Genomic DNA, 57671 nt, shown 5'->3' on the forward strand with positions numbered 1-57671 from the left:
CGCCGCCATCGCGTTTCTTGATGAACATATAGGCGACATGTCGGCCCTGACACGAGAGGAGCAGGAAGCCGAAGTTCAATGGTTTATCGACGCGGCAGAGCCGTTCCGTGGCATGACCATCAATGTCGTGTCCGAAACCCTGACCACCCATGAGTGGGAAGCCAATGTTCTGGCACCAGCCTTCAGCGCGATGACAGGCATCAACCTGACCCATACGCTGATTTCCGAAGGCGATGTGGTGGAACGCCTGCAGACCCAGTTGCAGACCGGCGAAAACGTCTTTGACATGTATATCAATGACGCAGACCTGATCGGCACCCATTGGCGCTACCAGCAGACCCGCAACCTGACCGACTGGATGGCGGGCGATGGCGCATCTGTCACCAACCCCGGCCTTGATCTGGATGATTTCATCGGCATCAGCATGGCCACCGGCCCGGATGGCAAACTGTACCAGTTGCCGGTGCAGCAATTTGCGAACCTGTATTGGTTCCGGTATGACTGGTTCAACGATCCCGAAATCAAGGCCGCGTTCGAAGAAGAATACGGTTACGAGTTGGGCGTTCCTGTGAACTGGTCGGCATATGAGGATATTGCCGCCTTCTTCACGGGCCGCGAGATTGATGGCCAGACGGTCTATGGCCACATGGATTACGGGCGTCGTGACCCGTCGCTGGGCTGGCGCTTTACCGATGCGTGGCTGTCCATGGCCGGTGCGTCCGACCTTGGCCTGCCCAATGGTGTTCCGGTCGATGAATGGGGCATTCGCGTCAATGACAACTTCCAGCCTGTCGGGTCTTGCATGGCGCGCGGCGGGGCCACCAACAGCCCGGCTGCGGTTTATTCAATCGAGAAATATGTCGATTGGCTGCAAAACTATGCACCACCCGCCGCGAATGGCATGAACTTCTCTGAAGCGGGGCCTGTTCCGGCGCAAGGGAATGTGGCGCAGCAGATCTTCTGGTATACCGCCTTCACGGCTGACATGGTTGCCGATGATCTGCCCGTGATGAATGAGGATGGCACGCCCAAATGGCGCATGGCCCCCAGCCCGCACGGCGCTTACTGGCAGGAGGGCATGAAGGTCGGCTATCAGGACGTAGGCTCTGCCACGCTGCTGGAATCCACCCCTGTGGACCGCGCGCAGGCGGCATGGCTGTATGCGCAGTTCATCGCATCCAAGACTGTGGATGTGGCGAAATCGCATTACGGGCTGACCTTTGTGCGTGAATCGACCATCCAGCACGACAGCTTCACCGAACGCGCGCCGCGTCTGGGTGGTCTGGTGGAATTCTACCGCTCGCCCGAACGCGATCTGTGGACCGATACAGGCTTCAACGTGCCGGATTACCCGCGTCTGGCGCAACTGTGGTGGCAGAATATCGGGGATGCGTCCTCGGGGGCCCGCACAGCACAGGAAGCCATGAACGCGCTATGTGACCAGCAGGAAGCTGTCATGGCCCGTCTGGAACGCGCAGGCGTACAGGGCGAATTCGGCCCCGCGCTGAACGAGCCGCGTGACGAAGCCTATTGGCTGGAACAGCCCGGCGCGCCTTGGCCCGCACTGGACGACGAGAAGGGCACGCCCATGACCGTCGCCTATGACGAGTTGATCCGCCGCTGGACAGAGTAACCCTCCCTGTCGGGGCCGCGCGCATGCGCGTGGCCTCGGCTAACTTCGGGCGGGGCGGTTTGTGACATGTCACCCGCCGCGCCCGCTTTCACGCGGCGCGCCTTGGTTAGGCGAGCTTGCTAAGCAAGCCGAAAACCAGCCCCACCAAGATGGCAAGCGCCAGCGCTGCACCGCCAATTCCGGAAAAAGACACGACAAGCCCCAGCAGCATGGGCACGCCAACGCCGCCAAGGTTGGTGACAAGCATTGTATAGCCCAGCGCGCCCCCCAGCAGGTGATCAGGTGCGATACGGGCCGTCAGGGCAACATGCAGCCCAACCGCCGCGCAGATGGTAAAGCCCAGCACAAAACAGGCCACAACAGCCAGAACAGGGCTTGCCACCAGCATGACAGCGCCCAGCGCCCCCACCCCCGCCAGAGCAAGCGCGCACAGCACCCGCAAGCCGTGCGCCGGATCACCGCGCAACAGCCGGTCGGTCAGCACACCCCAAGCGACCCGCCCCAGAAACGTGCCCAGATGCAATGCCGCCAGACATAGCCCAAGCACGGCAGCCCCCGCCCCGAAAGAGCGCTGCAAAAGCTCTGGCAAATAGGCCCACAGGGCGAATTGCATGCCGTTGGTCAGCCCAGCGGCCAGATTGGCGCGGCCAAGGTCTGGCAGCGCCAGTATTTCGGACAAGGGATTGCGGCGCGGCGCGGCGTGTGCTGGCTGCGGTCCCTCTGACGGCAGCAAAAGCAGAAACAGACCGCCTGCAAGAAATGCGATCAGGGCCGCACAAACTATTCCGGCCTGCCAGCCCCAGACAGGCCCCAGAAGGGCTGTCAGACTGCCCAATGCAGCACCTGCTGGCACACCTGTCTGTTTCAGGCTGAGCAAGGTGGTGCGCCATTGTGGCGTGAACCATAATGTAATCGCACGCCCCGCCGCAGGGTTGATCAGGCCATAGCCCGCACCACACAGCGCCATGCCCGCACCCATTTGCGCAAACCCGCCAGACGCAGCCGTGACAGCCAGCCCTGTGGCAATGCCAAAGGCCGACAGCGTCAGCGCTGCGCGGGTGCCAAGGCGATCGGTCACCAAACCCGCTGGCAGCGACGCTGCGGCAAGGGCCGCAGAATAAATGCTGGCCAACCCGCCAAGTTGCACAGGCGTCAGCCCCAGCGCGGTGGTCAGTTGTGGCCCAGCCGTCAGAACCGACAGCACAGACATTGCCCCCAATGCATGGGCCGCAAAGATCAGCGCAAACTGCATTCTGGCGCGGGCCTGCCCCGTCATCTCAACCGTGCAGAACGCGGTGGCTGGGGGCCTGTGTGTGCGGGTCCGCGCCAAGGGCCACGCGCAGTGTGGCGATTGCCGCTGTGGTGCCATCGATCAGCGAAACCCCAACCCGGGATTGCAAGCGCGCGGCCAGACCGGCCAGTGGCCCCCCGCCCAGAACAATGCTGCTGACGCCATCCTCGCGCGCGGATTTCTGGCACAGCGCAAGCAACTGCGGGGCAAGCTGGTCCTGTATCGCGCCGGGGTCATCCCAACTGGCCCCTTCGACCATATGCATGGCGGCCAGCCGGTCACCATGTCCGTAGCCAAGTGCTGTCTTGCGCAACGCCTCTGCCATTGTTGGCGCGAAAGAGACAATGGACATACGCGGCCCCAGAACCGAGGCCATCGCATAGGCCGATTGCGCAATGCCCACCACTGGAACGCGCGTCTGCGCGCGCACCGCATCCAGTCCCGTATCGCCGAAAGAGGCAAGGATCACCCCGTCCACAGGCTGGTGCCAGTTGGCAAGGGTCTGCGTTACCGCCAGTTCTGCCGCGCTGGCATCTTCGGGGGTGACGATCAACTCGGGCGCGCCGGTGGCGCAGATCGTGGTGATCCGCTCGCCCGGCTGGCGGGCCGCCTGTGCGGCAGCATCTATCCGCGCAGTGACCGTGGCCGAGGAATTGGGGTTTATGATCAGAAGGTTCATGGCTCTACCCCAGAAGGATCGATGGCAACCAAAGCGAGATCGCCGGAAAGATATTGACCAGCGTCAGCGCCACCAGCATTGCGCCAATGAACATCATCAGCGGCGGAATGATCTGCCCGATGGAGATTTTCGCAATCGAGCAGGTGATCAGCACCACCGAGGCCACGGGCGGCGTCTGCTGGCCAATCCCGAGGTTCAGCGTAATGATCAGCCCGAAATGCACCCGATCAATGCCCAACTGGTCGGCCAGTGGCAGGAAGATCGGCACCAGCATCAGGATTGCCGGTGTGCCATGCACGATCGTGCCCGCCAGCAGGAAAAACACATTGATCGCAAGCAACACAACCCAATAGTTTTCCGAAATCCCAAGGATGGCGTTGGCAATATCCTGCGGAATGCGCTGGTTGGTCAGATACCAGCCCAGAAGCGTGGATGTGGCAACAATGAACATCAGCATGGCCGAGCGTTTACCCGCAATGCGCAGCGTATCGACAAAGCTGGCCCAACTCAGCGTGCGGTAGACAAGAACCGCCATGACAATGGACCAGAGCGCCGCAACCGCGCCTGCCTCTGTCGCGGTGAAGATACCGCCCAGAATACCCACAAGAATCAGGATCGGCAGGGTCAGCGGCAGCGCTGCGTCCTTGCCTGTGTCCAGCACGCGGGCAAAGCTGAACGCGCCCTCTGTCGGGAAACCTTTGATGACAGCGATGAAATAGGCGGTCATCAACAGCAGGAAACAGACCAGAAAGCCCGGCAGGATGCCTGCGGCGAACAGTTCTGCAATCGAGGCATTGGCGACATAGGCATACAGGATCAGATTCAGCGAGGGCGGCACGATAATCGCCATCGTGGCCGAGGTTGAAGTGACAGCCGCCGCAAAGGCCGCCGAATAGCCGCGCCGCTTCATCTGCGGGATCATCACCGACCCGATGGCTGCGGCGTCCGATGTGGCGGTGCCCGAAATCTCGGAAAAGAACAACGAAGTCAGAATGTTGACATGTGCCAACCCGCCCCGGATATGCCCCACAAGGGACGAGGCGAAGGCGATCAGCTTTTCCGCGATCTTGCCCTGATTCATCACCTCGCCCGCGATCATGAACAGAAGTGCAGCAACCAGCAGGTAGTTATTCGCGCCGCCAAAGGGGATCAGGCCGATGATCATCGGCACGACGGCCGGATCAAGAAAGATCATCACCGTGGCGGTAATGCCCAGCACGAAAGCAATCGGCACGCCCATCATCAACAGGCCGATCAGCAGGATCAGGATGATATATCCGGGGGCAAGAAACATCACGCGTCTCCTTCGGGCAGCAATTCACCGGGATTGATCCGGCCCATGATCAGACCGACCAGCCGGACAGTGCAGATCAGCACGATCAGCGCGCCGCCCACAGGCACAGCGCCGCGAAACAGGATCATCGGCAGATCGACAGAAATCAGGGTGCGGCCCATGAAACTCAGCGCCGCGCGTCCCCCATACCAGAACAGTGCCGCACCAAAGCCCGCCATCAGGATCTGGTTGATGCAGGCCAGCACCCGCTGCACCCCCAGATTGAGCGAGCGCGCGAAGGAATCAAAACCCAAATGCTCGTTCGTGCGGGTCAGATAGGCCGCGCCGATGAAGGTCAGCATGGCCAGAATATGCGCGGGCAGTTCTTCACCCCATGACACGGAAGAATTCAGCACAAAACGTGAAAACACAGCGAAATTCAACAAAACCAGCAAGATACCGGCAACAATGATCGTGAATAGATCCAACGCGCGGCACATCAGCCGGTCAAGCCAGATCACGACTTTTCCGAGACTGTCCATGACATTCTCCTGCATTCGGGGGCGAGCGATTGATGGGATGCGGCCTTGCGATCACAGGCGCAAGGCCGCGCAGGCACTTACTCTAGGCCAAGGACTTCACGCGTTACTGCGATCATGTCAGCGCCGATGGCATCCACGAACAGCGGATCATCATACAGCGGCAGGGCTGCGGCTTGAAAGGCTTCAAAATCGACCTCATTGATGGCGATCTTGTCGGCCAGTTCTTCCAGAATGCGGGAATCTGTTTCCTCGCCCCAAGCGAAGGTCCATGGCGCAGTCTCTGCCGCGATGCGCAACACGGTTTCACGCACTTCGGGCGTCTGGGCGTTCAACCACGTCTCTCCAAACAGCATGAAAGTGGGCAGATAGACATGGTTCGACAGCGACATGTAGCTTTGCACCTCATAGAGACGCGCGCTGTCGGCGATCTGGGCGGGGTTCTCCTGCCCGTCGATCACACCCTGATCAAGGCCCGAATACACTTCGCCAAATGACAACGGCGTGGCATTCGCACCTAATGTGTTGAACATGGCCACCCGCTGGCGCGAGGTGGGAGTGCGGATTTTCAGCCCGCGCAGGTCTTCGGGGGTCACGATGGGACGCACCGAATTGGTAATGACGCGAAAGCCGTTATCCCACAGTGCAGACAGCACGATGCCGCGCCCTGCAAACCCTTCAGCCAGCATGTCAAACGCGGGCGAGGCTGCGAATTCCTGCACCTTGTCGCGGTTTTCAAACAGATAGGGCAGATCAAACACCGCTGTACGCGGATTGACCTGCACCACAGCCGATGCAGAAAGCGATGCGTGATGGGTACCAAAACCCAAGCCCTGAAGCACATCTTCTTCGGACCCCAGCGTGTTGCCCATGAAAATCTGAACATCCATGCTGGGCAATTCCGCCTCTACGCGGGTTTTGAACTCGGTCAGGAAAGCATGGGCGAAACTGCCATCGGGCAGCGAAGAATTGATTTGCAGAACCTGCGCCTGCACAAATGCGGGCAGCGTGGCAAAGGACGCGGCAAGAACGGACATGCGAAGCGAAAAGGACATGGTTTACCTCTCGTGTTGAAGTGGCGAAGCGCCTGATACTGGCAAGGCTACGGTAGTATTTTTTCGCTTGATGATTACACGAAAAGTTTTTTTCACAAGAGAATTTCAGTCTGCCTGCCCCAAAAACACGAATTTTTTGGGCGTTTGGGCAGTGATTGCTTAGGGATCGGGCGGTTTGAAAGCGCCGCAGTCAAAGCTCGTCAAGCGAATCATGCAGCGCTTCGATCGCCAAAAGGCGCTTGCGCCCCGCAAGGCCAGAGCGCTCTAGCACGCGGGTGGCAAGGATGTGACACAGCGTCAGAACGGCGGCGTGGTTGAACAAGGGGCCGGGCGCGGTTGTCTGCACTACAAACCGCCACTGCGCCGAAAGTTCCGCCGCCACAGGCACTGTTTCAGGCCCTTGCCGGTGCGTTTCGTCGCTGATTAACGCCGCACGCGCCGGGCCATTGCCCAATTCGCGGCATAGTGCAGGCAATTGGCGCACGGTGCGCCGCAGCGCAAACACGATCACCACGTCATCTTTCGCAATGCTGCCCAGACTTTCGGCCAGTGTCTGCCCGGCTTGCGGCAATACAGTCACATTCGGCACGATCTGACCGATTTGCGCAGACAGATAGACCGCGAATGCCTGCGCTGTCCGAAAACCGATAATCCAGACCCGTCCGGCCTGTAAAATGGCATCGGCCAGATCGTCGATTTCAGCCAGCGAAATGGCGGCGAAGCTGTTCTCGACATTCTGGCGCCCCTGCGCAATCTGGGCCATCAATGCGCCCTCTGGCCCCTGATCGCTGGCAGATACGCGAAACACTGCCGCGCCCGCTTGCTGGGTGGCGCGCGCTGCTTGGCGGGCCTGATCGAAACTGTCATACCCCAACCGCCGCACAAAGCGCGTGACAGTCGCATTCGAGACATTCGCCAGCTGCGCCAGTTCGGTTGCAGAATAGCTGGCAATCTCGCCCGGGAAATTCAGAATCGTATCCGCCAGCCGCCGTTCGCTGGGATGCAGCGATGGCAGCGCGGCCCTTATTCTTGCAACATATGATCCGGAGATTACAGGTGTCATGCCATATTGCTACCCGAGTTAATGGTGAATATGCCAGATGTTTGCCACAACTTTGCAATCTTCTCTCAAATTGCGCAATCCTCCCGCCGCATGTGCCGGACAATGCAAGGGCGTGGAGGATGCAGTTCTGGCCTTGGTGCCCTAGATCCACCCGACGCCGATCTTCGCGGCGGAAACGCCCGATCAGGCAGCTGCCCGCTTTCACCGGTTTGTGGTCAAGCGCCCTTCAGTTTCCACCGGACCGACGTTGGGCGACGTATACGGTCAGCCGGAGGCCGTTACGGCGCTGCACCAGGTTGTGCGCGATCTTGAGGAGTGGCGCGCCGGTCGGCTGGATTGGAATGAGGTCACCAAGTCTTTCTTGTTGGCTGGCCCTCCCGGGACCAGAAAAACCCTTCTTGCGCAAGCACTTGCGGGGACAGCGGGTATAACCTTCGTCAAGACGAGCTATTCGGATTGTCAGCGGTACGGGCACCAGGGTGACTTTCTACGCGAGCTGAATGCCTCCGCAGATCGTGCGTCTGCTGGCGCGCCCTGCGTCTGGTTTCTGGACAATATTGACTCTTTTCATAGGCGTGGTCAGCTGGTTTCTGGCTACATGATCGGCGTCATCAATGGCCTTCGCACGCTCCTTGACCGTTTATCCGCCACAGAAGGCGTCATCCTCATCGCGGCCACAAACGATGTCGAGCGGGTCGACCGGCGGTTATCCGCGCCGGACGGTACCTCCACCCGCTTCGATGTTTCGTTGTGAAACATGCCCGGCAACCGACAGATATCAACTCAAGTGATTGATAGGATTTCATAAAACGGCATTTCGGCCCGCTTCATTTTTCGCCGCAATTTCGAAAATTCTTACAAAATTTTGAAATCTGAAAGAAGGGACAACAACTGTCCCTGCGAGCATAGTTCCTCCCGGTCAAGATAAGAAATCTTTTCTTTTCAATGGGCGCATAGGAGCGTCGGGGGAAAACTTCTCCCAATTCGGACCAATAATCCCCCCGGCGTAGAGGATGTATGAACAAAGGCCCGCCGAAGCGGGCCTTTGTTGGCTTAGAACGAACTGAAAACTCAGGCGGATTCCTGAACAACTCGGGGCGGGCGGAGCCGGATCGGATCCAGATTATACAGCTTGAACCGGACCGTGTTCACCCCGACCGGGCCTGCAACCCGGCATGCTGGAATATCCCCGGTCATGACGGCACCGAGGATTTCGCCGGTTGGGCGGCCACCTGTGAACTTGCCGCATTGCATCCGCAGCTTAAGGCCAAAGCAGTCGGCCGTCGGGCGCATGGTGATTATCATTCGCAGGAGTAGGCAGATCCATGCTTTCCGCAGCTATTCAGACAATCAAATCCTTTATTTCGGTATTGCAGTACTCAAAGATATCACCAGCCTTTGTCAGCCATATCTGGTCGCTATGGGTGACGATGTGATTGAGCGCGCGGCGCAAGTGTCTGAGCCGGTAAGGTTGGCCGACAAGATAGGGATGAAGCGCGATGCCCATCACCAGCGGCTGTGACCGTGCTTGCTGCAGCATTTCATCAAAATTATCCACAATCATATCGGCAAATTGTGCGGCGCCATCCTTGCGGGCGACGATTGACGGAATGTCGTTCACCTCTTGCGGATAGGGGATTGAGAGCAGGCGACCTGCGCGCGTGCGCATCCAGACTGGCTGGTCATCCATGCACCAGTTGAGACTGTAGCCATAGCCTGCCTCAACCAGCAGATCGGGGGTAACATTGCTTTCTGCAATCCATGGCGACAACCATCCTTTGGGCGGTGTGCCTTCCTGCTCGGTGATTTTGGCGCTGGCTTCGGCAATCAGCTGCGCTTCATCATCAGCGGACAAAATGCTCTGGCGCTCCGAATTGCTGCGCCCATGCCCCAGCACCTCATCACCGCGCGCCCGAAACGCCGTCATCAACTCTGGGGCGTAGTCATACATCGCACTATTGGCGAGCACGCTGACCGGCAGGTTCAGCGCATCGAACATCTCCATCATCCGCCAGGCGCCGACGCGGTTGCCATAATCGCGCCACGCGTAATTGAGCACATCGGGTTGCGGACCACCCGGCGCTATTTCAGCCCCCAACCCTTCACCAAAGGCAAAATGCTCAAGATTAAGGCCGATATAAACGGCCAATCGACTGCCGTTGGGCCAGTTATAATCCGGGCGGCGTGTGATTGGAACGTAATCGTAACGGTTATGACAGGGCAGTTTTCTCACAGCGCTGCCTCTGCCAAACCGGCTTTTGAAAGAAGGATTTCTGCACTGTCATTCCAGACATCTGTGCGGACCAGTTTCCCGTCCCTGACGATGAATTTGTCCATATAGCGGTTGGTTTCAAAACCCGTGCCGTCATGCCATTCGCCATACAGGTATCCGGTATTGTAAACATGCACATCGCCCGTTTCCGCATCAAGCGCGGCATCCGTGCGCAAGAAGCGTTTTTTAACCCAAGCATATCTCTTGGCGTTGAACGCTGCACTTTCCGCCGGGCCCTTGAACAGCCGACCGCCGGTAAAAACCAACTCAAAATCTGGGCTTAGGCAAGCAGAGGCACCGACAGGGTCGGGAATCATGGACAGTTCCAGATATGTTTCCACAAGTTGCTTTGCCTCGATCAGGGGATCTGTTTTCTGGTCCATTCTATGTCCTTTCTAGTGGATCGGGAGAGGATGCGCTGTGCAGCTCGCATGGCAAAAACTGCGCACAAGAAGCCCTGCTGCATCAGTGAATAGGCGAGTGTCGTGATTTGCGGCGTCCAGTCGATGGGCGGCGTCCTGCGCGGCGCACTGCAAAGCAGCCTCGTCAAGGGTCAGAACCTTATTCTCAGCAAAGACGACGCGACCCGCAATCATGACTTCACGCAGGGCACCGCCGTTTTCACTGAACACGATCTGCGACAAGACATCGCGCAACGGAACATAGTGACAATAGGCGCGGTCCAGAAACAGCAGGTCTGCGGCCCAGCCACGCGCAATGCGCCCGACACGCTCGAACCCCAGAATTTTCGCGCTGCCTTCGGTTGCCATGTAGAACGCCTCGGGTGCAGTAACCCAGCTTTTTGTCGGCGGGGCGTTCGCTCGTGACAAGGTCGCGGTCAGACGCATCGCCTCGAACATGTTTTGTGTATCAGAGGTGTTGGCGGCATCCGTACCGACGCCAAGACCAACGCCCGCATCGACCAGCGCCCTGACCGGTGCAATGCCAGAACCAAGTCGAAGGTTGCTAAGGGGGTTGTGGACAATTCCTGCACCCGCATTTGCCAGAAGCAGGGCTTCGGCAGGATCAAGCCAGACCCCATGTGCGCCACTGAACCGATGTGACAGAATACCTAGTGCGCCCAGATGCGCCGTCAATGTTGTACCGTAACGTTGCTGTGCTGCGACCTGTTGCATTCGGGTTTCCGCCAGATGGGTTTGCAAGGGCATGTCGCGCCGCTCTGAAAGGGCGGCACATGCGCTGAGGAATGCATCAGAGCAGTGCAAAGGGATCGCAGGGCCAATACCCGGCCGCACACGGTCGAAGGGCACAGGCCAGCTTGCGAAAGCATCTTCACAAACAGCCAAAGTCTGGGACCATGGCGGCAAAGTGATCGCCCCAAGCACCTGCCGCATCTCGTCCGGCAAAGCAGCCAGCAATCCGGGCAACGCTTGGTAGATCGTGCGGTCCGCAATCATAGGCGCCACAACTGCGCGCATTCCTGCACCGTAATAGGCGTCTGCGACAGCGTGCAAGCCTGCCACCGATGGGCCTGGCAGTTCCACACTTAGATCAAAGCAGGAAGTGCAGCCTTTGCGGATCATCTCTGCCGCAGATAACTGCGCACTCAGGCGCAAATCCTCTGTCATGCGTGTGCCGTTCAAGGCAGGGGCACCAGCCAGAAATTGCTCTAGTGTCGCGTCTTGTGGAACACCACCCCGGCCCAACGCCCCGTGCGAATGCGTGTGACCATTGACCAGGCCGGGAATTACAATTTTGCCCGATGCATCCATTACGGGCAGGTCATCTGGCCCGTCACCTTGAAATATATCGGCAATAGATCCATCCTGCACCAAAAGAGTGACCTGTTCGAAGTGGTCATTCTCGACTAGAACAAGACCACCGCGGATAAGCGTCTGGGCAGGGCACATTCTTGCAAACCGGCTTTTGTGTTTTTGAAAATTTGCGCGCCGAAAAGACCTTTGCTCTCGGCGCGCGGGGTCAGGTTAGTCGCTGATCTCGACGATGAAACTCCGCGCTTCGACCGGCGGCAAGAAGCTGCGGTCGAAGATTTCCGATGCTTCCGGCAGACGTTCCAGATCATAGCCCTGGGCAACGATCTCGATCGACCGCGCCAAGCGCTCATCGACCAGATCCCCCATCCCGATTTCATCGGTTTCGGGTGCATTCATCAGGTTGGTCAATGCGAAATTCAAGCGGGCGCGCTCATTCTCACGATCCACCAGATTGTCGAAAGCCATGATCGCATCCATCGCCGCTTCCTGATTGGTCGCCACTTCCAGCGTGGCCCGGTTTACAGCGCGCACCAGACCAGCAACCGCTTCGGGTTTGTCCGCAATCAAGCCGCGCGAAACCATCAGGCCGTTGGAATACAGGTCCATCCCGTAATCTTCAAACTGAAACCAGTTGAAATCCTCGGCAGGGTTCTGGCGATTGGCGATCAGATTGAACCAGCTTGTAATGGTGAACACGAATGCCCCGTCAATATCACCCCGGATCAACATGGGCTCTTGCAGGTTGGGGGCCATGCTCTCTTGAGAGATGGTCGAGATGTCGATGCCGTTCATCTCTGCGAAAACAGGGAACAGCCGTGTGGTTGGGGTGCCTTGTGCGCCACCAAGCGTTTTGCCTTCAAAATCGGCAGGGGTTTCGATCCCGGCGCTTTTTGGCGTCACGATGGCAAAGGGCGGACGGTTCCAGAGTTGGTAAACCATGACTGGCGCTTCGCCGGGCCGCTGGGCAGCGTTCTGGATGATCGCGTTGATATCGCCGAAGCCCGCATCATAGGCCCCGCCCATGATGCGCGTGACGGTTGCTGCCGATCCCTCGCCTTGGTCGATGGTGACGTTCAACCCTTCTTCGGCAAAGTAACCATTGCTGAGCGCCAGCAGGAAGGGCGCATCAGATCCTTGGGTTTTCCAACCCAGCGTGAACCGAATATCCGTGGCCGTCGCCAGCGCTGGGACAAATGCTGTGACGACAGCTAGAGTTGCGGCTTTAAATATCGGTGTCATGAGTCATTTCCTTATACGAGTGGAGGGATCGGTCTGCTGGGCGCTGCACCAATCAGGTAACAGCGATATCTTTGCCGCGCGTGGCCCAGCCGGTTACGCGGGCTTCAAGAAACGAGAAAAAGGCGTAGAGCGCCACACCCATGATGGCGAGAATGAACAATCCGGCAAAGACCAGCGACACCTGAAAATTGGACGATGCAGTCATCATCACATTACCGATGCCGCGATTGGACGCGACTGTTTCAGACAGGACAGCCCCGACGAAAGATAGCGTGATCGCCACCTTCAGAGACGCAAAGAAATAGGGCATCGTGCGCGGCAGCCCGACGTTCCAGAGCACCTCACGCTTCGATGCGCCAAGTGTCTTCAGCACATCCTCCAAATCCGGCTCCGTAGTGGCCAAACCGGTGGAAATATTCACAACAATGGGAAAGACGCAGATGATCATCGCGGTCAAGATCGCCGGGGTCGTACCGGACCCGAACCACAGAACCAGAATAGGAACCACAGCCACCTTGGGTATAGACGAAAAGCCGACAAGCAGCGGGTAGGCGACGCCATAAGCCACGCGGGATGTGCCGATCAGAACACCAATGGAGACGCCAATGATAACACCAAGCGAAAACCCGGTCAGCGTTGCGTAAAGCGTCTGAAGGATATGGGGCCACAGCACAGGAAACCGTGTCCAGAGAGTCACCGCGATTTCAGAGGGGCGCGGCAGAATCAGATCCGACACGCCCAGCATGATGCACAGCACTTCCCATATCACAAAGAAACCGACGATCAGCGACAGGGACATGATCCGGATTTTTATGTTCTCATTCATGCGCGTCTCTCTCCTTGAATAGGGTTCAGGACCTATTTTCGAACCTGTGCGATCAATTCGCGCAAACCTTGCGTCATCTCGACGAATTCGGGGGTGTAGATCACGCCGATATCGCGCGGCTGCGGCATCGTAACCGCCTTGTCGGAGATGATCCGGCCGGGCCGCGCGCTCATCACGCAGATGCGACGGGCCAGAAAGCCTGCCTCGCGCAGGTCATGCGTCACCAGCAGAACAGTCGGCTTGCGGTCAAGATACAGTTCTTGCAGCGTTTGCCACAATTCCTCGCGGGTGAACTGGTCCAATGCGCCGAAAGGCTCGTCCAGCAGCAGCAGATCAGGATCATGGATCAGCGCGCGGCACAGATTGGCGCGTTGCAACATGCCCCCGGACAATTGCCACGGGAAATGATTGGCAAAATCCTTCAGCCCGACCTGCGCCAGAAGCGCATGAACGCGGTCACGATACGCACCTTTTTTGTCGCGCTGGAAGCTGCGCTTGAACGGCTCCACTATCTTGAGCGGCAGCATGACATTCTTTTCAATCGTCAGCCATGGCAGCATGGTCGGGTTCTGAAACGCCATGCCGATGCGCATTTCCTTGGCAGCAGCATCGCGCCCGCCAAGCAGGATCTGCCCAGAAGATGGCTTTATCAGATTACTCACGAGCCGCAAAATAGTCGATTTCCCGCAGCCTGACGGGCCAACTAGCGCCAGAAAATCACCTCGGTCCATGCGCAATGTCGTCGGCGTAAGCGCGGTTACAGCCTTCTCGCCCGATCCGAAGACCACCGAAGTCTCATGCAACTCAATCGCTGGACGCGGATGCACCGGTTGGGGATGGGTTGCAGATGCCATGTTGGGAACTGCCCTCGCTGTGTCTGTGATATGCAACATTGTGTTCATATCCCCAGCAAAACGGGGCGCGGCGCTTTGAGAAGCCTCTCAAGTAAGAAGTTGACGAATTAATTTTGCTTTGCTCGCTTTTTATGCGCTATGGCGTATCTGCGCAGGCAAAATTAGCGAACTTTGAACAAATCCGGTGACCAGGGCCGCGCTTGGGGACGCATGTTCCTGTTGGGTAAAGGATGATTCGTCAGCGCGTCAGTGGCACCGCGTCCAACGCGTTCATGACAAATGCAATCGCGTGACTTCGTCGTTCCGCCCGCCATTTCACGCTCAACAAATCGACACCGAAAATCGCGCTGAATGTATGGCCATTATTGAGATGATGCGCACTTAGCGCGACGATCGTGACATAAAGCTGCAAAGGATCGTAACTGCGGGCAAATGCGCCCTCGGCATAGCCCTGTTTTAGTATCTTCGTGATCGCGTCGATGAGAGGTTGCGAGCTGGCGCGCACTGCCTCGGTTTGAACAATATAACGGCCCTCCAGCAGGTTTTCGTTACGCGCAACTTTTACAAAAAGCGGGTTGCTGTCAAAGAAATCGAAGGTGAATCCCACCAGACGCTCCATTGCGGCGCGCGGTGGCAGACGTTCAAGTTCCAACTGTCGTTCTTGCGCGCGGATGTCTGTGAAAATGTGTTCCAACGCGGCAATATACAGTTTTTCCTTGCTGCCGAAGTAGTGATACAACAGCCTCGCATTGCAGCCGACTGTCTTGGTGATCCTGTCGACACGCGCGCCATGAAACCCGTGATCCCCGAATTCTGTCAAAGCCGCGTCCATCAACTGCGCGCGTGTGCGCTCCGGATCGCGACTGCGCGGAGCGGTCTTGCCTATGGGATCGGTCATGAAAAGCTATCCTGTCGTATTTATTGGATTCATGCTGCGCCAAATGTCTACCTGAACGCCCCAGAATTCACCACCGCAAGTAGTTTTTTCGATAAGCTGAAAAGTTCAGCGTAAGCGCCTTTTCAATCCGCGTTAAGGTAAGTGAACGTTTGATTGGTGGCGGGGTTCATTCTAAGCTTTTGTTATAAATATAGAATTTTCTGCCGATGTCGCATGGCATTTCAAAGTAGCTGAAACGGACAAGAATAGCATGAAACAGAGCCGCACGGGCGCGGAGCATGCGTGGCATGCGGCCGGGTGGGCCGTTCAACAACATACAGCGCGGATGGCGTAATGAGTGGCGCGCTAACGGCCCCGCATCCGCTGGCCACAGATGCCGGTCTGTCTCACGCTTATTGGCACAGAGAGGGTCAGCACTGCGCAGAGCTGAGCATCTGCGCAGTGCAATAGCTGCATATGTGCTGTCAAACGCGCAGCTTCACTGCGCGTTGATCGGCCCATGCGCCGGTTGCGGACAGCTTTCTTGCGGGGATTGACCCAACGCCGCTTCTGATCCTCGCTTTTGCCACGGGTCCGGTCCGGCATCAGTTTCCAATATTCCACTAGGGCCTGCGACACGGTGATCGACGGCACCTCCACAGCCCCCAGCACCGCAGGGGCCGCAGCAAGGTTCGCCGATCCGTCACGGCGTTGCAAAACCTCAATGCGCGCCAGCAGCGCCTCCAGCGGCAGCTGTTCAATATCGCGGATCGGCATGTAGCTCACGCCATGGCTGCCCGCGATCGCGCGCGCGGCCTCAAACCGCGCGGCCCCGTCGTCGGACCTGCCCGCCAGCTGGGCCTCCCAGCCCGAGACCAGACTTTCCCACACGCCCGGCGCCTTTTGGGCCGCAAGCTGGCGCGAGTCGGTCTGCAAGGATACCCACACCTCACGCCGCGGCTCGATTCCCGCAAATTTCGCCGGAACGCGCCGCCGCAAATGCCATGTCTTCCCACGCATCATCAGCTGCATATCGCCACCCCACACCATCGCATGTGTAGCAAGAAATCGAGCATTCAAGGGAATGCGATGTGCGGAGAAAGCTTAAAAGGAGCATCAACTTATTGAAAGTATTTTCTAAAATTCTTAAATTAACTCTGCGTTGTGGCGGATGGGGTGGGATTCGAACCCACGGTACGCTTTCACGTACGCTGGTTTTCAAGACCAGAGCCTTAAACCACTCGGCCACCCATCCAGCACGCGCTCCCATTAGCCGCTCGCTCTGGGGGAATCAAGCAAGACTGTTGGTCACATGCGCCTTTTCGCAGCATTGCATGGCAGCGGGGCACCGCCTGCCTTGGCCCAGCGCAAGAGGGGGCAAGCCCCTTGGTGCTGGGCTGGAAGCTCATCGTTCGGAAACAGCAGGCCCATTGCAAAGGGGAAAGGCGCAACGGCGCGTCGAAATCTTAGTTTTGCCCCGAGATTGAACCCGTTATGCCCTATTTTGGAAATAGCTTCTCAGCTGGTCGGTATACCCTAGCTTAGCTCGAACCATTCTCACAACAATCAAAGGCAGTATGGCGCGGATGTTTCACAAGTTTCTAAAAAGCGAAACTGGCGCTGTCACTGTTGATTGGGTCGTCTTGTCTGCGGCCATTGTCGGCATGGGTGTGGCTTCGGTCGCGGCGGTGCAGACAGGAACGACATCACTTGGCGCGCAGGTTCAGTCCGTCTTGGAGACTGCAAGTATAACGGCGCTTGAGTTGCCGTATCGCTTACAGGGCCTGACCGCGGAACTGGCGGAAAATCGTGCAAATCTTTATGCAACCGCCAGCACCGAGCAAATCATCAACTGGCACGAGTCACGCGTCAATTACTTGATAACCGCGATCAGTCGCGGGCATCACACGCCAACAGGCGACTTTTCCAATCTCAGCACAGGCGAGACGCTGGATGTGCTGTATCTGCACCGTCAGGAACTGATCGCGCGCGGCGCATACCCTGTGGACGGCGTTCCAAGTTTTCACGAGTTGCACCAACTCTACAGGGATGCGCTATAGCGCCGCTTGCCCGCGTTCATAGCGCCTGAAGCCGCTATCTGGCTGCCCTCAAGACAGCATGTATCAGAACAGGCGCCGCGTGCTGGGCCTGCTGGAAGCTGCATTATGACGATTCTTCGGCTATGGCTGGCCTGCGAAATGCGCCAGAACCTGCCTTACCCTCTCATCACGCACAAAAAATATGCATCCGTGCACAACATGGCGTATTTTATAGGCATTTATAAACCCATCCGACAGTCAGCTGAACTTCTTAAAATTTCCTTTGACTGACACAAAAAAATTGCGCTGAATTCAGATTGTCAACAATACTGTTGCCAAGTTCGCCGAGGGTCTTCGATGGTCATCGGCAGGTCCATAAGGGGAAAAGTAAATGGCGCTTACAAAAACCAATCTAATTTCAGCCCTACTGGCAAGCTCTGTGCTTACACTGGCGGGGGGCGCAGTGGCGCAAGACAAGATTTTGCGCATTGGCATGACGGCTGCTGATATACCGCGCACTTTGGGTCAGCCCGATCAGGGCTTTGAGGGGAACCGCTTCACCGGCATGACCATCTATGACAGCCTGTCTGCATGGGATCTGAGCAAGGAAGATGAAGCATCGGTCGTGATTCCATCGCTGGCAACCAGCTGGGCTGTCGATGCCGCAGATACCACAAAATGGGTCTTCACCCTGCGCGACGATGTCACCTTTCACGATGGCAGCCCTTTCAATGCCGAAGCCGTGGTCTGGAACGTGCAAAAGGTTCTCGATGAATCTGCACCGCATTTTGACCCAAGCCAGGTTGGTGTGACCGCCTCGCGCATGCCAACACTGCGGTCCGCGCGCGCCATTGATGAGTTCACAGTCGAGCTGACGACATCTGAACCCGACAGTTTCCTGCCCATCAACCTGACCAACCTGTTCATGGCCTCGCCTGCGCATTGGCAGGCCAAGTTTGAAGAAACAGGCGATGCCGAATCCGCATGGGCCGCATTCGCCGCCGACCCGTCCGGTTCCGGCCCGTTCCGCGTCACGGCCTTTGCCCCGCGCGAGCGGCTGGAACTGGCGCCCAACACAAACTACTGGAACCCAGAGCGCACCCCGAAACTGGATGGCGTTGTGCTGGTGCCGCTGCCCGAAGCCAATGCACGCACCGCAGCCTTGCTGTCAGGGCAGGTCGACTGGATCGAAGCCCCCGCACCTGACGCGATCCCGCAGATCGAATCGCGCGGCTTCACAATCTATGCCAACCCGCAGCCACATGTCTGGCCATGGCAGCTGTCTTTTGCCGACGATTCGCCTTGGCTGGACAAGCGCGTGCGCCATGCCGCGAACCTGTGCTTTGACCGCGAAGAACTGTCGATCCTGCTGGGGGGCTTCATGGGCATTCCCAAAGGCACAGTCGACCCGACCCATCCTTGGTGGGGTAACCCGTCCTTTGACATCCGCTATGATCTGGACGAGGCGCAGCGCCTGATGTCCGAAGCGGGCTTCTCGGCGGACAACCGGCTGACAGTGAAGGTGCAGACATCAGCCTCTGGTTCTGGCCAGATGCAGCCGATCCCGATGAACGAATATCTGCAACAGTCGCTGCGCAATTGCTACTTCGATGTGGAACTGGACGTGATCGAATGGAACACAGTGTTCACCAACTGGCGGCGCGGGGCCAAGGACGAGTCCGCCAATGGCGCGCATGCGATCAATGTGTCCTTTGCGACGATGGACCCATTCTTTGCCATGGTGCGCTTCACCTCGACAGGGGCCTTCCCGCCTGTGTCCAACAACTGGGGCCATTTCGGCAATGACGAATTTGATGCCCTGATCGCAGAGGCCCGCACCACTTTCGAGGATGACGCCCGCGACGCGGCGCTGGCCCGTCTGCATGCGCGCATTGTCGAAGAAGCGCCATTTGTCTGGGTGGCGCATGATGCAGGCCCACGCGCCATGTCCTCTCGTGTGACCGGCGTTGTGCAGCCCAAAAGCTGGTTCATCGATATTGCACCGATGGATATGAACTGATCACTGCGGCGGCCCCGGACTTGATCCGGGGCCTCCTGCTTCCTCGCCCTGCCGAAAGGACCGCCCCCATGCTTGGCTACAGCCTGCGACGGATCATCTACACCGCACCCGTTCTGTTCGGCGTGTCGGTGGTGTGTTTCGCCCTTGTCCATATCTCTCCCGGTGATCCGCTGATCTCGATCCTGCCTGCCGATGCCTCGGTCGAATTGCAGGACCGCTTGCGCGTTCTATACGGGTTTGACCGCAGCTATCCCGAACAGTTCATCCTGTGGCTGGGTCGGGCGTTGCAAGGCGATCTGGGCACCTCGATTGCAACCGGGCGGCCTGTGACAACCGAAGTGATGCGCGCAGTGGGCAACACTTTGATGCTGGCCTCTGTGGCCACAGTCATCGGCTTTGTTCTGGGTTGTTTCTTCGGCTTCGTTGCGGGCTATTTCAGCAACTCGCCACTGGACAAGGCCGCATCGGCAGCGGCGGTGTTCGGCGTATCGGTCCCGCATTACTGGCTGGGCATGGTGCTGGTGATCATCTTCTCGGCGCAGCTGGGCTGGCTGCCTGCCGCAGGCGCAGGGCCGGGCGGGTCCAGCCAGTGGAAATTCGATCTTGAGCATCTCAGCTATATGGTGCTGCCCGCAATCACCATGAGCGTGATCCCAATGGGCATCATCGCGCGCACAGTGCGCGCGTTGGTTGCGGAAATTCTGGCGCAGGAATTCGTCATCGGGCTGCGCGCGCGCGGCCTGTCGGAATTCGGCGTGTTCATGCATGTGGTCAAGAATGCCGCGCCAACGGCGCTGGCCGTCATGGGCGTGCAACTGGGGTATCTGCTGGGCGGGTCGATCCTGATCGAAACGGTCTTTAGCTGGCCGGGCACAGGCATGTTGCTGAATTCGGCCATTTTCCAGCGTGATCTGCCGCTGTTGCAAGGCACAATCCTTGTGCTGGCATTGTTCTTTGTGGTGCTGAATCTGGTTGTCGATATCATGCAAAGCGCGCTTGACCCGCGCATCAAGAGGTAACCCAAATGGCTGATGCAACCTTGAACACGCCAGTCATTCCCGCCGTGCGCAGCGCCGGATACTGGCAGAATGTCGGCGCGCGGCTGGTGCGGGACAAAACCGCGATGGCCGCCGCCTCTGTATTGCTGCTGCTGCTTCTGGCCGCGATTTTCGCGCCGCTGGTGGCCCCGATGGACCCGCTGGAAGGGCGCCTGATCAACCGGCTGAAACCCATCGGCACCGAGGGCCATTTGCTGGGCACGGATGAACTGGGCCGCGACATGCTCTCGCGGCTGATCTGGGGCGGGCGGCTGTCGCTGCTGATGGGGGTAACGCCGGTTGTGCTGGCCTTCATAATCGGTTCGGCCATCGGGATTATCGCAGGCTATGCGGGTGGCTGGACCAACACGCTGATCATGCGCACGGTCGATGTGTTCTATGCTTTCCCGTCCGTGCTTCTGGCGGTTGCGCTCTCGGGCGCGCTGGGGGCAGGTTTGGGCAATGCGCTGTTGTCGCTGACGGTTGTGTTCATCCCGCCCATCGCGCGGGTGGCGGAATCGGTCACCACACGGCTGCGCAGTTCGGACTTTATCGAGGCCGCGCGGGCGTCCGGCGCGGGGGCTTTCACCATCGTGCGTGTGCATGTGTTGGGCAATGTGCTGGGGCCGATCTTTGTCTATGCCACATCCCTGATCGCGGTCAGTATGATTCTGGCCTCTGGCCTGTCGTTTCTGGGCCTTGGCGTGCGCCCGCCCAACCCCGAATGGGGGCTGATGCTGAACACCCTGCGCACAGCGATCTATGTGCAGCCATGGGTTGCGGCCCTGCCCGGTGCGATGATCTTTCTGGTCTCGATTTCCTTTAACCTGCTGTCGGACGGGCTGCGCTCGGCCATGGAGGTGCGCCAATGAGCACAGCAAATGCAATCCTGACAGTGCGTGGCCTGCGTAAGTATTTCCCCATCAAGGGCGGCATTCTTGGCCGCACAGTCAAGAATGTCCACGCCGTCGATGGCGTTGATCTGGAAGTATTCGCGGGCGAAACGCTGGGTGTGGTGGGCGAATCCGGTTGCGGCAAATCCACCACGGCGCGGCTGCTGATGCATCTGATCGACCCTGACGCCGGCGCGCTGTATTTCGACGGCAAGCTTGTGGGCAGCCCCGAACTGCCGCTGAAGGAATACCGTAGGCAGGTGCAGATGGTGTTTCAGGACAGCTACTCCTCGCTGAATCCGCGCCTGACGATTGAAGACAACATCGCCTTTGGTGCCAAAGTCCACGGCACCCCCGCACGCGAAGCGTTGGAGCGCACCCATGACCTGCTGAACCGCGTGGGGCTGGAGCCTGCACGCTTCGCGGGCCGCTATCCGCATGAATTGTCGGGCGGTCAGCGCCAGCGGGTGAATATTGCCCGCGCACTGGCCTTGCGGCCCAAGGTTATCATTCTGGACGAAGCCGTGTCGGCGCTGGACAAATCCGTGGAAGCGCAGGTGCTGAACCTGCTGGCCGATCTGAAGGCGGAATTTGGTCTGACCTATGTGTTCATCAGCCATGACCTGAATGTGGTGCGCTTCGTATCCGACAGGGTGATGGTCATGTATCTGGGCAAGGTTGCCGAAATCGGCGATTCAGAGGCGCTTTATTCCACACCCCTGCACCCGTATTCGCGCGCGCTTCTGTCATCCATGCCCTCGATGGACCCTGACAACCGCACGATGGAACCTGCGCTGACAGGCGATCCGCCCAACCCGATTGACCCGCCATCGGGGTGTCGGTTCCATACGCGCTGTCCGGTCGCGGGGTCTGTCTGCGCGCAACGCGAACCAGCCCTGACCCAGCGTGCGCACAAACACCTTGTGGCCTGCCATGCGCATGACCCGGAGTCGGGCTACATCACCCCCATCACCAAAGAGGCCGCAGAATGACCGCGCCATTCCTGTCGATCCGCAATCTTGGCGTCACCTTCACAGGGGGCACGCGCCCTGTGCGCGCTGTCAACGATGTCTCGCTTGATATAGCCGAAGGCGAAGCCGTGGCCCTGATTGGCGAATCCGGTTCGGGCAAATCCGTGACAATGCGCGCGGTCATGCGCCTGAACCCCGAGAAACGCTCGAAACTCGACGGGCAGATTCTGGTCGGCGGGCGCGATGTCATGGGCATGAACGCGCGCCAGCTATCCGCCTTTCGCGGGGGCGAGGCTGCGATGATCTTTCAAGAGCCACTCTTGGCGCTGGACCCTGTCTATACACTGGGCGACCAGATCGTGGAATCGATCCGCCGCCACGAGACGATCAGCCGCGAAGACGCCCGCGCCCGCGCGCTGGACCTGTTTGATCGGGTGCGCATCCCTTCGGCGAAATCGCGGCTGGACAATTACCCGCATGAGATGTCGGGCGGGATGCGCCAACGCGCGATGATTGCGCTGGCACTGGCCTGCCGCCCGAAACTACTGCTGGCGGATGAACCCACCACCGCGCTGGATGCGACCGTGCAGATACAGGTTTTGTTGCTGCTGCGCGAATTGCAGCGCGATCTGGGCCTGTCTATTCTGTTCGTCACCCATGACATCGGCGCCGCGATCGAGGTCGCGGACAGGATTGCCGTGATGTATGCAGGCCAGATTGTCGAGCAGGCCAGCGCCCGCGACCTGATCCGCAGCCCCCGCCACCCCTATACGCTGGGTCTGCTGAAAAGCCGCGCGCATGATGCGATGGTCAAGGGCGTGAAGCTTGATGCCATTCCCGGCGCGCCGCCCGATCTGGCCAATCTGCCAGCGGGCTGCCCTTTCGCGCCGCGCTGTACGCTGGCGGATGCAGGGTGCCGCAATCAGCCGATTGCCATTCAAGACATTGCGCCGGGGCATCTGGCACGCTGTCGGCGGCTGGACAAGACGGCGTTGCAGAATGCAGGATAGGGCACTGTGCCCTGCCCGCTTATCCGGCGGGGCGGCGCAGTTGCGCAACCGGCGTCAGGTCATGCGACTTGTCGCGCGGCCACGCATAAGCGCCGGTTTTCGCAGTCTGGTAGCCGCCGCCTGCCAGCGCACCGGCCAGCCGCACCGCCGCATGCACCCCGTCTATGACCGCAATGCCTGTCTCCTCGCTCAGGCGCGCGCACATCTCGGACATGCCCGCACAGCCCAGAATAACGGCTTCCGCCCCGTCTTGCGTCTTGGCGGCCAGAATTTCCTGCCGCAACAGGTGATGGGCATGCGCGGGGTCTGCCTCCAGCGCCAGAACCGGCAGGTCCACCGCGCGCACGCGGCGCAAGCAATGACCCGCGCCATAATTGCGCGCCAGATCCTCGATTATGGGAATGGCGCGCGGCAGGGTTGTGACCACGGAAAACCGGCTGGCAATCAGGCTGGCCACCTGCATGGCCGCTTGCGCAATCCCGATCACGGGACCGGCCACCACCTCGCGCGCGGCCCCAATGCCGGGGTCGTCAAAACAGGCAATGACATGGGCCTGCGCGCCCTCGGCTTCGGCGCGGCGCAAGGCGTCAAGCATGGCCGGAACGGCCAAAGCTTCGTCATGGTGCCCTTCAATGCTGGGCGGAACCGGCGGCTGCGCCCCTTGCGTGCGAATGTGCCAGCCTGCACTGGCCGCCGCCTGTGCGGTATGCGCGATCAGCGCTGTCATCTCGGCGCTGGAATTGGGATTATAGACAAAGATTTGCACGTCACGCCTCCGGCAGCCGGTTATGTTGGGGCATCATGCCCATCTTTGGGCTATTTTGTCAATTTTATTGTCAACAATGCAGACCGCAGACCCCATTAGAATCAGTTTTGTCTTTTCTGGATAAAAACAGTATGTCAGCGCAGATAATAAGGAAAAACAGATGCCCTGGCTCTCGCATGCGACACATAACGAAGTTGTAAACCAGATTTGCGACAGGATCTGGCTGGCTGTCGTCCAGCGTTCGTTGCGGCCGGGCGCGCGGCTGAAAGAAGAGGATCTGGCCGAAATCTTCGGGGCGACCCGTGCGCGCGTGCGGCAAGCACTTTCAATTCTGGAACAGGATGGGCTGGTCTCGCTTGTGCCCAATCGGGGGGCCTGTATCGCAGAACCGGACATCGGCGAGGCGCAAGATGCTTTCTCCGCGCGCCTGTGCATCGAGCAAAGACTGGTCACGCGGCTGTGCAGAATGGCGACACAAGACCATATTGCCACCTTGCGCGCCCATGTCGCCTCCGAGCGCGCAGCCCATGACCGGCAGGACAGCGAGGCGATGATCCGGCTGTCGGGCGAGTTTCACTTGCTGATCGCCAAACTGACCGGCGCCGATCTGTTGATGAAAATCTTGCGTACCCTGACAATCCGGACATCCCTGATTACGGCCATGTATCAACCCCAATCCACCCAATCCTGCGGGCCGGACGAACATGCCCGTATTCTCGACGCGATCGAGGCGCGTGACGAAGGGCGCGCGCGCGCTGAAATGGCGCATCATATGCAGCATTTGGAAACCGATTTGCATCTGGATGAAGGCACGATTCCCGTTTCGCAATTGCATGCCGCATTGAAGCCCAACCCATAGGGCAACGGGGCCAGGACTGCTGCCTTGGCGCGGATCAGTCGAAGCGTTGCAAAAGATAGATATCCATGATCCAGCCATGGGCGGCGCGCAGCCGTGCCCGCGTCTCGACAATCTCGGCCGCGACATCGCCCAGCGCGCCCGCGATCAAGACCTCCTCGGCCATGCCCACATAGGCCCCCCACCAGATATGCAGGCCATCAGGCTTCAGCACCTCGAACGCCCCGCCGGAATCGAGCATTACCGCAAGGGTCTGCACCCCGTCCGGCCAACCCCCGTCGCGCAGTCGCCGGCCTGTGGTGATGGTCACAGGGGCACCCAGACGGTTCAGCGGAATGGCATGGGCCGCTGTCAGAACCTGCAAACTGGTAATTCCGGGCACGACATGGGTGCGCAGCGGCAGGCCCGCCGCGCCCAGCCGTTCTGCGATGCGCAGGCTGCTGTCATATAGCGACGGGTCGCCCCAGACCATCAGCGCCACATGCCCGCCCTGCGGCATATGCGCGTCAACCGCCGCGCACCAGCATTGTGCAATCGCATCATGCCACTCGGCCACCGCCCCCAGATAGGGCCGGTCCGACGCACGGCGCGGCAAATCGAATTCCACCACGCGCACCGGCCGTTCCAGCACCGCATCGCAAATCTGGCGGCGCAGATCGGCCAGATCGGCCTTCTCTGTCCCCTTTCGCGGCAGCAAGATCAGATCCGCGCCATTCAGCGCCCTGATGGCCGCCCGCGTCAGATGGTCGGGATTGCCGGTGCCAATACCCACAAGATGCAGATCAATCATGCGCCCTCTCCTGCAAGCGGGCCATACAGGATCAGCGCAGGGGCCGCGCTGGCGCTGGCCTCAAGCGATGCGGCCAGTTGCACCACAGTGCTGCGCGTCAGGCGCTGGTCGGGGTGGCTGACATTCTCGGCCAGCAGCGCAGGCATATCGGGCGGCAATCCGGCCTCGATCAAGCCGCGCGCCAGTTCCGCGAATGTGCGCTTGGGCATGAACACCACAGTCGTCGCATCCGGATCAGCCAGCGCCGCCATACGCAACCCTTCGGGCAAGGCCCCGCGAATGTCATGGCCTGTCACAAATTGCACCCGCCGCGCGCTCAGCCGCCGTGTCAGGGGAATTCCGGCCGCCGCCGCCGCCGCACTGGCCGAACTGACACCGGGAATGATCTCAAATCCGACCCCTGCCGCGCGGCAGGCTGTAATCTCTTCCTCCAGCCGTCCAAACAGGCCCGGATCACCCGATTTCAGCCGCACCACCCGCGCGCCGGTTTCGGCATAATCAACCAGCAACCTGCTGACATGGTCCTGCTTGGGCGAAGGGCGGCCCGCGCGTTTGCCCACAGCGACCAGATCGGCCCCCGGTGCCGTATGGCCCAGCATCGCCGCCGCAGACAGATCGTCAAACAACACAGCATCCGCCGCCTTCAGCCGCGCCACGGCTTTCAGCGTCATCAATTCGGGGTCACCGGGGCCAGAGCCTACGAAGGAAACAAACCCGCTCATGTCCGTTTCATCCTTGTTAAAATATCCTCGGGGGGTGAATTTGGCCGCAGGCCAAAGAGGGGGGCAGACAGCCCCCCTTTTGAACCGCATCTCATGGCGCGTCCTGTGCAATCAGATGAAAGAAACTGCCACTGACATGGCCACGGCGCGACCCTGTCTCGGGCACCTCTTGCCCATCGGCGTCGCAGACACGGGCAAGGGCCGCATCGGGCTGCTCCAGAATGGTGGAATAGTGGAATTCATGCCCGCGCAGCCGCGCCCCTGCCGCAAATCCGGGCATCGGGGCCAGCAAATCTGCCGCGCGGTAGCCCAAATGCATCTTGCGCTTCTCATAGCTTGTGACCAGCCCCAAAAGCCCCGCCATCTGATGGCGCACGCCCGCTTTGTCGATCAACCCCGCGCCCAGCGCCATATAGCCGCCGCATTCCCCATGAACAGGCCGCGTCTGCGCATGCAGCGCAAGCGCTTGCCGAAACCGCGCCGCCGCTGCAAGACGTCCGGCATGCAGTTCAGGGTAGCCGCCGGGCAGCCAGACCAGATCGGCCTGCGGGTCGGGCACCTCATCCGCCAAGGGCGAGAATGGCAGCAATTGCGCGCCCGCACGCCGCCACCCTTCCAGCAAATGCGGGTAGGTAAAGGAAAACGCCGCATCCTGCGCCAGCGCGATGCGCTGCGCAGGCGGGCGCGGCAAAGCGCTTGGCGGCCCGGTCTGCACGCCCGCGGCCGCGCCGCGCAGTGCCTCCAGATCGACATGCGCGCGCAGGAAATCGGCATAGCTGGCAATCGCGGCGTCAAGGTCGGGGTGCTCAACCGCCTGCACCAGCCCCAGATGGCGTTCGGGCAATTTCAGATCCCCGCGTCGCGGCAAGGCACCCAGCACCCGCAGGCCGGCCCGTTCCATGCCCAGCCGCGCCAGCCGTTCATGGCGCGGGCTGGCCACACGGTTCAGGATCACCCCCGCAAAGGGCAGATCGGGCTGGTAACGTGCAAAGCCCAGCGCCACAGCCGCCGCCGATTGCGCCTGCCCCGAGACATCGACCACCAGCACCACAGGCCAGCCCATGCGCGCCGCCAGCTCTGCGCTGGACCCGAACCCCAGCGCCCCCCGCGTTGCGACCCCGTCATATAACCCCATCGAGCCTTCGGCCACGACCAGATCAGCGCCGCCTGCCTCGGCGGCGATGGTATCCATCAACCCGGCCCCCATCGCCCAACTGTCAAGGTTGAACGACGCCCGCCCCGCAGCCGCACGATGAAAGGCGGGATCAATATAGTCCGGCCCGCTCTTGAAGGGCTGCACCCTTAGCCCCGCATCGCAGAAGGCGCGCAACAGGCCCAGCATAACAGTTGTCTTGCCTGTCCCCGAGGCAGGCGCGGAAATCATCAAACCCGGTATCATTCGCGGCTGTCCTTATAGATGCTGTCGGCGCTCTGGGGGCGGAAGCGGCGGTCGTAATCGGGCGCATAAAGCGCGCTTTCGGCAAAGCCTTCGGCGGCAAGGGCATGGCCCACAAGGATCAGCGCTGTCCGCTCCATGCTGCCTGCAATCTGGGCTTCGATGGTCGAAAGCGTGCCGCGGATGATGCGCTGGTCAGGCCAGCTTGCCCGCCAAACCACTGCGACTGCGCAATCCGGCCCGTAATGCGGCACCAGATCGGCCACCACCTGCGCCAGATTCTGGATCGACAGGTGAATTGCCAATGTGGCCCCTGTGGCGGCAAAGGCGCTCAAACTCTCGCCCTCGGGCATGCGGCTGGCGCGGCCCGGTGTACGGGTCAGCACCAGCGATTGCGCCAGTTCCGGCAAGGTCAGCTCTGCCCCCAAAGCCGCTGCCGCCGCTGCAAAAGACGGGACACCCGGCGTCACCGTATAGGGAATGTCCAGCGCCCGCAGCCTGCGCAACTGCTCGCCCATTGCAGACCAGATCGACACATCCCCCGAATGCAAACGCGCCACATCCTGCCCCTGCGCATGGGCCGCGCTGATTTCCGCCATGATCTCGTCCAGCGACAGCGGCGCGGTGTTCACGATCCGCGCGCCCTCGGGGCAATGGGCCAGTACCCCTTCTGGCACCAGCGACCCCGCATACAGGCAGACCGGACAGGCCGCGATCAGGTCGCGCCCGCGCAAGGTCAGCAAATCCGCAGCCCCCGGCCCCGCCCCGATAAAATGCACTGTCATTCTGTCATCCCTTCTGCCAGCGCGCAGGTGGCCTGCCCCGCGTCGCTGGTTTGCCGCAGTGCCACAATTGCGGCACCTGTGCCCGCGCCTGCAAGGGCGCAGGCTTCGGCCACGCTGCCTGTGCCAAATTCCGCCATCACACGCCCCGATATTGTGGGTGTCGATATGCCCCTAAGCGCCGCGCGCGGCAAGGGCACAAGCGGCAGGTCCAGCGCCTGCGCCAAAGGGGCCAGCATATGCGCGCGCCCCTCCAGACAGGCGATTCTGGCAGGTGCGCGGCCGCGCGTCATCTCCTCCAGCAGCGCGCGCATCTCTGCCAGTGTCGCGCGCGAAGTGCAGCCAATGCCTGCCACAATCATCGCACCACCCGCCATTGCACAATCGGATAGGCCGCGCGCCAGCCGCGCTTGCGCCCCAAAGGTGTTGCCTCTGACAGCTCCAGCCGTGTCAGCGTGCCGCCTGCCTGCGCGTGCCACTGTGCCAGCAGCGCCTCGGAGTCCAGCGTCACCGCATTTGCCACCACCCGTACCCCTTGCGGCAGAATGCGCCATAAATCGCGCAAAAGCCCGTCTGACAGCCCGCCCCCAATGAACACCGCATCGGGCAGGGGCTGGCCCTCCAGCCCCGCAGGCGCGCGGGCTTCAACCACGCGCAGACGGTCCACACCCAAGCTGGCGGCATTGCGCAGGGCCCGCGCGGCGCGCACCGGATCGGCCTCGAACCCGATGGCCTCCAGACGTGGATGGGCCAACAGCCACTCAATACTGACAGACCCGGACCCAAGCCCGATATCCCACAGCAACTCGCCCGGCACCGGCGCAAGTGCGGCCAAACTCAGCGCGCGCACCGCCTGTTTGGTGATCTGCCCGTCATGGTCAAAAAACCCGTCCGCGCGCCCGGCCACGACAGGCAGCGCGCGCCCCGCCCCTGCCACCTCCAGCGCAACGGCAACAGGATGGCACACATCGCTAAAGGAATAATCCCCCGCCTGCATGCTGCGCAGTCTCTCGCGCGGGCCGCCAAGCGCCTCCATGACATGCAAGGTGCTGGTCCCGAAGCCAAGGCCGGTCAGATAGCCCGCCACCTCGCCCACCGCTGCGCCATCGCGCACCAGCACCAGAACCCGCGCGCCTTGCGCCAGATGCGGGCGCAGCCGCGACAGCGGCGCGGCATGCAGGCCAAGGCAGGTGACCTGCTCCAACGGCCATCCCAGCGCGGCCGCCACCTGCGAGAAACTAGAGGGCGCAGGCAAGGCGCGCCATTCCTGCCGCGCCAGATGCCGCGCAACACTGCTGCCCGCCCCGAACCAGAACGGATCGCCAGAGGCCAGCATCACCACCCGCCGCCCGCGTTGCGCCAGCAACAGCGCAATACCATCGGCAAAAGGCACCGGCCATTCCACCACCTCGCAAGGCAGATCTGGCAGCAAGGCCAGATGACGCGCCGCCCCCATCACCAGCGCGGCCTGCGCCAGTGCTTCACGGCTTGCGTCTGACAGCCCATTCAGGCCATCTTCCCCCAATCCGATGATTGTCAGCCAGGGGGCCTCAGCCATGCATAACATCCTTGTCCTTGGCGGCACGATCGAGGCCACGCGCCTTGTCGCAGCGCTCGCCGCTGCGGGCCTTGCCACCACGCTCAGCTATGCCGGGCGGGTAGAGCGCCCCAAACCCCAGCCCGTGCCCGTGCGCGTGGGCGGTTTTGGCGGTGCGACAGGGCTTGCCAGCTATCTGCGCGCCCATGCGATCACGCATCTCATCGATGCGACCCACCCTTTTGCCGCCCAGATCAGCCGCAATGCCCTGCATGCAGCACAGGCGACGGGCACGCCCCTGATGGCCCTCACACGCCCCCCATGGACGGCACAGCGGGGCGACAGATGGCACAATGTCCCCGACATTGCGGGCGCGGTTGCCGCTCTGACAGGGCCGCCACAGCGCATCCTTCTGGCGCTTGGCCGCATGCATCTGGCCGCTTTTGCCCAACAGCCCCAACACCATTACCTGCTGCGCCTTGTCGATCCGCCAGAGGCACGGCCACCGCTGCCCGACCACCACATCATCCTTGACCGAGGCCCTTTTGACGCGGCCTCGGACACAGCATTGATCCGAGAGCACCGCATCGAACTCGTGGTCTCCAAGAATGCCGGTGGCAGCGGTGCACAAGCCAAACTGGTTGCCGCGCGCGCCCTTGGCCTGCCGGTCTTGATGATCGACCGCCCCGCCCTTCCCGCACGCCACGAGACCCACGACATCCGGGCTGCGATTGACTGGCTCATTGCCTGACCCAGCACTTTCATCCTTGGTCAAATATCCTCGGGGGGTGAATTGGGCGTAGCCCAAGAGGGGGGCAGACAGCCCCCCTTGCCCCCGCCTGCCACTCACACCGACCTCGGTGTATACAGGATCGGCCCGCGCGGGGTTTCGATCACGCGGGTCAGGCTGGAACCGACAATCACCACTGTGCGCATATCTGCCATCTCTGGCAGGGCATCGGTCAGGGGCACAATGCGCAAGTCTTCCTGCGGCGTGCTGACCGCGCGTGCGAACAGGACAGGGCGCGCATCTGCGCAGGTCTCGCGCAGTATCTCCAGCGCGCGGGCAAAGCCTTCGGGGCGCGATTTGGATCGCGGGTTGTAGAAGGCCATCGCAAAATCGCCCTCTGCCGCCAGCCGCAGGCGCTTTTCGATCAAGGCCCAGGGCTTGAGGTTGTCACTCAGATTGATCGCGCAGAAATCATGGCCCAGCGGCGCGCCTGCCTTTGCGGCCGCGGCCAGCATTGCAGTAATGCCGGGCAGCACGCGGATATCCAGCGCGCGCCACGCAGCACTGCCCGCCTCCAGCGCCTCGAACAGGGCCGAGGCCATGGCGAACACGCCCGGATCGCCCGAGGATACGACCACCACGCGGCGGCCCTCTGCTGCCATGTGCAACGCATGCGCGGCGCGCTCCAGCTCTACGCGGTTGTCGCTGGCATGCAGGGTCAGCCCGTCGCGCGGGGCAATGCGGGCCACATAGGGAATATAGCCCACCACGTCAGTGGCCTGCGCCAGTGCGCTGCGCACTTCTGGTGTGACCAGCGCTTCATCCCCCGGCCCAAGGCCTGCGACAACCACCCAGCCGCTCATGGTCTGCGCCCCTGTCCATGGATCAGCACGATCGAGAAATAGGGCGTCACCGCGCCAGCCTCACTCAGCCGTTGCACGCGCTGCTGCGGCATTTGCGCATATTCGACGATCCATGCCTCTTCCAGCCGCCCCGCAGCGTGCAAGGCGCGTTTCAGTTTGGACAGGTTGCGCCCGATCTTCATGACCACCAGCGCATCGGTGGCGGCAATCCTGGTGGCCAGCACATCTTCGGGCAGGGTGGCCATCAGCACGGTCAGCACATCATCGCCCCATGTGATGGGCTGGCCTGTGGCCGTCCAAGCCCCCGACATGCCGGTAATGGCGGGCACAACAGCGACAGGCACCGCCGCTTTCAGGCGGGTATAGAGATGCATGAAAGAGCCGTAGAAAAACGGATCGCCTTCGCACAGCACCACCACATCTGCCCCGCTTTGCGCCAGTGCCAGCAGATGATCCGCGCAGGCAGTATAAAAGCCCGACAGCACCGCGTTATAGCGCGGGTCGGACAGCGGAATTTCTGTGGTGACAGGGTATTCCATCGGGATTTCAACTGCATCCGGATGCAGCATGCCCTCGACAATCGCGCGCGCCTGCCCGCTGCGCCCTGCCTTGCGGAAATAGGCAACATGGCGCGCGCTGCGCACAAGGCGGTCGGCGCGCACGCTCATCAGGTCTTGCGCGCCGGGGCCCAGGCCCACCCCATGCACGGTCCCCACACTCATTCCTTGCGGCTCGCAATGGCGTTGATGGCCGCGACCGTGATCGCGCTGCCGCCCAGACGGCCCTTGACGATGCAGGCAGGCACGGGTTGCGCCTGCCAGAGTGCGTCTTTTGATTCCATCGCGCCCACAAAGCCCACAGGGCAGCCGATAATGGCAGCAGGGCGCGGGCAGGACGGGTCTTCGAGCATGTTCAGCAGGTGAAACAGGGCAGTTGGCGCATTGCCGATGGCCACCAGCGCCCCCGCCAGATGGGGCCGCCACAATTCCAGTGCGGCGGCAGAGCGGGTATTGCCCATTTCGCGCGCCAGATCCGGCACGCGCGGATCGCGCAGGGTGCAGATCACCTCGTTTTGCGCAGGCAGGCGCGGGCGCGTCACCCCTTCGGACACCATATAGGCGTCGCACAGGATTGGTGCACCAGCCTGCAGGGCCGCGCGGGCCACGCGCGCGAAATCGGGCGAGAAATGGGTGAATTCCTCCAGTCCGACCATACCGGCGGCATGGATCATGCGCACGGCGATGGGTTCTTCATCGGGTGTGAAACGGTCCAGATCGGCCTCGGCGCGGATGGTGGCGAAAGACTGGCGGTAGATCGCAGCCCCATCGGTTTCATAGCTATATGGCATCAATTCCCCCGAAACGGGCCAAAACGTCATCTGCATCCAGCGCTGTGGCGACCGTCTGCCCGTCCATGACCAGATCAAAGCGCCCTTCGCGCCCGATCAGCGTGATATCCGCAGGCCGCGCCCGCGCGCAACCCTTGGCGCATCCCGATACATGCAAAGAACCGCGTATTTTGGGCGCAAGGGCCTGCGCCAGTGCGCGGGTGGCGACACTGGCTTGCGGGCAGAGCGGCGCGCCCGCGCAGGCATCGACGCGCAAGGCGGGGTGGTCTGGTGTGGTGATCAGGCTTTCGGGCAAGCGGGCCGCGCCCCCCCCTTCCAGCACAAGGCAGCGCCACGGCGTGACGCGCAGCGCCTGCGCATCGGTCCGCGCTAGGGCCTGCGCCAGATCAGCGGCGGGGATTTGCCCGAACGCCACCCCCAGCACCAGCCCCCCGGCCGTGGGGCCAGGGACCAGAGGCGCCCGCGCGGGGGCGGGCGCTGCGTCCCACCTCGCCCAGTCGGGCAACATGGCACCATGCCGCGCCATGCGGCCAGCCTGTGCGCCCCCTGTTTCCATGAACCACTGACACAAGCGGATCAGCGCCTCGATTTCATGCCCCGGTTCCAACACCATCCCCTGCGCGCGCCCATCGGCGCGCAGGATCAGCCCGGCTGGCCCGCGCTCGATCCGGAAATCAGCCGGGTCCCCCGTCAGGACAGGTGCGGCGCCTGCATCTATGGCGAACCCCATCTTGGGCGGAAGCGCAGGCAAGTCGGCCAGCCGCGCAGCAAGCCCCGACCACAGCCGCGCGCTGTCATCGCCGGTGGCCCAGTCCGGCGCAATCAGGATATTGCGGCGCGATTCCAGTTCTGCGTCACTGTCCAGCAGGCCCAGTGCCCCAAGCGCCTCTTGCAAGGGCGCAAGCGCGCCATCGCTGACGCCGCGGATTTGCAGATTGGCGCGGTTGGTCAGGTCGATCAGCCCTGCGCCATAGGTTTGCGCCGCATCGCACAGCCCCAGCGCCTGCGCGCGCGTCAGACGCGCCAGACGCGGGCGCACCCGCACCACCCAGCCATCGCCCGAGCGCATGGGCCGCAGCGCGCCCGGACACCAGCCTTTCACCTCGATCTCAGCCATCGCCCAGCCCCGCAAGTATGGAATTGCGCCGTGTCGCCCAAAGCCCTGCCGCATGCAAGGCGACAAAACGCGCCTCCATCGCGGCCAGCGCCTGCGGGTTCTCGCGCGCAAGAAAGGCGCGCACCTCGGGCCGGCCCAAAGTCGCATCATGATACAGGTCGAACAATTGCGGCGGCACAGCCTGCGCCAGATGCGCGAAAGCGGCCATATGGTCCAGCGTGGCCGCAATTTCGGCCCCACCCCGAAAGCCATGCTGCATCATGCCCGCAACCCAGACCGGATTGGCCGCGCGCGCACGCACCACGCGGGCGATTTCTTCGGACAAGGGCCGCGCGCGGGGGCTGTCGGGGCGCGTGGCATCGAGATGATAGAGCGCCGCCTTGCCGCCGGTCACGGCTTGCGCTGCGGCAAAGCCTGCCTCATGCGCGGCGTAATCCTGTGCCAGCAACAGGTCGGTTTCGGGCAGGTCTTGCAGATGCACAAAGGCTTCGGCCCCGGCCACGCGCGCGGCAATCCCGTCTGGGTCATGTTGGCCGGTATCGAGCGCATGCGACGATGCCGCCAGCCATGCGCGCCCTGCATCGGCGCGCGCGGCGTCTGAATAATCCTCCAGCGCCGCACCCATGCCCATGCCGTAGCTGCCCGGCGCGGGGCTGTAGACGCGCGCGCCGCCCTGGCCGACAAAGGGGTTCCAATCCGGTGCCTCATCGCGCGCGGCCAGCGCCGTGACGGCCTGCCCGAACAGGGTGGCAAGCTGCGGGAACACATCGCGGAACAGGCCAGAGACGCGCAAGGTAACATCCAGTCGCGGCCGGTCGAGTTCCGCAATCGGCAGGATTTCAACACCCGAGACACGCGATGACCCCGCATCCCAGACAGGCCGCGCGCCCAGCAGATGCAGCGCCATGGCAAATTCCTCGCCCGCCGTGCGCATGGTGGCGCTGCCCCACAGGTCCACCACCAGCGCGCGGGGCCAGTCGCCATGGTCCTGCAAATGGCGGCGCACCAGCTCATCCGCCAGCTTGACGCCTTGCGCATAGGCCGCACGCGACGGCACCGCGCGCGGGTCGGTGGTGAACATGTTGCGCCCTGTGGGCAGAACATCCGCCCGCCCCCGATGCGGAGAGCCGGACGGGCCGGGGGCCACAAACCGCCCCGACAAGGCCGCCAGCAGCCCCGCACGCTCTGCCGCGCCCTGATCGCCACGCCCGAAAATATGCAGCCCTTCGCCGAACTGGCTTTCCTTCACATCGCACACGAAACGGTCAATACGGGTGATCGCCTCGGCCAGACAATCCGCGCTCTCCAGCCCCAGTTCGGCACCAAGGCCAAGCGCCTGCGCCTCGGCGCGGATATCGTCTTGCAGCCGGTCGCGGCGGGCAGGGTCCAGCCCGTCGGCGTTGGAAAACTCGTCCAGCAGCGCCTCCAGATGCGCCAGCCCTGCGCCTGTGTCTGCCGCAACCATCGGGGGCGGCACATGGCCCAGCGTCACAGCGCCGATGCGGCGCTTGGCCTGCGCAGCCTCGCCGGGATCATTCACGATAAAGGGGTAAATCACGGGCAGATCGCGCACCAGCGCTTCGGGCCAGCACGCATCGGACAGGGCGACAGATTTGCCGGGCAGCCATTCCAGCGTACCATGCGCACCAATATGGACCAGCGCATCGGATTGTGCGCGCAACCACAGGTAGAAGGCGACATAGGCATGGCGCGGCGTGCGCGCGAGGTCATGATATTCGTCATCGCGCTGCGCAGGGGTGCCGCGTTCCGGTTGCAGCGCAACAAGGGCCTGCCCAAGGCGCAGCCCTGCAAAACCGAAATGCCCGTCACGGCAGGCGGGGTCATCTTCGGGGCTGCCCCATGCGCTGAAAAGGGCGTCGCGCAGGTTTTGCGGCAGCCCAGCCAGCGCGGCGCGGTAATCCGCAAGCGGCCAGACCAAGCGCTCTGCCGCCATCGCATCGGCCAGCTTGCGCGCCTCTAGGCTTGGTGCGCCTATGTCATGCAAAATGGCACAGGCGCTTTCCAGCGCATCCAGCCCCACAGCATGGGCCATGTTCCAGCCCTTGCCGGGATAGGTGGACAGCACCAGCGCCACGCGCCGGTCCTGCGGCGTCAGGTCTTGCAAGCGCACCCATGCCGCGATGCGCGCGGCCACCGCGTCGATGCGGGGCAACTCGGCACGGTGTTCGGCGCGGGCGAATTGCAGCGCGGGGTCAGGGTCGGTGAATTCCTTGAAGCTGACAACGCCTGCGAACATCCGCCCGTCCACCTCGGGCAGGACCACATGCATGGCAAGGTCGGCCGGGGACAGGCCGCGCGCGGCCTCTGCCCATTTGCGCCGTTCATTCGTGGCAAGTGCGACCTGAAAAACCGGCACGCCTGCCAGTTCCAGAACCGCGCCATCCGCGCCCTGCGCGGAAAAGGCCGTGGCATTGACCACTGCCTTGGGCGCAAGCACCCGAACCCAGCGCTTGACCCATGCGCGCGCCTGCGGCTCTTTCAACGAGGGGACAAACAGCGCCAGAACGTCAAAACCGCGCGCCTCCAGCGCCTGCGTCAGCGCGCGGATCGGGTCCAGATCGGCGGCGGCGATGTAGGAACGGTAAAAGGCCACAACAATACGCGGGCGGGTGGAATTCAGGGCGAAAGCGGCAGGGCAGCTTACCCCCTCAGGGCGCCAGCCCCCCACTTGCGCCAAGGCGCGGGCACCGCGCACAGGCGGGGCATACAGCCCCGCCGCCAGCGCCAGTTGTTGCAATGCCGCCTGCGCCGCCACCGCGCCGCCCATATCGCATAGGTGTTGCAAGCGGCGCAGGGTGCTAACAGGCAAGGTCGATGCCGCATCCAGTGCCGGGTCGGCACGGCCATCGGCGGGCAGCACCGCCAGCGCAATGCCTTTTTGCTGCGCAAGGGCCTGAACCTGCTGCAAACCATATGCCCAATAGGGTGCCCCCCCGATCAGCCGGATCAGAATGCCCTTTGCCCCCGCAAGCGTGGCGTCAACATAAGTGTCTACCGAAAGCGGGTGTTTCAGCGCAGCCAGATTGGCCAGCCGCAGCGTGGGCAAGCGCCCCTCGCCTGCACGCCATCCCGCCGCGAATGCGCCAAGGTCGCTGTCCGACAGCGACAGCACCACCAGATCGGCAGGGCTTTGGCCCAGATCTGTGGGTGTGTCGGCCTCGTCCAGCCCGTGGCTTTCGCGGAAGATGACATGCATTGCGGATCAGGCCCCCAATGCCGCGCGAATAGCCGCCTCGTTCACATGGTCATGCTCTGCAATGACAACCAGCCGTGTGACACGCGGCTCCGACGCGCCCCAAGGGCGGTCGAACTGGTGGCGCACCCGCGCGCCCACAGCCTGCACCAACAGGCGCATGGGCTTGCCACTGACGGCGGCATACCCTTTGACGCGCAGAATATGCTGGCTTTCGGCCAGATGGGCGATGCGCGCGGCCAGATCGGCGGGGTCTGTGATCTCGCCCATCTCGACCATGATCGTGTCGAAATCCTCATGCTCGTGGTCGTCATGCCCGTCATGATGCGACGGGCGCGCGGCGATATCATCTTCGGCACCGGCCTCCAGCCCCAGCAGGACCGCCGGATCGACCACCCCTTCGGCCACTTCGATAATCAGCAGCGGGCGAGATGCCTCGGCGGTGATAACGGCGCGGGCTTTTGCCACACCCTCGGGGCCAGCCAGATCAGGCTTGGTCAGAAGCACCAGATCGGCACAGGCAATCTGATCCTCGAACACTTCGGATAGGGGCGTTTCATGGTCGATGCTGTCATCGGCTGCGCGCTGCGCATCGACAGCGGCCACATCGGGGGCGAAGCGGCCCGCCGCCACGGCCTCGGCATCGGCCAACGCGATCACACCATCAACTGTGATGCGCGAGCGGATGGCAGGCCAGTCAAAGGCTTTCAGCAAGGGTTTGGGCAATGCAAGGCCAGAGGTTTCGATCAGGATATGGTCGGGCTTTGGGTCCAGCTTCAACAGCGCCTCGACGGTCGGAATGAAATCATCGGCCACAGTGCAGCAGATGCAGCCATTCGACAGCTCGAAAATATTTTCGGCGGGGCAATCCGGGATGGCGCAGGATTTCAGGATATCGCCATCCACCCCGACTGTGCCGAATTCGTTGACAACAACCGCCAAGCGCCGCCCGCCCGCATTGCGGATCAGATGCGAAATCAGCGTGGTCTTGCCCGCGCCCAGAAAGCCGGTGACGATGGTGACAGGGGTTTTTGACAGATCAGACATTGGGGGCCTCCAGCGGCGGGATACGGGCGATACAGTTCTTGCGGAAATGTTCAGGGCGGTCGCGCCATGGCACAAGTCCGGCGTCGGCGCTACGGTATTTTTCCACGCCCTCCATGATTGTGGCCATATGCACCTCTGGGGTCAGATTGCCATAAACATAGGTCCAGGCACCGGGTTTGCGCAACGCAATGGTGCAGCCGCGTGAACAGTTGGACAGACACTCGACCGCAACAATGCGCACCCCTTGCGGGGCCGCGTCTTGCAGGGCGCGCACCAGATGGGTGCCGGGGCGCGTGTCCGGGTCTGGCGTGGCCAAGGGGTTGGCAGGGGTGGCGCTGCGGCAACTGGTGCAGACCAGAAGATCGACAGGTTCAGCGTGCATGAAAGTCTCCGGGAAAACAGGTGGGGCAGCGTGCGCTGCCCCTCAAGGCGCAGATCAGCCGAAAACCAGCTGCTCGGCGGTTTCAAACAGAAAGGCAAGGCCCACACCCATGCACACAGCCGCGGCCAGCCGCGCCTGCATCTGGCCATGCCCCTCGCGCAGCATCTTGCCCGCAAACACCGCCACCCCTGCCGCAATCGCAAACTGGATAGTGCCAAAGCCCACAAGATAGGCAAAAACCGGCATCGGGGTCGCGCCGATGACAGCTTCCCCGTAGGCATAGCCATGGAAAATGCCCGCCAGCGCAAAGCCTGCCAGCGCGACAGGTCCGGTGACAGCGCGGCCCGTCAGCAACAACGCACCCAGAATGACAACACTGGCGGTGATCACCAGCTCTGCCAGCGGCAGAGTAACCCCCGCAAGCAAAATGGCAGTGCCCGCCAATGTGGCCCCGATAAAGGCCAGCGGGCCTGCAAGCGCGCGGCCAGCAAAGGCTGCGGCCAGACCGATCAGCACAACAAAGGCCAGATGGTCCGGCCCGATCACCGGATGGGCCAGACCAGAGATCAGACCATGCAGAACGGTTTGCGGGGCATCGCCCCCCAAAGGATGGTGCGCAAAGGCAGGGCTGGCCAGAAGCAGGGCGGGGGCGATCAGATAACGTGTCATAGGGGCATATCCTTCAGAGAGAGTGTTAACGTTGCCGGAAATCGGCATGGCAGGCGACGCAATAATAGCGCAGGTCATGCAGGCCATTGACCAGATCACCGCCCGCACGGACGGTCTGGGCAAAGCGCGCGCTCTCGGCGCTGAAGGCCTGCGTATATTGTGCGAAAAGTTCAGGCTGGTCCCAGATGGCAGACAGTGCGCCCTTCCCGCCCTCGGGCGCAGGCGAAGGTGTGTCAAACAAGCGGTCAATCTGCGCACCCAAACCCGCCAGGGCATCGGCATGGGTCTGGAGCATGTCCTCGCCGCCCGCATCCGACAATAACGTGGCAGAAACCGCGCGGAAATGCCCTGACAAGGCACTCATGAAGCGGCGGCGCCGCTCGGTCAGGCCATCGGCAGCGGTGTCAAATACCGGCGCCTGTGGGTGGCGGTCCCCATGCACGCCAAAAGGGCCAGTCAACGGCTCTGCCTGAGCGGCATCGAGATGGGAATGGCCATGTTCATGGCTCTGGGGCACTGCTGCGCGGGCAGTATCGGGCTGTGCCACCTCCTGTGAAGGAAGCGCAAAAGCCACAAGCCCGGCCACAAGGACGTACCCGCCCAATGCCAGACCCAAACCCGCGACAAACTTGCGAGAGGGGTTCAAACTGTTTCCTCCCCGCGTAACCACCCGTCACGCGATACAAGGGCGGGGATTTGCAGGCAGCATCGGCGACGGCCAAAGGCGCGCACCCATACAAGACCGCCAGTCACCCCGCTGGTTTCGATGCCCCGACAGGGGCGGCTTATGCGCTGGCAGGTCTCCCGGCTTGCGGATATCAGGTTTCCCTGTCGGTCGGCCCGCCTTCCCGGCTTGTCAAAAGCCAGTGGCATTGGGCGACCTCTCCGGTCACGGTCGCGGGGGCGGCTGCGCTTGGGGTTTGATCTTGCAATCAGACCTTGTCGCATTCCCTTTTCACCTGTCACGAACAGGCACCAGCACCCCCGTCTTGCGCGCAACAGCGCCACGAGTCAAGCAAGGAAGCGGCATCTTGCACGAAACCACCGACACAGGGCGCACCCGGCCCCTGCCCGCGATTGGGGGCCAGCCCCCAAACCCCCGGGATATTTTAACAAGGATGAAATAAGGGTTTGTTTACGCTTTCCTGCCATGATGGCTGTGCGGTACAGGGAGGGATCCCGATGACCGCCAAGGGTGAAAGCACCGCGCCTCCCCCAGTTCGCTGGCCCGAGGCGCGGTGCCGATCCTTGCAATTCATCCTTGTCCAAATATCCCCGCCGGAGGCGCAGGCCGGACGCTGCGATTTGGCTGGCCCATGCGCGGTGCGGCCAAAGCCGGATGGGTGGGTTCACCAAGGATTGGTCACAGATGCGCAAGGCCCGCCCGCGCGGCAAAACGGGCCAGCCCGACTGCAAGTGCGGCTCAGCACTGGCCGCGACAGGGCCAGTTCGGGGCCAAGTTCGGGGCCAAGTGCGGGACAGGCGCATCGCTAGGCTTTGCGCCGCAACAGCCAGATGAAGAACATCCCCCCGACCAGCCCTGTGACGATTCCGATGGGCATGTCTTCAGGGCGCATCAGCGTGCGGGCAAGGATATCCGCCCAGACCAGAAAGATCGCGCCGACCAGCATTGCCGCAGGCAGCACGCGGGCATTGTCGCCCCCCACCACCAGCCGCACGATATGCGGGATCATCAGGCCGACAAACCCGATCACACCGGAAAAGGCGACCATCACGCCGGTCACAAGGGCGGCGACAACAAAGCAGCTCAGGCGGAAGCGCGCGACCGGAATGCCAAGGGTCGATGCCGTTTCATCCCCGATGGTCATCGCATTCAGCGCGCCTGCAACGGCCCGGAACCACAGCGCCGCGCCTGAAAGAATAAGCGCAGGCCAGATCAGATGGTCCCATTGCGCCAGACCAAGCCCGCCCAGCATCCAGAACACCACTGTATGGGCCGCGCGCGGATCGCCCAGAAAGATCAGCACATTTGCCAGTGCCATGACGATGAACGACACCGCAACCCCTGTCAGCACCAGACGGTCGGCGCTGGTGGCCTGCGCGAAATTGGCCACCCACAGCACCAGAAATGTTGCGCCAAGCGCGCCTGCAAAGGCCAGCGCCGGCACTGTGGCAACGCCCAGAAACATGCCGGTATGCAGCAATGCCAGAATGGCCCCGAAAGCGGCCCCCGACGAAATGCCCAGCAGATGCGGGTCCGCCAGCGGGTTGCGCGTCACCGCTTGCAGCACGGCCCCCACCAATGCCAGCCCCGCCCCCACGAAGGCGGCCAGAAGCGCGCGCGGCAGGCGAATATCCCAGACAATCGCCGCGCGCCCTGCGGACCAGTCCGGGGTGATCAAACCGGGTGCGACCCTGTCGATGATCACACCCCAGACCGTGGCCAGCGGAATGGGCACTGCCCCGATGCTGACGGCCGCAGAGAGCGACAGCACCAGCGCCACCAGCCCCACCCCCCACAAGCCCTGCCGCACAGGCCGCGCCAATACCGGCGGGCGTGGGGCTGGTGCCAGAACGGGCGCTGCCGTTTCAGGGGTGGGCAGGGTGCGCATGCGCGGCTATCTGGCCCTGAAGGCTTCGGCAAGCGTGGCAATCGCGCGGATATTGCGCGGCCCCGGCGTCGCCTCGACATAGTCCAGCACCACGAAACGGTCATTCCTGACGGCATCCATCGCGGCAAAGGCGGGGTTGGATTTCATGAAGGCGATCTTCTGTTCGGCTGTGACATCGCCATAATTCACGATGATAACCAGTTCGGGGTTGCGCTCGACCACCGGCTCCCATGCCACGCGGGTCCAGCTTGCGTCCACATCATCCATGATGTTGCGCCCGCCTGCGGCCTGTATCATGGCCGTGGGCATGGCCAGACGGCCTGCGGTAAAGGGTGTATCCTCGCCACTGTCATAGACAAAGACGCGCACAGGTTCGGCATCGGGGATCGTCGCTGTAATCTGGGCCAAGTCGGTTTCCCAGCCAGAGATCAGCTCTTCCGCGCGCGCCTCGACGCCGAAGATGCGGCCCAGATTGCGGATGTCGGTATACATATCGTCAATCGTCACCGCATCGCGCGGCATGATGTGGATGCAGCTTTCTGTCAGTTCATAGACCTGAATGCCGAACGGGGCCAGCGTGTCTGGCGTGACCTCTCCGCCGACGCGCATGCCGTAATTCCAGCCTGCGAACCAGAAATCCAGATCAGCGCCGATCAGCACCTCGCGCGAGGGGTAGCGCTCGGCCAGTTCCGGCAGCTCGGCGACCCCTGCGCGGATGTCATCATCCAGCCGGTTCCAGCCGGAAATGCCCGTGTAGCCCACCATCCTGTCGGTCAGGCCAAGAACCAGCATCATCTCGGTCAGGTTCACATCATGAGAGCCCGCGCGCGCGGGCGCGGCATCGAAGGTCACCTCTCTGTCACAGCTTTGCACTGTCACAGGGTAGGCAAGGGCGGGCGCGGCAAAGGCCGTGGCCAGCAGGGCAAGAGGAAGGGATTTCATGCCTGTTTCTCCGGTTGCATGTCATCGAAAAGCGAAAAGTCGAAGCGCGCGGGGCCGCGCGCTTGGGCGCGCACCCCAAAGGCGCGGGCAATCAGATCAGGGGTCAGGACATCCGTCACAGGGCCAAAGGCCAGCGGCTGGCCGTCTTTCAGCACCAGCACATCATCGGCAAAGCCGCGCACAAGGTTCAGGTCGTGCAACGAGGCGACGACCGTTGCGCCCAAGCCCCGCACAAGGCGCAGCACTTCCAGCTGGTGGCGAATATCCAGATGGTTGGTCGGCTCGTCCAGCACGATCAGGCCCGGTTCCTGCGCCAAGGCGCGCGCCACCATGACGCGCTGCCGCTCGCCCCCTGACAAGGTGCCAAAGGGGCGCGATGCAAAGGCGCGCAGGCTCATCCGGTCCAAGGCATGCTCTACGATATGGGCATCATGCGCAGAGGGGCCGGCCAATGCGCGGCGGTGTGGCGCGCGACCAAGGGCGACAATCTCGGCCACTGTCAGGGCAAAATCCGTGGGCTGTTCCTGCAAGACAGCCGCCACACGCTGCGCGACCTTGCGCGCAGGCGTGGCGTGAATATCTGCGCCATCCAGCAGCACGCGCCCGGATTTCGGTGTGTGAAAGCGGTAAATCAGGCGCAGCAAGGTCGATTTGCCCGCACCATTTGCCCCCAGAACCCCCAGCACACGGCCCCGCGCCAGCGTCAGGCTGACAGGGTGCAGCAGTCCCGCCCCCCAAGATACCTGTTCCAGTGTCAGGGTTGCGGGCAGGGGTGCGGGGCAACTCATTGCGCCACCTGTTGGCAGATACCCCACAACCGCGCGAGGGCCATGATGGCACAGCCTAGCGCGCAGTGGTGTGTTTCATTCAAGACTGGACACATGTCTTTCCCTGCCGGTTACAGCAGGGGTAAAGGCGTGGCAGCTGCGCCCTGCGCGCGGATGCGCTATCGTCATTTGCCCTCCTCCGGACACCCCGCCCGGGTTGGTGTTGCGGTTATGATGGCAGGTCTCCTGGCTTGCGGATGATATATCCTTGCAAATCTCTGAACCCTTGGGGCCATAGGCTTGCGCAAGATACACCGCTTACAGTTGCGGGGGCAGCACCGGAATAACAGAGGCTCTGTGCACCGGTTTCCCTATTCTCCCGACAGATATCGGGCACCATCGTGCAAAGTTCGTAGTCCAATGGTCTGGCGCATTCAATGTCTTTCGCAGAGGCGCTGGCGAAATCTGCGCGCGCTGGCCTGAACCGGCAATAAGCGCGTGACGGTGGGCCGCCGCAAACCCGTGCGATTGGCAGGCCGGTGGCAAGGGGGGAACGGATTGGGCCGCAGTTGGTTCTATGCGGCAACAGCCACAAGAACACACGCAGGTTTTATGGGCGACACCGCTTGCGCCTTGCCTTTGGGTGGGCCGGAGCCATTATGGTGGGCCAGACGCTTTGGCGCAAAAGGAAATGCAATGTCGCTATTCGTTCTGGTCCTTGTTGTCGCCCTGATCTTCTTGGTGGCGGACGCGGTGATGCTGCCAAAAGTCATCAAGCCGCTTTTCGCGCGGCATCTGGGCGCGGCACTGCTTGACCGCCCCCGCCCGCTGCCTGCGGCTTTGTTTTATGTGCTGTATCTGTTCGGCATGATCTGGTTTGCAGGTTGGCCCGCGCTGCAAAGCGGCGCGCCGGTCATGGCGCTTGTTCACGGGGCCATTCTTGGCGGCGTTGCCTATGGCACTTATGAACTGGTCAGCTGGACAGTGATGCGCGATTGGCACCCTTCGATGGTGGCGGCAGATATGGCGTGGGGAACAGGTCTGACCGCTGTCGCCTGTTGGTGCGGGGTGATGGTGGCGCTGGCACTGGGCTAGGCCGCAACCAAATGACCCGCGCGCGGCGTATCAGTCCAGCGCGTCATAGCCGATATCGTCGCATTGCGACAAATCCGATCCGCGCGTGTCTGGCAGCTCGCGCTGCAGCTGGCGCAGGGCGCTGCGCAAGCCTTCCTCCAGCGCGGGGTGGTAAAACGGCATGGCCAGCATTTGCGACACGGTCAGCCCCTGTTCAATGGCCAGTGCAAGCAAATGCGCGATATGTTCGGCACCGGGGATGCACATTTCCGCAGCAAGAATTTTCCCGCTCTCGGCCTGTGCATGCACCCGCAGCAGCCCTTCGGGCTGGCCCATAAGCCGTGCGCGCCCTTGTTTCGAGAAATCGGTTTGTGCGCTGACAATCTGCCCGGATGTCAACTCGGACAGTGGCGGGCCGACCCGCGCGATCTGCGGCGAGGCGAAGACCACAGACAGCGCTGTGCGGCGGCAATGTGGCCGGACCTGTGCATCGGCGGCGGCATTGCGCCCTGCGATATGCCCTTCATCTGCGGCTTCGTGCAGAATGGCGCGGTAGCCATTGGCATCGCCCGCCAGAAACACCGGCAGATCACCGATACGCAGCGTTGTCGGGTCGATCTGGGGCATGCCCTTGTCATTCAGCGGAACGCCCAAGGCCTCCAACCCAAGGTCACCAATATTCGGCGCACGCCCGAGCGCTGCCAGCACCGCATCCGCGACAAATTCGCCCCCCGCCCCCGACACGCGGATGGCCCCGCCATATTCTTCCAGGTCTGCAGCCGCGCCCAGATGCAGCGAAACCTCTCGTGCCAGCAGCGGGCGGAAGGCTTCCAAAACCTGCGCATCATCAATGCCTGCAAGCCCGTCCGCCGTGTCAAACCCCGCAACCCGCAGCCCCAACCGCGCCAATGCCTGCGCAATTTCCACCCCGATTGCCCCCATACCAATAACCGCGATGCGGTGTGGCAGGTCTGCTTGCGTGAACAACGTGTCAGTGGTCAGAATCCGGTCACCAAACGCGCGCCAGGGTTCGGGCACAATCGGGCGACTGCCCGGGGCCAGAATGATGGCGCGCGCCGCGATTTCCTCGCCATTTACCACAATGCTGGTCGGACTTGTCAGCTTGGCATGCCCCGAAATGGCGCGCGCGCCCAGTTTGGCGGGCAGCGCTTTCGGCCCTTGTGTGAACCTGTCCCGCAAGCTGCGGACATGGGCAAGAACAGCGGAAATATCGGCGCGCAACACCTCTGCCCCGCATATGCCGATGGCGGGCAGGGTGTGACGTCTGTGCAGGGCATTCGCCGCCGCGATCAGCGCTTTTGACGGCATGCAGCCATTCTCGGCACAAGTTGTGCCCCAATGCCCTGCATTGACCAGCAGGAAATCATCGGTGGCGCGGCGCACCTCTCGCAAAGCCGACAAACCAGCAGAACCTGCGCCGATGATGATAGTGTCAACCGTCCTCACGCTGGTTTACCCCTCAGAGTCTGCCTCTGCCTTGGTGCTGTGCTCGGTTCCCGGTGCATGTTCGGGCGGGCTATAGGTGGTAAACAACTTCAACATGCCAGATCCGGTGTTGCGGAAATTGTGATACGTCCCTGATGGCACGATCCCGACATCCCCTTCGCGGATTTCGGTCTCCACATTGCCAATCGTTGCCAGCCCGCTGCCTGCAACGAAATACAGCAACTGGTCATGGCCCTCATGCACCTCGCCGCCAATCTCGCCGCCTTCTGGAATGGCCATAAGCACCAGTTGCGTCTTGTCGCCAGTCCAGATGACTTGGCGGAATTCCTCGTTCTGCTGTGCCAACTGTACAATCGGGAGTGAGAGTTTTCGTGTCTCGGACATGGCAAATCTCCTCTTATGTGAAATATCCCTATCTTTGGACGGTAACACCCATCCTCACCCGCAATCAAGGGCGGGCGCGGCTTATGTTATATTTCACATAAAAAGGCAGCAGCAGCGCGTGTATGTACCACGCGCGCGCTTTCAATCCGATAGCTGGCGTTCCAGCGCACTGCGCTGTTGGCGCAAGCTCTGGCGCTGGTTTCGTGACAGCCCTGCCGGATTGTCAAGAATGGTTGCAATCAGGCCCAACGCTTCGCGGGTCTGGTCTGGCGAGAGCACCGAAATATTGGCCGACAGGACATTCTGCACAGTGCTTGGCGGCAGGCCAACCGTTTGGGTGCCGGGCTGACCGGAAGGGGCAAACACAGGCGTTGTCGGTGTAAGCGCCGGCGCAACTGGCGCAGGCGGGGTGGGCGCAGGAATTGGCGGCACAACAACGCTTGTCGGTGGAATAACCGAAACCTGCCCCGCCTGAGCGGTGTACCCCCCCCCTTGCGTGACTGCGACAAAAAGGGTTGCGGCCAGACAGGCGCGCGGAACACCATTTAGGGGGATATTAAAAAATGGCATATCAAACCCTCTCATTTTGCAAAACCCGAAGATTGCTTACATATTGCTGCATCTGTCATTTGGCCTTAATCCCTAAGTATGTCAGGCAATGGCACAGGCCCATCTATACTGAATTTCAGTACAAATCGTTAAATACGACGCTGACACTTAAATTCACGCGGCCAGATGACACCCTGCGCGTTATGTCTGCGTAACTGACCCCAATTTGCAAATCCAGCTTGTTCGATATTTTGGGGAAAAATGTCATACCCGCAATGGCTTCATCACCGGCCCAACTTAACCCGACTGATGCCCATGAATTCAACCCCAGCCCCACACCTGCGAATATGCCGGGGTCACGCTCTTGGTTTTTTACAGCCGTGCCCGCGCCAAGGGTTGCGACACTCGGGCGCGTATCGCCATTGAACCACGGCACAGAGAAGGTTGTTGAACCTGCAACAAAATAGTTTGTGGCAATTTGCGAAGGGTCGCCCCAGGACACAACATTGCTTGCCCCGATTGCCAATGCGCTGACACGGCCAGACTCTCCATGGTGAAATTCCCGAAACAGCTTAACGCTCAGGTTTCCATCTTCGCCAAGGACAGCGTAATTCTGCACCCTGCGCCACGGCAGTTCGGTGCTGACAAGGCCAAGCGTCAGTTCAACACCCACAAAATCGCGCGCATTGCCAAAGCCTGCACTGATCGCGGCAGACCCGTCGGCATTGCCGCCTGCCCTACGATCGCGCTGGTTGGTCAGGGCAGCGCCAAACCCGATGGTGCCATGTGGCAGGCCAAAGCCACCTGTTATGCCAATGGTTGCCGCACGTGGCGTGGTTGCGCGCTGCGCAGATAATTCACTTTGCTGCGCGGCAAGCTGTTGCAGGTTTCGCAAATAGCTTTCTGCATCCTGTGCATGCAGCGGGGATGCAAAGACTAAAACAGCGGCACAGATGCTTGAGAGACGCGATATAAGTCGGGCGGGGGTGCGATGTAATCTGGAGGCTTTTTGTAGCATAAATCACTTTTTACCGTCTGATGAAATTCAAGGGGCGCAAGTACAGCTGCCCTGTACCCGCGCCCTATTTTCCTATCACACGCCCATATAGGGATCAAAAAATCCCAGATTTGCAGTGGTGAATTGGGACAGGTTGCCCAAACCCGTGAAAACAGCCAATGTCTCTACACTGATCTCTTCTATGGACGTGGCCGCGGATGTGTCAAACCTGTTCAGCACGGTAATTCCGTCATAGGTTGCAAGAATGAAAAACGGATCATCCCCCAGTGCCGGACCGTCAAAGATATAAGATTCGGGGTCCATTATCTCCGTTAAATTCGACAGTGCTGTGGTGTAAACCAAGAAACCCACATCATCACCTATCAAATCGCCCGCGCTGACCAATTGCCAATCATAGCCGCGCAAACCGGAAACCGGCAAAAGCTCGATCACATCTGCACCCGGACCATCGCCCAGAACAAAGCCAACAATGGTATCCGTCCCGTTCTCGGCTGCTATGCTGTTTAACAAAACAATATTGGAACCACCCGCAGACAGATCCAATGTGTCATCCCCAAGGCCACCATAAAGAATATCCCCTGCGCCACTGGCCATCAGGGTATTCTCCGCATCGTCACCAAATTTCAGGAATTTAAACGCGCCGTCATAGACCGTCCCGACTATTCCGGCACCGCTACCCACCAGCAGCAGATTATTCGGGTTAAACGAGTCTGCTAAACTTGCCACAAAGACGTCAACATCAAAGCCGGTAAAGGAATTTGCGGCATCCCCCGCCCCACCGATTTCAATCTGGGCTGACAGTTCACCAAATCCGGGGACATCTCCATCAATTTCAAGCCCGCGCAGGTTTAGCGTGATTGCGTTATCAGCACTGAAATCGTTTTCCTGAATGACGACATTTCCATCCAGTCCACCAACCAGCCGCAACCCGATCAACGGATTGCTATAGGTACTGGCTGCGACACCCAGCGCTTGCAGCCCGTCCAGAATTTCCGCGCTGGATGCCGCCACCCAAGACAGGCTGTTATCCGAGACAGTTGTAACGCCATCCAAAAAGCCCTGAAGCTGGATCAGCGCAGGCAGGTCATTGACGCTGAATATCTGGTCTGCGGCGACAGTGATGGTGTTCGAGGTAATGCTAATCCCCTCTGACTGGCCATTGTCAATCGACACGCTGACCGCGCCCATGAAACCGGATTTGCCATTCGCCAGACCATTGGGCGCAGCGTTCACAAAATCGCGGAAGGTGTTGTCCGAAATGGTGACATTTGCAAAATTATAAGCCGTGCTTGCTTCACCAAACAGCTGGATACCGCCGCTGTTGAACTGGCCGTCATTTCCGGTAATCGCCACGCCATCATTCAGGCCCTTCAATTCTATCCAGAAGTTCCGCCCGAATGCCAGGCTGCCGGTATCGTCGTCCCCATACCCGTAGCCAGTGCCGCCATACCCGACCGAAAGGCCACCATCTTCGCCCAACAACCCGTCAAAATTTGTCCCGCCTGCATGCAGGCCATGGAAGAAGAAGTTATCTGCGATTTCGGCATCTTCCAGAGAGGACAGATACAAATGCCCCGCGCTTGGGCGCCAGAACAGGTTATCCGAAAGGTCCAACTCCGAAACGCCGCTGATATACAGCGCACCCGAATTGCCAGATGTCACGCCCCCGAACAGGTTGCCCGAAATCTGCCAGTCATTTGCTACAGTTTCGCCCGCATAAGTGCCGCGCGCGGCTGTCGCATCGGGGTTGAATGTCGGGGAACCATCGGCCGTATACCCCGTGACGATCGAATTCAAAAGCTTGAACCCGTCCAGCGCGCCAGTGTCGAGAGCTGTCATATCCCAGTCTAGCGGCGCGTCAGAGTCCATGCGCACACCGTCGATCACGACATTCGCGCTTGCGACAGTTATCTTGCCCGTCAGCACTGTCTCGGCGCCGCGCCCACCGGCATCTGCATCCCCGCTGACCGCGTTGCCAATGGCTGTGGTATCGGGCGTGCCGTCGGTCACGAATTTTGCCGAAATGCCTGCATTTGCACCCGACAAGGTGATAGCTTTGTTTATGACGATATTTTCGTCAAACGTGCCGGAAATGATGCTGATTTCATCGCCCGCATTTGCTTGTTCCACGGCATCTGCAAGCGTGGTGTACTGCGTATTCGTCGTCAGGTTTGTGGCGATGAAGTCTTCCGGCTCAGTTGGATCGGTCGGATCAGTTGGATCGACAGGATCAACCGGATCAGTTGGCCCAACTGCTTCCTGAAACTCGTTCAGCTGGATCGAGATTGTTTGCGACGCAAGCTGCCCATTTGCTGTCCGGATCGTGAATGTAAAATCATCTGTAACAGTGGCCCCTTCCGGTATGGGGTCGGCGTTTTCGCCGCCGGGCTGGTAGATATAATCACCACCCTTGGTCACGACCAAAAGACCATATTTGCCGGTCACAACCAAAGCAGAGATGTCGGTGTTCACCTCGCCGTAAGATTGCACATTCCCGATCGTGTCGAACTCTGACAAAAGCTGGACAGTCCCACCTTTGTTCAGCCGCACGTCGGATGCGTATAGGACAGAATCTACAATCCTGTCGCCCACATCTGTTGCACCAATACCAATCGTAAATGTGCCCGCCTGTTCAAAAGTGTAGCTGTATGTCAGCTCTTCCCCCAAGCGCCAGCGGCCTGCCTCGCCAAATGGACGCGGTCCTTTCAGGTTCAGCACGTCTTGCGGGCCATCAAATGCGGTGTTGCGCAGAACAATGCCGCTTTGCTCGGCTGCCGTGCCGCCATCTGTCGCTTTGACTGTAAAGAAAGAATAATCGATCCACGGCACATAATCGAAAGACCCGAACTGATAGTCGAATTCGATTGTATCACCTGCAGCTACCGTGACTTCGGTTTTAATGGCGGAACCAGCAGTTGCACCCATAGCGAAATTGAACTGCGGGCTTGGCTGTGACGATGGGAAAACGACACCTGTCAGGTCCAGAAATTCGGCCACGCCATTCGCACCAGCGATCGAGACTGTCCGCACAGGGGTGTTCCAGTCAGCCGTACTGATGACAAAATTCAAACCATCGCCACTGCCGGTCAAGATATCCGGCACTTCGGTGCCATTGACCGAAAACACAGATGCCGTGGAAGATAGCCCGCTGCCACTGTCTGTGAAGGTCACACCTTCCAGCAAGTTCCCCTTAATCACATCTGGCTGGTCTTCGCCGCCAATCTCAAATTCTGCCACGATCCGTGGGATATTTATGCCAAGAATGTTCTGATTGACCGCGTTGGCCGACTCACCCGCAATGTCATCTTCTATCTTATCCAGCTGCTCGCGGAAGGATGCGTCGCCAATACTGTTGCCATCTGCATCGGCAAATAGTTCTGCGATCTTTTGAGCGCCTTGAGCTTGCGCTTCACTGGTGCTGCGTACCGCACTGGCCTGAGATTGGGTTAGTCGTCCCTCGGTCACCTCTTCCTGCATGACAGTCGCAACCGCCTCTGCGGCTGATTGCCCGCCACTCACGGCAGTGTTTATCCGTGCGATCAGGTCATCTGCGCTAATGTCTGGATTAAGCTGCCGCGCAGAAATCACAGCAGAGGAGATTGCAGCGATATCTTCCAAGGGTGTGTCTGCCGGAAGCGAGTTTATAACCCGCGCGGCGTCATTTGCCGCAGATTCGGATATTTCCTTGATCCTGCTTAACGACAGGGGTTCAGTCGAACTTGCCTGATTGGCCGCAACAGCGGCTTCAATCGTCTTGGCAATACTCACATTGGCCGCAGCCAGCTTTCGCGCCGCGTCCTGCGCCGCCCCCTCTGAACCCAACCCGGCGATATAGTCAAACGTTGCCAAGTCCAGATCTTCGGGCAACCCCAGCGCGCGCTTCAACGCCGCTTCATCGGCACCATTACTGATAAGGGTCGATATGGGCGAGATGATCTGGTCGGACGCCCCTGTATCCCTGCCCGCAAGCGAAATCTGAAATCTGTTCTGCGTGACGACGTCGCGGGTGACAACTAAGCTTAGATCAGCCTCGGCAATATTATCGCCGTCGATAAAAGCTTGCGTCCACCCGAAATCATCGGCGCGCCCGGCGTTGACAGGGGCCGATATGACGATGAAACTGCCGTTCTCGGTGGGTGTATATCTGACTTCCGCTGCGCCGTTGTCATCGGTCAGGCCCAGAAACTCCGCCATTTGAGGGATATTATCGCCATTCGCATCGTAGAACACCAAAGCGTTTTCAAGCGGGCCGTCCAGAACGCGGATGTTCTTTGTCAAAAATGTGGGGCCGTCGCTGCCGCCGCCGCCCGCAGACGCACCGGCCAAAGCCAAAGCCCCGCCACCAAGGGCAATCGCCATGCCGGAAGACACAGTCGCAGCGGCACCTGCTGCGCCCGCAATCTGTGCCGCAGATGCGGCAGAGACGAGAATCGAGCCATCCGCCAGCACCTGTGCAGCCGATGCCGCAATTTCCATCGTTGTCCCGTTTGTCAGGGTGACGCGGATATTGCCATTTTCCAGAACCTCTGCGCTGCGCACATTTTCAAGGCTGGACAGGTCCACTGTGCCATCGGCGTCTTGTGCCTGCGCGGCCAGCGGCAACACCAGCAACCCACCTAGCAAGCTAACCTTCACCCGCTTTTGATTGCGCTTTAACCAGCTGCGAACAAAAGAGTTCTTCTCAGCGCGATCCTTTGGCAGGACCAAACCATCACGTTCTATCGCGCGGTCAATCTGCCAAAACAGCTGCTGGCTGGTAATACCGGATGCTGCCTTGTGTTCAATTTCATTTTGATCAAATTGCTCTGGAAAACGAATATTCATGCAGCGCCCTCAATAAATTTGAAATAGGTTTCCCCCCAAAGAAAACACGGGAGATGGCCAAACTGAACACGTTTTTAACGCAGTCGAGTCACCCTCGCTGCATCGAAATCACTTAAGTGTTACCCTGATCTTTTCCGGATTTCAAAGATTATCCGGGCCATGCGCGCAAGATTTCTGAAAATTTGCCGTTTTTGCTGCGGCGCTTAAGAATTGGGCAATGCGGGGGCTGCACACATAAGCAGCGCGCGCCCAAAGCCCGGCTGCGCGCTTAGCCCCGCAGGGCAAGAACCGCGCGCAGGATTACGGCTTCTTCATCTGTCGGGATCATTGCGGCGGCCACTGCGCTGCGCGGTGCTGAAATCAGCGGGCCATGCGCGCGGTTGGCGTCTTCGTCCGGCACCAGCCCCAACCAGTCCAAGCCCGCCATAACCTGCATACGGATGGCCGCCGACCGCTCGCCAATGCCGGCGGTGAAGACCAGCCCATCCAGCCCACCAAGCGAGGCTGTCAACGCGCCAATCTGGCGCAGGATCATATGCACGAAAAGCGCAACAGCCTCGGCGGCTTGGGGTGCGGGGCTGTCAAGAAGGTCGCGCATATCGGCACTGATGCCCGACACCCCCAGAAGGCCGCTTTCCCGCCCCAGAAGGGTTTCCAACGCGGGGCCATCCAGCCCCTTTTCCCGCATCAGATGCAGCAACACCCCCGGATCGATCTGCCCGCAACGCGTGCCCATCATCAGCCCATCCAGCGCGGTAAAGCCCATTGTCGTGTCGATGCTTTTGCCGTTTTGCATGGCGCACAGGCTGGCCCCGCTGCCCAGATGCGCCACGATGACTTTGCCTTGTGCCACCTTGTCGCCCAACACCTCTGCCAGACGCCCTGCGATATGGTCAAATGACAGGCCATGAAACCCGTAGCGCAAGATGCCTTCGTCCGACAAGGCGCGCGGCACGGCAAAAATCTGTGCCACGCGCGGGCGGGTCTGGTGAAATGCCGTGTCAAAACATGCAATCTGGGCAGAATCGGGCCAGCGCGCGGCGACCGCGCGGATGCCCGCAAGATTATGGGGCTGGTGGCCCGGGGCCAGCGGGCACAATGCCTGAAGGGCCTGCATCACAGCAGCTGTCACCACCACAGGGCCGCGGAATTGCTGGCCGCCATGCACCACGCGGTGCCCTGCCGCAGTCACCGCCATGGGGCCAAGCTCGTCGCATAGGCGCTGCAACAGCCATTCAAGCAGCGCGCCGGTATCGGCCAGATGCCCCCCTTCGACAGGCTGGCGATGCGTTGCGCCCGCATGGCGCAGCGTCAGGTCTGCGGCGCGCCCGATCCCCTCGATCGCGCCATCGGCAAGGCGTGCGGCGCTTTCGGCATCATGCACAGCGAATTTGATGCTGGAAGAGCCGGTGTTGAGAACCAGAAGCGCGCGCCGCATCACACCGCGCCCTTTTGGCTGGCCGCTGCCAGCAGGCGCGCCAGCGCACATGACGCAAGGCGCGCGGCCGCGCTATCGGAACGGCTGGTCAGAATGATGGGCACACTTGCGCCAAGCGCCACGCCAGCAGACTCGGCGCGGGCCAGATGAATAAGCTGTTTGGCAATCATGTTGCCGCTTTCAAGATTGGGCGCCACAAGTATATCCGCGCGCCCCGCCACCTCAGAGACAATGCCCTTGGCCGCGACCGCCATGGGCGAGATGGCATTGTCAAAGGCCAGCGGCCCATCCACCAGCCCGCCCGTGATCTGCCCGCGATCATGCATTTTGCAAATCGCAGCCGCAAGCAGGGTCGAAGGCAGTTTTGCCGTCACTGTCTCGACAGCAGACAGCAGGGCGGCACGGGGTGTCTCTATGCCCAGCGCGATGGCCAGATCCAGTGCATTTTGCACGATATCGGCCAAGGTTGTCAGGTCGGGGGCGATGTTGATTGCGGCATCGGTGATGAACAACATGCGGTCATGATCGGGCACATCCAGCGCAAAAACATGGCTAAGCCTACGTTCGGTGCGCAACCCAAGAGTGCGGTGCAAAACGGCCTCCAGCAATTCATCAGTATGCAGCTTGCCTTTCATCAACGCATGCACCTGCCCAGCGCGCACCAGTGCAACCGCAGCTTCAGCCGCACCATGGCTGTGGGGCGCATCGATAATCCTGCCTGGGTCCAGCGTGACGCCTGCCTCTGTCGCAGTGGCGATGATACGCGCAATCGGTCCCACCCAATAAGGGTCGATCAATCCGGCAGATTGCGCTTGCAGCGCGCCTGTCAGACTAAGCGCGTCGCACGGGTGTACAACTGCGGTTGCCAATGGCGGCAAGCTGCGCGCCTGATCCACCAAGGCACCGAACCGCGCGCCCGGCATATGCATGCGCACCATGGGCAGGGCCGTCACTGCGCATCTGACCTTCTGGCGGGGGGCCAGCACTTGGGCCTGCCCCTCGATTGCCACCTTGCCATGCTGGTTACGACACAGGCAATCCAGCGTGACCTGTCCGCTGTCCAGATCGATCTGCGCCACCGTGACACGCACGGTTATCGTGTCGCCTATCGCAACCGGACGCCGGAAATGCAGCGATTGATCCACATAAATCGTGCCCGGCCCCGGCAGCCGCGTGCCCAGCACTGCCGAAATCAGCGCGCCCCCCCACATGCCATGCGCAATGACATGGTGCAGGGCTGTGCCATTGGCATAGGCCGCATCCAGATGGGCCGGGTTCACATCGCCCGACATGACAGCGAACAACTCGATATCGGATTGCTCCAGCACCCGCACCATTTCGGCACTTTCTCCGATGGACAATTCTTCCAACGTGCGGTTTTCAATCAGGTCTTGCGTGTCGCGCGTCTCGGACATGGTGTCCTCCGTCAAAATGTTTCGTGGTTCTAGTCACATCCGAGGCGCTGCCAGATGCGAGACATGCCATAGTTTCACCCTACACGCCGATTGTGACAAGACAATCTTGCCCGCGCGCCTTGCCGGTCGCCCCCCATCCGGCTGGCTGTACGCATCAGGCCAGCGCATTCGCGTTATGCGGTATGTCACAGCCCGACAGGCCCGCTTAGGCCGCGTCGAAATATCTGCTTTCGCTGGGCGCGTATCCTCTGGCGCATGCCCTGCGGTGCCAGCGATCCGCCGCAACAGCCGCCTCGCGCAGGTTGGAAAACCACGCGATCATATGGCGGCCTGCTTTGCCCCGTCTGCCCCATGCCCGGATGACCGTATATTCACCAAACAGATTATAACTGACATCCACACGATAGAAATCGGCTGTGGTGGGGCGATGGGATAACAGAGTTATCATATCGACAACCTTTGTTTTTGGCGCTTACTCAACCTTAGCCTGTCCCGCTTCGAGGCGCACCCATATTTTTGCACAATCGGGCGAAAGCTGCTTGCGGATCTTTCTATGGAACTGGCGCAATCGTGGTGTGTGGCCTATAGCAGCGCAACAGCCATAAACACGCCAATCCCTGCCACCAGCCCCGCGCCCACAGATAAAAGTTGCGCCATGCGTTTGCGGTCCTGACGCGAGGTTGCGCCAGACGCGTAGTCAAAGCGCTCATAAACGATGCGCGTCATGTCAAGTCCGATGTCCAGCAGCATGTCCGAGACGGCAACCAGCATTGGCCCCGGCCCGCACATCATGGCGACAGTGCGGGATTTATCCAGCCCTTCGGTCACCTGCGCCAGCCGCTTGTGGTCAAGGTGCCCGATCTCTCCGTCGAAGCCGTCATCATCCTGCTCGCATAGCAGCATAATCTGCAAATCCAGAACGGATTGCGCCTGTTCAATTTCATCAAGGCAGGCAAAATTATCCTTCTGGCCGACAGCATAGGCCAGCCGTATGGGCCGCTTGTCTTTGCGCAGCACCAACTCGCGCAGCAAACCCATGATCGGCCCAATGCCCGCCCCGCCCGCCACCAGCACCACTGCGCAGGCGGGGTGATTGTCGAGCGAGAATTCGCCATAAGGGCCATCAATGCCAACGGGCGTGCCCGGTGCCAATGTGCCGATCTGCCCTGTGAAATCGCCCGCTTCCTTGATGATCAGGCTAAGGCCCGGCTGCGCGGGCGCGCTTGCGATGGAAAACGGATGGTCGAACAGCGGAAACCGCTTTGCGCCCACTGTCATCCAGACGAATTGTCCGGCGTCAAAGCGCAGATCGGGCGTGCCTTGTGCGGGCTGTATGTCCAACTCCCATATGCGGTCGGCGCGTTTTTCGACGGCGTGCAGCCGCCACGGGTATCTGTGCAGCGCCAGCCAGCGCCAGCCATACAGCGTGGCCATGACAAGGGCCAGCGCGCCTGCCACCGCCCACCACCACGCATGCACCGCCCCCAAAGCGCTGAACCGCCCCACTGTCACGGCATGATGCAGGCCGGTGGCGGCAGCGGTTATGGCCAGCACCACATGGCTTGCGCGCCACATCTCGTATGTCAGGGGCAGGCGTTCACGCAAGCTGGAGGTAAGCACCAGCAACGCAAGCGCTGCCAGCGAAACAACACCGCTGCGGTAATGTGGCAGCGTCACATAGGCGTGCAAGCGCA

General features: G+C 61.0%; 54 protein-coding genes, 1 tRNA gene and 2 riboswitches (1 of these 57 running past the window's edge). Of the genes, 12 read left to right on the forward strand and 43 right to left on the reverse strand.

The annotated features are described in order from the left end of the window. Positions 1-1633, forward strand: a 1633-nt coding sequence (locus tag BG455_RS07955; RefSeq protein WP_071469461.1) for an ABC transporter substrate-binding protein, incomplete at its 5' end; no start/stop codon positions are given. Positions 1634-1739: 106 nt separating this feature from the next. Here the strand turns inward: BG455_RS07955 and BG455_RS07960 are convergent. The 6 genes from BG455_RS07960 to BG455_RS07985 form a co-directional block, all read right to left on the reverse strand. Continuing rightward, positions 1740-2885 (reverse strand): MFS transporter, encoded by a 1146-nt coding sequence (locus BG455_RS07960; protein ID WP_170124777.1) that lies wholly within the window; start codon positions 2883-2885, stop codon positions 1740-1742. Between the two features lie 25 nt (positions 2886-2910). Continuing rightward, positions 2911-3603 (reverse strand): aspartate/glutamate racemase family protein, encoded by a 693-nt coding sequence (locus BG455_RS07965; RefSeq protein ID WP_071469463.1) that lies wholly within the window; start codon positions 3601-3603, stop codon positions 2911-2913. A 4-nt stretch (positions 3604-3607) separates the two neighbouring features. Continuing rightward, positions 3608-4897: a TRAP transporter large permease gene (locus tag BG455_RS07970; protein ID WP_071469464.1), complete on the reverse strand. Its 1290-nt coding sequence runs from the start codon at positions 4895-4897 to the stop codon at positions 3608-3610. Then, positions 4897-5418, reverse strand: a complete 522-nt coding sequence (locus tag BG455_RS07975) for a TRAP transporter small permease (RefSeq protein ID WP_071469579.1) — start codon at positions 5416-5418, stop codon at positions 4897-4899. Before BG455_RS07975 ends, BG455_RS07970 begins: the two co-directional genes overlap by 1 nt. A 77-nt stretch (positions 5419-5495) precedes the next feature. Next, the gene (locus BG455_RS07980; RefSeq protein WP_071469465.1) at positions 5496-6470 is read right to left on the reverse strand and encodes a TRAP transporter substrate-binding protein; all 975 of its coding nucleotides are present in this window, start codon (positions 6468-6470) and stop codon (positions 5496-5498) included. A 190-nt stretch (positions 6471-6660) separates the two neighbouring features. Next, positions 6661-7533 carry a MurR/RpiR family transcriptional regulator gene (locus tag BG455_RS07985; protein ID WP_071469466.1) on the reverse strand — a complete coding sequence of 291 codons (873 nt, stop codon included), beginning with the start codon at positions 7531-7533 and terminating at the stop codon, positions 6661-6663. Between the two features lie 211 nt (positions 7534-7744). Between BG455_RS07985 and BG455_RS07990 the strand changes: the two genes are divergently transcribed. Both BG455_RS07990 and BG455_RS17090 read left to right on the forward strand, forming a co-directional pair. After that, positions 7745-8287 (forward strand): ATP-binding protein, encoded by a 543-nt coding sequence (locus BG455_RS07990; protein WP_218147534.1) that lies wholly within the window; start codon positions 7745-7747, stop codon positions 8285-8287. A 263-nt stretch (positions 8288-8550) separates the two neighbouring features. Next, the gene (locus BG455_RS17090; protein ID WP_143079898.1) at positions 8551-8850 is read left to right on the forward strand and encodes a hypothetical protein; all 300 of its coding nucleotides are present in this window, start codon (positions 8551-8553) and stop codon (positions 8848-8850) included. Between the two features lie 25 nt (positions 8851-8875). Here BG455_RS17090 and BG455_RS08000 read toward each other — a convergent pair whose 3' ends face one another. The 9 genes from BG455_RS08000 to BG455_RS08040 all read right to left on the reverse strand — a co-directional run bounded on the left by BG455_RS08000 (position 8876) and on the right by BG455_RS08040 (position 16592). Continuing rightward, complete coding sequence (locus BG455_RS08000; RefSeq protein ID WP_071469469.1) at positions 8876-9766, reverse strand: polysaccharide deacetylase family protein; 891 nt, start codon at positions 9764-9766, stop codon at positions 8876-8878. Then, positions 9763-10188 (reverse strand): nuclear transport factor 2-like protein, encoded by a 426-nt coding sequence (locus tag BG455_RS08005; protein WP_071469470.1) that lies wholly within the window; start codon positions 10186-10188, stop codon positions 9763-9765. Before BG455_RS08005 ends, BG455_RS08000 begins: the two co-directional genes overlap by 4 nt. Positions 10189-10200: 12 nt before the next feature. Beyond that, positions 10201-11676, reverse strand: a complete 1476-nt coding sequence (locus BG455_RS08010) for an amidohydrolase family protein (RefSeq protein WP_071469471.1) — start codon at positions 11674-11676, stop codon at positions 10201-10203. A 75-nt stretch (positions 11677-11751) separates the two neighbouring features. Next, entirely contained in the window at positions 11752-12780 is a 1029-nt protein-coding gene (locus BG455_RS08015; RefSeq protein WP_071469472.1) for an ABC transporter substrate-binding protein, read from the reverse strand. A gap of 52 nt (positions 12781-12832) precedes the next feature. Beyond that, positions 12833-13606 (reverse strand): ABC transporter permease, encoded by a 774-nt coding sequence (locus tag BG455_RS08020; protein WP_071469473.1) that lies wholly within the window; start codon positions 13604-13606, stop codon positions 12833-12835. A gap of 32 nt (positions 13607-13638) precedes the next feature. Next, the gene (locus BG455_RS08025; RefSeq protein WP_071469580.1) at positions 13639-14460 is read right to left on the reverse strand and encodes an ABC transporter ATP-binding protein; all 822 of its coding nucleotides are present in this window, start codon (positions 14458-14460) and stop codon (positions 13639-13641) included. Positions 14461-14698: 238 nt separating this feature from the next. After that, complete coding sequence (locus BG455_RS08030) at positions 14699-15358, reverse strand: TetR family transcriptional regulator (protein WP_071469474.1); 660 nt, start codon at positions 15356-15358, stop codon at positions 14699-14701. Between the two features lie 345 nt (positions 15359-15703). Next, entirely contained in the window at positions 15704-16357 is a 654-nt protein-coding gene (locus tag BG455_RS08035) for a DUF6538 domain-containing protein (protein WP_143079899.1), read from the reverse strand. 145 nt (positions 16358-16502) lie between these two features. Beyond that, a tRNA-Ser gene (locus tag BG455_RS08040) sits at positions 16503-16592 on the reverse strand. A gap of 331 nt (positions 16593-16923) precedes the next feature. Here BG455_RS08040 and BG455_RS08045 point away from each other — a divergent pair. The 6 genes from BG455_RS08045 (at position 16924) to BG455_RS08070 (ending at position 23307) form a co-directional block, all read left to right on the forward strand. Further along, positions 16924-17397, forward strand: coding sequence for a hypothetical protein (locus BG455_RS08045; protein WP_170124772.1), 474 nt, complete (start codon positions 16924-16926; stop codon positions 17395-17397). 370 nt (positions 17398-17767) lie between these two features. Continuing rightward, complete coding sequence (locus tag BG455_RS08050; RefSeq protein WP_071469477.1) at positions 17768-19396, forward strand: ABC transporter substrate-binding protein; 1629 nt, start codon at positions 17768-17770, stop codon at positions 19394-19396. Positions 19397-19464: 68 nt separating this feature from the next. After that, on the forward strand, positions 19465-20415 hold the full coding sequence (locus tag BG455_RS08055; RefSeq protein WP_071469478.1) for an ABC transporter permease: 951 nt from the start codon (positions 19465-19467) through the stop codon (positions 20413-20415). Between the two features lie 5 nt (positions 20416-20420). Continuing rightward, the gene (locus BG455_RS08060) at positions 20421-21305 is read left to right on the forward strand and encodes an ABC transporter permease (RefSeq protein WP_071469479.1); all 885 of its coding nucleotides are present in this window, start codon (positions 20421-20423) and stop codon (positions 21303-21305) included. Then, on the forward strand, positions 21302-22318 hold the full coding sequence (locus BG455_RS08065; protein ID WP_071469480.1) for an ABC transporter ATP-binding protein: 1017 nt from the start codon (positions 21302-21304) through the stop codon (positions 22316-22318). Before BG455_RS08060 ends, BG455_RS08065 begins: the two co-directional genes overlap by 4 nt. Beyond that, positions 22315-23307, forward strand: coding sequence for an ABC transporter ATP-binding protein (locus BG455_RS08070; RefSeq protein ID WP_071469481.1), 993 nt, complete (start codon positions 22315-22317; stop codon positions 23305-23307). The genes BG455_RS08065 and BG455_RS08070 overlap by 4 nt, the downstream gene beginning before the upstream one ends. A gap of 19 nt (positions 23308-23326) precedes the next feature. Here the strand turns inward: BG455_RS08070 and BG455_RS08075 are convergent, their stop codons facing one another. After that, positions 23327-24073 (reverse strand): aspartate/glutamate racemase family protein, encoded by a 747-nt coding sequence (locus BG455_RS08075; protein ID WP_071469482.1) that lies wholly within the window; start codon positions 24071-24073, stop codon positions 23327-23329. 160 nt (positions 24074-24233) lie between these two features. Between BG455_RS08075 and BG455_RS08080 the strand changes: the two genes are divergently transcribed. Beyond that, positions 24234-24932, forward strand: coding sequence for a GntR family transcriptional regulator (locus tag BG455_RS08080; RefSeq protein WP_071469483.1), 699 nt, complete (start codon positions 24234-24236; stop codon positions 24930-24932). A 34-nt stretch (positions 24933-24966) separates the two neighbouring features. Here BG455_RS08080 and cobF read toward each other — a convergent pair whose 3' ends face one another. The 6 genes from cobF to cbiE form a co-directional block, all read right to left on the reverse strand. Next, entirely contained in the window at positions 24967-25719 is a 753-nt protein-coding gene (gene cobF / locus BG455_RS08085) for a precorrin-6A synthase (deacetylating) (protein ID WP_071469484.1), read from the reverse strand. Continuing rightward, positions 25716-26441, reverse strand: a complete 726-nt coding sequence (gene cobA, locus BG455_RS08090) for a uroporphyrinogen-III C-methyltransferase (RefSeq protein WP_071469485.1) — start codon at positions 26439-26441, stop codon at positions 25716-25718. Before cobA ends, cobF begins: the two co-directional genes overlap by 4 nt. A gap of 91 nt (positions 26442-26532) precedes the next feature. Beyond that, the gene (locus BG455_RS08095; RefSeq protein WP_071469486.1) at positions 26533-27840 is read right to left on the reverse strand and encodes a cobyrinic acid a,c-diamide synthase CobB; all 1308 of its coding nucleotides are present in this window, start codon (positions 27838-27840) and stop codon (positions 26533-26535) included. After that, entirely contained in the window at positions 27837-28622 is a 786-nt protein-coding gene (gene cobM / locus BG455_RS08100) for a precorrin-4 C(11)-methyltransferase (protein ID WP_071469487.1), read from the reverse strand. The genes BG455_RS08095 and cobM overlap by 4 nt, the downstream gene beginning before the upstream one ends. Further along, positions 28619-28981 carry a cobalamin biosynthesis protein gene (locus tag BG455_RS08105; protein WP_071469582.1) on the reverse strand — a complete coding sequence of 121 codons (363 nt, stop codon included), beginning with the start codon at positions 28979-28981 and terminating at the stop codon, positions 28619-28621. The genes cobM and BG455_RS08105 overlap by 4 nt, the downstream gene beginning before the upstream one ends. Next, positions 28978-30177 (reverse strand): precorrin-6y C5,15-methyltransferase (decarboxylating) subunit CbiE, encoded by a 1200-nt coding sequence (gene cbiE / locus BG455_RS08110; RefSeq protein WP_111361341.1) that lies wholly within the window; start codon positions 30175-30177, stop codon positions 28978-28980. The genes BG455_RS08105 and cbiE overlap by 4 nt, the downstream gene beginning before the upstream one ends. Here cbiE and BG455_RS08115 point away from each other — a divergent pair. After that, positions 30176-30907: a cobalt-precorrin-6A reductase gene (locus BG455_RS08115; RefSeq protein ID WP_071469581.1), complete on the forward strand. Its 732-nt coding sequence runs from the start codon at positions 30176-30178 to the stop codon at positions 30905-30907. The genes cbiE and BG455_RS08115 overlap by 2 nt on opposite strands. A gap of 95 nt (positions 30908-31002) precedes the next feature. Here the strand turns inward: BG455_RS08115 and cobJ are convergent, their stop codons facing one another. The 12 genes from cobJ to BG455_RS08175 all read right to left on the reverse strand — a co-directional run bounded on the left by cobJ (position 31003) and on the right by BG455_RS08175 (position 43829). Beyond that, a complete protein-coding gene (gene cobJ / locus BG455_RS08120; RefSeq protein WP_071469489.1) occupies positions 31003-31749 on the reverse strand; it encodes a precorrin-3B C(17)-methyltransferase in 747 nt (248 codons plus the stop codon). Then, positions 31746-32471 carry a precorrin-2 C(20)-methyltransferase gene (gene cobI, locus BG455_RS08125; RefSeq protein WP_071469490.1) on the reverse strand — a complete coding sequence of 242 codons (726 nt, stop codon included), beginning with the start codon at positions 32469-32471 and terminating at the stop codon, positions 31746-31748. Before cobI ends, cobJ begins: the two co-directional genes overlap by 4 nt. Continuing rightward, positions 32468-33097 carry a precorrin-8X methylmutase gene (locus tag BG455_RS08130; protein WP_071469491.1) on the reverse strand — a complete coding sequence of 210 codons (630 nt, stop codon included), beginning with the start codon at positions 33095-33097 and terminating at the stop codon, positions 32468-32470. Before BG455_RS08130 ends, cobI begins: the two co-directional genes overlap by 4 nt. After that, positions 33087-34214 (reverse strand): cobalamin biosynthesis protein CobG, encoded by a 1128-nt coding sequence (locus BG455_RS08135; RefSeq protein ID WP_071469583.1) that lies wholly within the window; start codon positions 34212-34214, stop codon positions 33087-33089. The genes BG455_RS08130 and BG455_RS08135 overlap by 11 nt, the downstream gene beginning before the upstream one ends. Beyond that, positions 34207-37431, reverse strand: coding sequence for a cobaltochelatase subunit CobN (gene cobN, locus BG455_RS08140; RefSeq protein ID WP_071469492.1), 3225 nt, complete (start codon positions 37429-37431; stop codon positions 34207-34209). The genes BG455_RS08135 and cobN overlap by 8 nt, the downstream gene beginning before the upstream one ends. 6 nt (positions 37432-37437) lie before the next feature. Next, positions 37438-38475: a cobalamin biosynthesis protein CobW gene (gene cobW, locus BG455_RS08145; RefSeq protein ID WP_071469493.1), complete on the reverse strand. Its 1038-nt coding sequence runs from the start codon at positions 38473-38475 to the stop codon at positions 37438-37440. After that, positions 38468-38857 (reverse strand): DUF1636 family protein, encoded by a 390-nt coding sequence (locus BG455_RS08150; RefSeq protein ID WP_071469494.1) that lies wholly within the window; start codon positions 38855-38857, stop codon positions 38468-38470. The genes cobW and BG455_RS08150 overlap by 8 nt, the downstream gene beginning before the upstream one ends. A 54-nt stretch (positions 38858-38911) precedes the next feature. Then, the gene (locus BG455_RS08155; RefSeq protein ID WP_071469495.1) at positions 38912-39526 is read right to left on the reverse strand and encodes a HupE/UreJ family protein; all 615 of its coding nucleotides are present in this window, start codon (positions 39524-39526) and stop codon (positions 38912-38914) included. 25 nt (positions 39527-39551) lie between these two features. Next, positions 39552-40073: a cytochrome c gene (locus BG455_RS08160; RefSeq protein ID WP_143079900.1), complete on the reverse strand. Its 522-nt coding sequence runs from the start codon at positions 40071-40073 to the stop codon at positions 39552-39554. A 230-nt stretch (positions 40074-40303) separates the two neighbouring features. Continuing rightward, a riboswitch (cobalamin riboswitch) is annotated at positions 40304-40521 on the reverse strand. Between the two features lie 495 nt (positions 40522-41016). Continuing rightward, on the reverse strand, positions 41017-42099 hold the full coding sequence (locus tag BG455_RS08165) for a FecCD family ABC transporter permease (protein ID WP_084386201.1): 1083 nt from the start codon (positions 42097-42099) through the stop codon (positions 41017-41019). A gap of 6 nt (positions 42100-42105) precedes the next feature. Further along, positions 42106-43041 (reverse strand): ABC transporter substrate-binding protein, encoded by a 936-nt coding sequence (locus tag BG455_RS08170; protein WP_071469497.1) that lies wholly within the window; start codon positions 43039-43041, stop codon positions 42106-42108. Next, positions 43038-43829, reverse strand: coding sequence for an ABC transporter ATP-binding protein (locus BG455_RS08175; protein WP_071469498.1), 792 nt, complete (start codon positions 43827-43829; stop codon positions 43038-43040). Before BG455_RS08175 ends, BG455_RS08170 begins: the two co-directional genes overlap by 4 nt. A gap of 198 nt (positions 43830-44027) precedes the next feature. Further along, a riboswitch (cobalamin riboswitch) is annotated at positions 44028-44224 on the reverse strand. A gap of 280 nt (positions 44225-44504) precedes the next feature. On the opposite strand from BG455_RS08175, the gene BG455_RS08180 reads away from it, so the two are divergent. Continuing rightward, the gene (locus BG455_RS08180; protein ID WP_071469499.1) at positions 44505-44903 is read left to right on the forward strand and encodes a DUF2177 family protein; all 399 of its coding nucleotides are present in this window, start codon (positions 44505-44507) and stop codon (positions 44901-44903) included. 30 nt (positions 44904-44933) lie between these two features. Here BG455_RS08180 and BG455_RS08185 read toward each other — a convergent pair whose 3' ends face one another. From BG455_RS08185 to BG455_RS08225, 9 genes are all read right to left on the reverse strand, one after another. Continuing rightward, the gene (locus BG455_RS08185; protein WP_071469500.1) at positions 44934-46349 is read right to left on the reverse strand and encodes a dihydrolipoyl dehydrogenase; all 1416 of its coding nucleotides are present in this window, start codon (positions 46347-46349) and stop codon (positions 44934-44936) included. Positions 46350-46355: 6 nt separating this feature from the next. Further along, the gene (locus tag BG455_RS08190; protein WP_071469501.1) at positions 46356-46733 is read right to left on the reverse strand and encodes a cupin domain-containing protein; all 378 of its coding nucleotides are present in this window, start codon (positions 46731-46733) and stop codon (positions 46356-46358) included. A 141-nt stretch (positions 46734-46874) separates the two neighbouring features. Next, complete coding sequence (locus BG455_RS08195; RefSeq protein WP_071469502.1) at positions 46875-47303, reverse strand: hypothetical protein; 429 nt, start codon at positions 47301-47303, stop codon at positions 46875-46877. A 115-nt stretch (positions 47304-47418) separates the two neighbouring features. After that, positions 47419-48177, reverse strand: a complete 759-nt coding sequence (locus BG455_RS08200; protein WP_071469503.1) for a hypothetical protein — start codon at positions 48175-48177, stop codon at positions 47419-47421. A gap of 198 nt (positions 48178-48375) precedes the next feature. Further along, positions 48376-53124 (reverse strand): VCBS domain-containing protein, encoded by a 4749-nt coding sequence (locus BG455_RS08205; protein ID WP_071469504.1) that lies wholly within the window; start codon positions 53122-53124, stop codon positions 48376-48378. 268 nt (positions 53125-53392) lie between these two features. Continuing rightward, positions 53393-54562, reverse strand: coding sequence for an acetate/propionate family kinase (locus BG455_RS08210; protein WP_071469505.1), 1170 nt, complete (start codon positions 54560-54562; stop codon positions 53393-53395). Then, a complete protein-coding gene (locus BG455_RS08215; RefSeq protein WP_071469506.1) occupies positions 54562-55977 on the reverse strand; it encodes a bifunctional enoyl-CoA hydratase/phosphate acetyltransferase in 1416 nt (471 codons plus the stop codon). Before BG455_RS08215 ends, BG455_RS08210 begins: the two co-directional genes overlap by 1 nt. Positions 55978-56182: 205 nt before the next feature. After that, complete coding sequence (locus BG455_RS08220; RefSeq protein ID WP_071469507.1) at positions 56183-56425, reverse strand: WGR domain-containing protein; 243 nt, start codon at positions 56423-56425, stop codon at positions 56183-56185. A 134-nt stretch (positions 56426-56559) separates the two neighbouring features. Further along, positions 56560-57671, reverse strand: partial view of a ferredoxin reductase family protein gene (locus BG455_RS08225; RefSeq protein ID WP_071469508.1) — the 3' portion only. Its footprint extends 355 nt past the window's final position; only the last 1112 of its 1467 coding nucleotides appear in the window; its start codon lies beyond the right edge, outside the window — the gene reads right to left on this strand; the stop codon is at positions 56560-56562.

Source organism: Roseinatronobacter thiooxidans (assembly GCF_001870675.1).
Lineage (GTDB): Bacteria > Pseudomonadota > Alphaproteobacteria > Rhodobacterales > Rhodobacteraceae > Roseinatronobacter > Roseinatronobacter thiooxidans.

What these genes read in the sequence shown, in the direction of transcription:
- BG455_RS08115 (WP_071469581.1), top strand. Translation starts at nt 30,176, where the DNA reads ATGCATAACATCCTTGTCCTTGGCGGCACGATCGAGGCCACGCGCCTT.
- BG455_RS07980 (WP_071469465.1), bottom strand. Translation starts at nt 6,470, where the DNA reads ATGTCCTTTTCGCTTCGCATGTCCGTTCTTGCCGCGTCCTTTGCCACG.
- BG455_RS08020 (WP_071469473.1), bottom strand. Translation starts at nt 13,606, where the DNA reads ATGAATGAGAACATAAAAATCCGGATCATGTCCCTGTCGCTGATCGTC.
- BG455_RS07965 (WP_071469463.1), bottom strand. Translation starts at nt 3,603, where the DNA reads ATGAACCTTCTGATCATAAACCCCAATTCCTCGGCCACGGTCACTGCG.
- cobF (WP_071469484.1), bottom strand. Translation starts at nt 25,719, where the DNA reads ATGATTGATCTGCATCTTGTGGGTATTGGCACCGGCAATCCCGACCAT.
- BG455_RS08065 (WP_071469480.1), top strand. Translation starts at nt 21,302, where the DNA reads ATGAGCACAGCAAATGCAATCCTGACAGTGCGTGGCCTGCGTAAGTAT.
- BG455_RS08070 (WP_071469481.1), top strand. Translation starts at nt 22,315, where the DNA reads ATGACCGCGCCATTCCTGTCGATCCGCAATCTTGGCGTCACCTTCACA.
- BG455_RS08015 (WP_071469472.1), bottom strand. Translation starts at nt 12,780, where the DNA reads ATGACACCGATATTTAAAGCCGCAACTCTAGCTGTCGTCACAGCATTT.
- BG455_RS08175 (WP_071469498.1), bottom strand. Translation starts at nt 43,829, where the DNA reads ATGAGTTGCCCCGCACCCCTGCCCGCAACCCTGACACTGGAACAGGTA.
- BG455_RS08035 (WP_143079899.1), bottom strand. Translation starts at nt 16,357, where the DNA reads ATGCGTGGGAAGACATGGCATTTGCGGCGGCGCGTTCCGGCGAAATTT.
- BG455_RS08155 (WP_071469495.1), bottom strand. Translation starts at nt 39,526, where the DNA reads ATGACACGTTATCTGATCGCCCCCGCCCTGCTTCTGGCCAGCCCTGCC.
- BG455_RS07975 (WP_071469579.1), bottom strand. Translation starts at nt 5,418, where the DNA reads ATGGACAGTCTCGGAAAAGTCGTGATCTGGCTTGACCGGCTGATGTGC.
- BG455_RS07985 (WP_071469466.1), bottom strand. Translation starts at nt 7,533, where the DNA reads ATGACACCTGTAATCTCCGGATCATATGTTGCAAGAATAAGGGCCGCG.
- BG455_RS08205 (WP_071469504.1), bottom strand. Translation starts at nt 53,124, where the DNA reads ATGAATATTCGTTTTCCAGAGCAATTTGATCAAAATGAAATTGAACAC.
- BG455_RS08060 (WP_071469479.1), top strand. Translation starts at nt 20,421, where the DNA reads ATGGCTGATGCAACCTTGAACACGCCAGTCATTCCCGCCGTGCGCAGC.
- BG455_RS08095 (WP_071469486.1), bottom strand. Translation starts at nt 27,840, where the DNA reads ATGATACCGGGTTTGATGATTTCCGCGCCTGCCTCGGGGACAGGCAAG.
- cbiE (WP_111361341.1), bottom strand. Translation starts at nt 30,177, where the DNA reads ATGGCTGAGGCCCCCTGGCTGACAATCATCGGATTGGGGGAAGATGGC.
- BG455_RS07960 (WP_170124777.1), bottom strand. Translation starts at nt 2,885, where the DNA reads ATGCAGTTTGCGCTGATCTTTGCGGCCCATGCATTGGGGGCAATGTCT.
- BG455_RS08210 (WP_071469505.1), bottom strand. Translation starts at nt 54,562, where the DNA reads ATGCGGCGCGCGCTTCTGGTTCTCAACACCGGCTCTTCCAGCATCAAA.
- BG455_RS08080 (WP_071469483.1), top strand. Translation starts at nt 24,234, where the DNA reads ATGCCCTGGCTCTCGCATGCGACACATAACGAAGTTGTAAACCAGATT.
- BG455_RS08010 (WP_071469471.1), bottom strand. Translation starts at nt 11,676, where the DNA reads ATGTGCCCTGCCCAGACGCTTATCCGCGGTGGTCTTGTTCTAGTCGAG.
- BG455_RS08005 (WP_071469470.1), bottom strand. Translation starts at nt 10,188, where the DNA reads ATGGACCAGAAAACAGATCCCCTGATCGAGGCAAAGCAACTTGTGGAA.
- BG455_RS08165 (WP_084386201.1), bottom strand. Translation starts at nt 42,099, where the DNA reads ATGCGCACCCTGCCCACCCCTGAAACGGCAGCGCCCGTTCTGGCACCA.
- BG455_RS08190 (WP_071469501.1), bottom strand. Translation starts at nt 46,733, where the DNA reads ATGTCCGAGACACGAAAACTCTCACTCCCGATTGTACAGTTGGCACAG.
- BG455_RS08025 (WP_071469580.1), bottom strand. Translation starts at nt 14,460, where the DNA reads ATGGCATCTGCAACCCATCCCCAACCGGTGCATCCGCGTCCAGCGATT.
- BG455_RS08105 (WP_071469582.1), bottom strand. Translation starts at nt 28,981, where the DNA reads ATGATTGTGGCAGGCATTGGCTGCACTTCGCGCGCGACACTGGCAGAG.
- BG455_RS08050 (WP_071469477.1), top strand. Translation starts at nt 17,768, where the DNA reads ATGGCGCTTACAAAAACCAATCTAATTTCAGCCCTACTGGCAAGCTCT.
- cobJ (WP_071469489.1), bottom strand. Translation starts at nt 31,749, where the DNA reads ATGAGCGGCTGGGTGGTTGTCGCAGGCCTTGGGCCGGGGGATGAAGCG.
- BG455_RS08045 (WP_170124772.1), top strand. Translation starts at nt 16,924, where the DNA reads ATGTTTCACAAGTTTCTAAAAAGCGAAACTGGCGCTGTCACTGTTGAT.
- cobI (WP_071469490.1), bottom strand. Translation starts at nt 32,471, where the DNA reads ATGAGTGTGGGGACCGTGCATGGGGTGGGCCTGGGCCCCGGCGCGCAA.
- BG455_RS08055 (WP_071469478.1), top strand. Translation starts at nt 19,465, where the DNA reads ATGCTTGGCTACAGCCTGCGACGGATCATCTACACCGCACCCGTTCTG.
- BG455_RS08030 (WP_071469474.1), bottom strand. Translation starts at nt 15,358, where the DNA reads ATGACCGATCCCATAGGCAAGACCGCTCCGCGCAGTCGCGATCCGGAG.
- BG455_RS08135 (WP_071469583.1), bottom strand. Translation starts at nt 34,214, where the DNA reads ATGGCTGAGATCGAGGTGAAAGGCTGGTGTCCGGGCGCGCTGCGGCCC.
- BG455_RS08220 (WP_071469507.1), bottom strand. Translation starts at nt 56,425, where the DNA reads ATGATAACTCTGTTATCCCATCGCCCCACCACAGCCGATTTCTATCGT.
- BG455_RS08150 (WP_071469494.1), bottom strand. Translation starts at nt 38,857, where the DNA reads ATGCACGCTGAACCTGTCGATCTTCTGGTCTGCACCAGTTGCCGCAGC.
- BG455_RS08170 (WP_071469497.1), bottom strand. Translation starts at nt 43,041, where the DNA reads ATGAAATCCCTTCCTCTTGCCCTGCTGGCCACGGCCTTTGCCGCGCCC.
- BG455_RS07970 (WP_071469464.1), bottom strand. Translation starts at nt 4,897, where the DNA reads ATGTTTCTTGCCCCCGGATATATCATCCTGATCCTGCTGATCGGCCTG.
- BG455_RS17090 (WP_143079898.1), top strand. Translation starts at nt 8,551, where the DNA reads ATGAACAAAGGCCCGCCGAAGCGGGCCTTTGTTGGCTTAGAACGAACT.
- cobW (WP_071469493.1), bottom strand. Translation starts at nt 38,475, where the DNA reads ATGTCTGATCTGTCAAAAACCCCTGTCACCATCGTCACCGGCTTTCTG.
- BG455_RS08130 (WP_071469491.1), bottom strand. Translation starts at nt 33,097, where the DNA reads ATGCCATATAGCTATGAAACCGATGGGGCTGCGATCTACCGCCAGTCT.
- BG455_RS08180 (WP_071469499.1), top strand. Translation starts at nt 44,505, where the DNA reads ATGTCGCTATTCGTTCTGGTCCTTGTTGTCGCCCTGATCTTCTTGGTG.
- cobM (WP_071469487.1), bottom strand. Translation starts at nt 28,622, where the DNA reads ATGACAGTGCATTTTATCGGGGCGGGGCCGGGGGCTGCGGATTTGCTG.
- BG455_RS08195 (WP_071469502.1), bottom strand. Translation starts at nt 47,303, where the DNA reads ATGCCATTTTTTAATATCCCCCTAAATGGTGTTCCGCGCGCCTGTCTG.
- cobA (WP_071469485.1), bottom strand. Translation starts at nt 26,441, where the DNA reads ATGAGCGGGTTTGTTTCCTTCGTAGGCTCTGGCCCCGGTGACCCCGAA.
- BG455_RS08215 (WP_071469506.1), bottom strand. Translation starts at nt 55,977, where the DNA reads ATGTCCGAGACGCGCGACACGCAAGACCTGATTGAAAACCGCACGTTG.
- cobN (WP_071469492.1), bottom strand. Translation starts at nt 37,431, where the DNA reads ATGCATGTCATCTTCCGCGAAAGCCACGGGCTGGACGAGGCCGACACA.